The organism is Rothia sp. P5766 (assembly GCF_048513555.1).
GTDB lineage: Bacteria > Actinomycetota > Actinomycetes > Actinomycetales > Micrococcaceae > Rothia.
In genome coordinates, this window is record NZ_JBLXXS010000016.1 from 1 (window position 1) to 53,400 (window position 53,400).

The 53,400-nt window shown below is 55.2% G+C and carries 56 protein-coding genes and 2 tRNA genes; 14 read left to right on the forward strand and 44 right to left on the reverse strand.

Going from position 1 to position 53,400, the window contains the following annotated elements; genetic code table 11:
• The first annotated feature begins 325 nt into the window (after positions 1-325).
• Entirely contained in the window at positions 326-1,357 is a 1,032-nt protein-coding gene (locus ACN08V_RS08840; RefSeq protein ID WP_419105290.1) for an intradiol ring-cleavage dioxygenase, read from the forward strand.
• 99 nt (positions 1,358-1,456) lie between these two features.
• Here the strand turns inward: ACN08V_RS08840 and ACN08V_RS08845 are convergent, their stop codons facing one another.
• The gene (locus tag ACN08V_RS08845) at positions 1,457-2,398 is read right to left on the reverse strand and encodes a hypothetical protein (protein WP_419105291.1); all 942 of its coding nucleotides are present in this window, start codon (positions 2,396-2,398) and stop codon (positions 1,457-1,459) included.
• Positions 2,399-3,088 (reverse strand): DUF6318 family protein, encoded by a 690-nt coding sequence (locus ACN08V_RS08850; RefSeq protein ID WP_419105292.1) that lies wholly within the window; start codon positions 3,086-3,088, stop codon positions 2,399-2,401.
• Positions 3,089-3,479: 391 nt separating this feature from the next.
• Here ACN08V_RS08850 and ACN08V_RS08855 point away from each other — a divergent pair, with 391 nt between their 5' ends.
• Positions 3,480-3,611 carry a hypothetical protein gene (locus ACN08V_RS08855; RefSeq protein WP_419105326.1) on the forward strand — a complete coding sequence of 44 codons (132 nt, stop codon included), beginning with the start codon at positions 3,480-3,482 and terminating at the stop codon, positions 3,609-3,611.
• Here ACN08V_RS08855 and ACN08V_RS08860 read toward each other — a convergent pair.
• The 7 genes from ACN08V_RS08860 to ACN08V_RS08890 form a co-directional block, all read right to left on the reverse strand.
• Positions 3,585-3,773 carry a DUF6318 family protein gene (locus ACN08V_RS08860; RefSeq protein ID WP_419105324.1) on the reverse strand — a complete coding sequence of 63 codons (189 nt, stop codon included), beginning with the start codon at positions 3,771-3,773 and terminating at the stop codon, positions 3,585-3,587. The two genes, ACN08V_RS08855 and ACN08V_RS08860, sit on opposite strands and share 27 nt — an antisense overlap.
• Positions 3,774-3,845: 72 nt before the next feature.
• Entirely contained in the window at positions 3,846-4,847 is a 1,002-nt protein-coding gene (locus ACN08V_RS08865) for a hypothetical protein (protein WP_419105293.1), read from the reverse strand.
• A 137-nt stretch (positions 4,848-4,984) separates the two neighbouring features.
• Complete coding sequence (gene thrS / locus ACN08V_RS08870) at positions 4,985-6,997, reverse strand: threonine--tRNA ligase (protein WP_419105294.1); 2,013 nt, start codon at positions 6,995-6,997, stop codon at positions 4,985-4,987.
• Positions 6,998-7,086: 89 nt separating this feature from the next.
• Complete coding sequence (locus ACN08V_RS08875) at positions 7,087-8,307, reverse strand: DUF1648 domain-containing protein (RefSeq protein ID WP_419105295.1); 1,221 nt, start codon at positions 8,305-8,307, stop codon at positions 7,087-7,089.
• Positions 8,300-8,701, reverse strand: coding sequence for a GntR family transcriptional regulator (locus ACN08V_RS08880; protein WP_419105296.1), 402 nt, complete (start codon positions 8,699-8,701; stop codon positions 8,300-8,302). The genes ACN08V_RS08875 and ACN08V_RS08880 overlap by 8 nt, the downstream gene beginning before the upstream one ends.
• Before the next feature lie 91 nt (positions 8,702-8,792).
• Positions 8,793-9,467 (reverse strand): TenA family protein, encoded by a 675-nt coding sequence (locus ACN08V_RS08885; RefSeq protein ID WP_419105297.1) that lies wholly within the window; start codon positions 9,465-9,467, stop codon positions 8,793-8,795.
• A 51-nt stretch (positions 9,468-9,518) separates the two neighbouring features.
• The gene (locus tag ACN08V_RS08890) at positions 9,519-10,388 is read right to left on the reverse strand and encodes a DNA-methyltransferase (RefSeq protein ID WP_419105325.1); all 870 of its coding nucleotides are present in this window, start codon (positions 10,386-10,388) and stop codon (positions 9,519-9,521) included.
• A 167-nt stretch (positions 10,389-10,555) separates the two neighbouring features.
• On the opposite strand from ACN08V_RS08890, the gene ACN08V_RS08895 reads away from it, so the two are divergent.
• Positions 10,556-10,861 carry an ArsR/SmtB family transcription factor gene (locus ACN08V_RS08895; protein ID WP_419105298.1) on the forward strand — a complete coding sequence of 102 codons (306 nt, stop codon included), beginning with the start codon at positions 10,556-10,558 and terminating at the stop codon, positions 10,859-10,861.
• A 20-nt stretch (positions 10,862-10,881) separates the two neighbouring features.
• On the opposite strand, the gene ACN08V_RS08900 is transcribed toward ACN08V_RS08895, so the two are convergent.
• Positions 10,882-11,019: a hypothetical protein gene (locus ACN08V_RS08900; RefSeq protein WP_419099607.1), complete on the reverse strand. Its 138-nt coding sequence runs from the start codon at positions 11,017-11,019 to the stop codon at positions 10,882-10,884.
• Between the two features lie 346 nt (positions 11,020-11,365).
• Between ACN08V_RS08900 and ACN08V_RS08905 the strand changes: the two genes are divergently transcribed.
• Positions 11,366-11,872 carry a GNAT family N-acetyltransferase gene (locus tag ACN08V_RS08905; RefSeq protein WP_419099605.1) on the forward strand — a complete coding sequence of 169 codons (507 nt, stop codon included), beginning with the start codon at positions 11,366-11,368 and terminating at the stop codon, positions 11,870-11,872.
• A gap of 18 nt (positions 11,873-11,890) precedes the next feature.
• Here ACN08V_RS08905 and ACN08V_RS08910 read toward each other — a convergent pair whose 3' ends face one another.
• The 11 genes from ACN08V_RS08910 to ACN08V_RS08960 form a co-directional block, all read right to left on the reverse strand.
• Positions 11,891-12,796, reverse strand: a complete 906-nt coding sequence (locus ACN08V_RS08910; RefSeq protein WP_419105299.1) for an SOS response-associated peptidase — start codon at positions 12,794-12,796, stop codon at positions 11,891-11,893.
• Positions 12,775-13,443 carry a lipoate--protein ligase family protein gene (locus ACN08V_RS08915; RefSeq protein ID WP_419105300.1) on the reverse strand — a complete coding sequence of 223 codons (669 nt, stop codon included), beginning with the start codon at positions 13,441-13,443 and terminating at the stop codon, positions 12,775-12,777. The genes ACN08V_RS08910 and ACN08V_RS08915 overlap by 22 nt, the downstream gene beginning before the upstream one ends.
• 38 nt (positions 13,444-13,481) lie before the next feature.
• Complete coding sequence (locus tag ACN08V_RS08920; RefSeq protein ID WP_419105301.1) at positions 13,482-14,306, reverse strand: GNAT family N-acetyltransferase; 825 nt, start codon at positions 14,304-14,306, stop codon at positions 13,482-13,484.
• Between the two features lie 134 nt (positions 14,307-14,440).
• A complete protein-coding gene (gene nrdF / locus ACN08V_RS08925; protein WP_419099601.1) occupies positions 14,441-15,415 on the reverse strand; it encodes a class 1b ribonucleoside-diphosphate reductase subunit beta in 975 nt (324 codons plus the stop codon).
• A 180-nt stretch (positions 15,416-15,595) separates the two neighbouring features.
• Positions 15,596-17,776, reverse strand: a complete 2,181-nt coding sequence (nrdE, locus tag ACN08V_RS08930) for a class 1b ribonucleoside-diphosphate reductase subunit alpha (RefSeq protein WP_419099600.1) — start codon at positions 17,774-17,776, stop codon at positions 15,596-15,598.
• Positions 17,740-18,201 carry a class Ib ribonucleoside-diphosphate reductase assembly flavoprotein NrdI gene (gene nrdI, locus ACN08V_RS08935; RefSeq protein WP_419099599.1) on the reverse strand — a complete coding sequence of 154 codons (462 nt, stop codon included), beginning with the start codon at positions 18,199-18,201 and terminating at the stop codon, positions 17,740-17,742. The genes nrdE and nrdI overlap by 37 nt, the downstream gene beginning before the upstream one ends.
• Before the next feature lie 114 nt (positions 18,202-18,315).
• Complete coding sequence (gene nrdH / locus ACN08V_RS08940; RefSeq protein ID WP_419099598.1) at positions 18,316-18,549, reverse strand: glutaredoxin-like protein NrdH; 234 nt, start codon at positions 18,547-18,549, stop codon at positions 18,316-18,318.
• A gap of 497 nt (positions 18,550-19,046) precedes the next feature.
• The gene (locus ACN08V_RS08945; protein ID WP_419105302.1) at positions 19,047-20,132 is read right to left on the reverse strand and encodes an App1 family protein; all 1,086 of its coding nucleotides are present in this window, start codon (positions 20,130-20,132) and stop codon (positions 19,047-19,049) included.
• A 111-nt stretch (positions 20,133-20,243) separates the two neighbouring features.
• The gene (locus ACN08V_RS08950; protein WP_419105303.1) at positions 20,244-20,684 is read right to left on the reverse strand and encodes a hypothetical protein; all 441 of its coding nucleotides are present in this window, start codon (positions 20,682-20,684) and stop codon (positions 20,244-20,246) included.
• A 126-nt stretch (positions 20,685-20,810) separates the two neighbouring features.
• Positions 20,811-21,266: a 23S rRNA (pseudouridine(1915)-N(3))-methyltransferase RlmH gene (locus tag ACN08V_RS08955; protein ID WP_419105304.1), complete on the reverse strand. Its 456-nt coding sequence runs from the start codon at positions 21,264-21,266 to the stop codon at positions 20,811-20,813.
• Positions 21,267-21,279: 13 nt separating this feature from the next.
• Positions 21,280-22,467, reverse strand: a complete 1,188-nt coding sequence (locus ACN08V_RS08960; protein ID WP_419099594.1) for a class I SAM-dependent methyltransferase — start codon at positions 22,465-22,467, stop codon at positions 21,280-21,282.
• Between the two features lie 105 nt (positions 22,468-22,572).
• On the opposite strand from ACN08V_RS08960, the gene ACN08V_RS08965 reads away from it, so the two are divergent.
• Together ACN08V_RS08965 and ACN08V_RS08970 are read left to right on the forward strand one after the other, a co-directional pair.
• Positions 22,573-22,818 (forward strand): hypothetical protein, encoded by a 246-nt coding sequence (locus tag ACN08V_RS08965; RefSeq protein WP_419099593.1) that lies wholly within the window; start codon positions 22,573-22,575, stop codon positions 22,816-22,818.
• Positions 22,815-23,810, forward strand: a complete 996-nt coding sequence (locus tag ACN08V_RS08970; RefSeq protein WP_419105305.1) for an SRPBCC family protein — start codon at positions 22,815-22,817, stop codon at positions 23,808-23,810. Before ACN08V_RS08965 ends, ACN08V_RS08970 begins: the two co-directional genes overlap by 4 nt.
• A gap of 28 nt (positions 23,811-23,838) precedes the next feature.
• On the opposite strand, the gene ACN08V_RS08975 is transcribed toward ACN08V_RS08970, so the two are convergent.
• Positions 23,839-25,059, reverse strand: coding sequence for an MFS transporter (locus ACN08V_RS08975; RefSeq protein ID WP_419105306.1), 1,221 nt, complete (start codon positions 25,057-25,059; stop codon positions 23,839-23,841).
• A 114-nt stretch (positions 25,060-25,173) separates the two neighbouring features.
• Between ACN08V_RS08975 and ACN08V_RS08980 the strand changes: the two genes are divergently transcribed.
• A complete protein-coding gene (locus ACN08V_RS08980; protein WP_419105307.1) occupies positions 25,174-25,464 on the forward strand; it encodes a LysE family transporter in 291 nt (96 codons plus the stop codon).
• Between the two features lie 21 nt (positions 25,465-25,485).
• Here ACN08V_RS08980 and ACN08V_RS08985 read toward each other — a convergent pair whose 3' ends face one another.
• Positions 25,486-25,908 carry an ASCH domain-containing protein gene (locus ACN08V_RS08985; RefSeq protein ID WP_419105308.1) on the reverse strand — a complete coding sequence of 141 codons (423 nt, stop codon included), beginning with the start codon at positions 25,906-25,908 and terminating at the stop codon, positions 25,486-25,488.
• 163 nt (positions 25,909-26,071) lie between these two features.
• On the opposite strand from ACN08V_RS08985, the gene ACN08V_RS08990 reads away from it, so the two are divergent.
• Complete coding sequence (locus ACN08V_RS08990; RefSeq protein ID WP_419105309.1) at positions 26,072-26,917, forward strand: aminoglycoside phosphotransferase family protein; 846 nt, start codon at positions 26,072-26,074, stop codon at positions 26,915-26,917.
• Between the two features lie 5 nt (positions 26,918-26,922).
• Here ACN08V_RS08990 and ACN08V_RS08995 read toward each other — a convergent pair whose 3' ends face one another.
• On the reverse strand, positions 26,923-27,471 hold the full coding sequence (locus ACN08V_RS08995) for a GNAT family N-acetyltransferase (RefSeq protein WP_419099587.1): 549 nt from the start codon (positions 27,469-27,471) through the stop codon (positions 26,923-26,925).
• 175 nt (positions 27,472-27,646) lie between these two features.
• Here ACN08V_RS08995 and ACN08V_RS09000 point away from each other — a divergent pair, with 175 nt between their 5' ends.
• Together ACN08V_RS09000 and ACN08V_RS09005 are read left to right on the forward strand one after the other, a co-directional pair.
• Positions 27,647-28,411, forward strand: coding sequence for a ThiF family adenylyltransferase (locus ACN08V_RS09000; RefSeq protein ID WP_419105310.1), 765 nt, complete (start codon positions 27,647-27,649; stop codon positions 28,409-28,411).
• Positions 28,412-28,436: 25 nt separating this feature from the next.
• Entirely contained in the window at positions 28,437-29,249 is an 813-nt protein-coding gene (locus tag ACN08V_RS09005; RefSeq protein WP_419105311.1) for a TatD family hydrolase, read from the forward strand.
• 73 nt (positions 29,250-29,322) lie between these two features.
• Here ACN08V_RS09005 and ACN08V_RS09010 read toward each other — a convergent pair.
• From ACN08V_RS09010 to ACN08V_RS09065, 12 genes are all read right to left on the reverse strand, one after another.
• Positions 29,323-29,398: transfer RNA gene (locus tag ACN08V_RS09010), tRNA-Ala, on the reverse strand.
• A 1-nt stretch (position 29,399) separates the two neighbouring features.
• Positions 29,400-29,472, reverse strand: a tRNA-Ala gene (locus ACN08V_RS09015).
• 201 nt (positions 29,473-29,673) lie between these two features.
• Entirely contained in the window at positions 29,674-30,126 is a 453-nt protein-coding gene (rsfS, locus tag ACN08V_RS09020) for a ribosome silencing factor (RefSeq protein ID WP_419105312.1), read from the reverse strand.
• A 61-nt stretch (positions 30,127-30,187) separates the two neighbouring features.
• Entirely contained in the window at positions 30,188-31,342 is a 1,155-nt protein-coding gene (locus ACN08V_RS09025) for a hypothetical protein (RefSeq protein ID WP_419105313.1), read from the reverse strand.
• A gap of 88 nt (positions 31,343-31,430) precedes the next feature.
• Positions 31,431-32,126 (reverse strand): nicotinate-nucleotide adenylyltransferase, encoded by a 696-nt coding sequence (gene nadD, locus ACN08V_RS09030; protein ID WP_419099581.1) that lies wholly within the window; start codon positions 32,124-32,126, stop codon positions 31,431-31,433.
• 98 nt (positions 32,127-32,224) lie between these two features.
• The gene (locus ACN08V_RS09035) at positions 32,225-32,473 is read right to left on the reverse strand and encodes a hypothetical protein (protein WP_419099580.1); all 249 of its coding nucleotides are present in this window, start codon (positions 32,471-32,473) and stop codon (positions 32,225-32,227) included.
• A gap of 131 nt (positions 32,474-32,604) precedes the next feature.
• Positions 32,605-33,888, reverse strand: coding sequence for a glutamate-5-semialdehyde dehydrogenase (locus ACN08V_RS09040; RefSeq protein ID WP_419105314.1), 1,284 nt, complete (start codon positions 33,886-33,888; stop codon positions 32,605-32,607).
• 78 nt (positions 33,889-33,966) lie between these two features.
• The gene (gene proB / locus ACN08V_RS09045) at positions 33,967-35,160 is read right to left on the reverse strand and encodes a glutamate 5-kinase (RefSeq protein WP_419099578.1); all 1,194 of its coding nucleotides are present in this window, start codon (positions 35,158-35,160) and stop codon (positions 33,967-33,969) included.
• Positions 35,161-35,286: 126 nt separating this feature from the next.
• Positions 35,287-36,861 carry a GTPase ObgE gene (gene obgE / locus ACN08V_RS09050; RefSeq protein ID WP_419099577.1) on the reverse strand — a complete coding sequence of 525 codons (1,575 nt, stop codon included), beginning with the start codon at positions 36,859-36,861 and terminating at the stop codon, positions 35,287-35,289.
• Between the two features lie 161 nt (positions 36,862-37,022).
• Positions 37,023-37,280, reverse strand: a complete 258-nt coding sequence (rpmA, locus tag ACN08V_RS09055) for a 50S ribosomal protein L27 (RefSeq protein ID WP_135013898.1) — start codon at positions 37,278-37,280, stop codon at positions 37,023-37,025.
• A gap of 56 nt (positions 37,281-37,336) precedes the next feature.
• Positions 37,337-37,648: a 50S ribosomal protein L21 gene (rplU, locus tag ACN08V_RS09060; RefSeq protein WP_419099576.1), complete on the reverse strand. Its 312-nt coding sequence runs from the start codon at positions 37,646-37,648 to the stop codon at positions 37,337-37,339.
• 363 nt (positions 37,649-38,011) lie between these two features.
• Positions 38,012-41,290, reverse strand: a complete 3,279-nt coding sequence (locus ACN08V_RS09065; protein ID WP_419105315.1) for an Rne/Rng family ribonuclease — start codon at positions 41,288-41,290, stop codon at positions 38,012-38,014.
• 553 nt (positions 41,291-41,843) lie between these two features.
• On the opposite strand from ACN08V_RS09065, the gene ACN08V_RS09070 reads away from it, so the two are divergent.
• Entirely contained in the window at positions 41,844-42,470 is a 627-nt protein-coding gene (locus ACN08V_RS09070) for a vitamin K epoxide reductase family protein (RefSeq protein ID WP_419099574.1), read from the forward strand.
• A gap of 80 nt (positions 42,471-42,550) precedes the next feature.
• Here the strand turns inward: ACN08V_RS09070 and ndk are convergent, their stop codons facing one another.
• From ndk to ileS, 4 genes are all read right to left on the reverse strand, one after another.
• The gene (ndk, locus tag ACN08V_RS09075; RefSeq protein WP_419105316.1) at positions 42,551-42,967 is read right to left on the reverse strand and encodes a nucleoside-diphosphate kinase; all 417 of its coding nucleotides are present in this window, start codon (positions 42,965-42,967) and stop codon (positions 42,551-42,553) included.
• 164 nt (positions 42,968-43,131) lie between these two features.
• Positions 43,132-43,572: a DUF4233 domain-containing protein gene (locus ACN08V_RS09080; RefSeq protein ID WP_419099572.1), complete on the reverse strand. Its 441-nt coding sequence runs from the start codon at positions 43,570-43,572 to the stop codon at positions 43,132-43,134.
• Positions 43,573-43,586: 14 nt separating this feature from the next.
• Positions 43,587-45,011, reverse strand: coding sequence for a bifunctional folylpolyglutamate synthase/dihydrofolate synthase (locus ACN08V_RS09085; protein WP_419105317.1), 1,425 nt, complete (start codon positions 45,009-45,011; stop codon positions 43,587-43,589).
• Positions 45,012-48,326, reverse strand: a complete 3,315-nt coding sequence (gene ileS, locus ACN08V_RS09090; protein WP_419105318.1) for an isoleucine--tRNA ligase — start codon at positions 48,324-48,326, stop codon at positions 45,012-45,014.
• Positions 48,327-48,943: 617 nt separating this feature from the next.
• Between ileS and ACN08V_RS09095 the strand changes: the two genes are divergently transcribed.
• From ACN08V_RS09095 to pdxY, 3 genes are all read left to right on the forward strand, one after another.
• Positions 48,944-49,534, forward strand: coding sequence for a winged helix-turn-helix domain-containing protein (locus tag ACN08V_RS09095; protein WP_419105319.1), 591 nt, complete (start codon positions 48,944-48,946; stop codon positions 49,532-49,534).
• Between the two features lie 104 nt (positions 49,535-49,638).
• Entirely contained in the window at positions 49,639-50,163 is a 525-nt protein-coding gene (locus ACN08V_RS09100) for a DUF805 domain-containing protein (RefSeq protein ID WP_419105320.1), read from the forward strand.
• Positions 50,164-50,594: 431 nt separating this feature from the next.
• Entirely contained in the window at positions 50,595-51,446 is an 852-nt protein-coding gene (gene pdxY, locus ACN08V_RS09105) for a pyridoxal kinase PdxY (RefSeq protein ID WP_419099568.1), read from the forward strand.
• A gap of 197 nt (positions 51,447-51,643) precedes the next feature.
• On the opposite strand, the gene ACN08V_RS09110 is transcribed toward pdxY, so the two are convergent.
• The 4 genes from ACN08V_RS09110 to ACN08V_RS09125 all read right to left on the reverse strand — a co-directional run.
• Positions 51,644-52,276, reverse strand: a complete 633-nt coding sequence (locus ACN08V_RS09110) for a hypothetical protein (RefSeq protein WP_419105321.1) — start codon at positions 52,274-52,276, stop codon at positions 51,644-51,646.
• 14 nt (positions 52,277-52,290) lie between these two features.
• The gene (locus ACN08V_RS09115; RefSeq protein ID WP_419099566.1) at positions 52,291-52,485 is read right to left on the reverse strand and encodes a hypothetical protein; all 195 of its coding nucleotides are present in this window, start codon (positions 52,483-52,485) and stop codon (positions 52,291-52,293) included.
• Between the two features lie 16 nt (positions 52,486-52,501).
• Positions 52,502-52,963 (reverse strand): barstar family protein, encoded by a 462-nt coding sequence (locus ACN08V_RS09120; protein WP_419105322.1) that lies wholly within the window; start codon positions 52,961-52,963, stop codon positions 52,502-52,504.
• Positions 52,953-53,400, reverse strand: a 448-nt coding sequence (locus ACN08V_RS09125; protein WP_419105323.1) for a ribonuclease domain-containing protein, incomplete at its 5' end; no start/stop codon positions are given. The genes ACN08V_RS09125 and ACN08V_RS09120, both read right to left, overlap by 11 nt.

Here is a 53,400-nt window from a genome sequence, read left to right on the forward strand (position 1 = left end):
GGTAGTGGGCGACTTCCTGCTGTTTTCTCAGGCTGAGGGGTAGGCCGGGCATGCACAGGTTTTTATTTTCATGTTCTAGATCTTGCGCCGGCCCTGGCTCCGCTTGCTTACTCATATTCATATTCTAGTGGTCGCCGGTCAGGGCCAGTGCTCCACCTTTACAGGATTCTCCCTAGCTTTTACCCAGTAATTATCTTCTGATGCCCAGGCTGGCACCTGTTGTGGGCAAGTATCTGCTCAGATTTTCTATTTAGTGTTAGGGGTGAACATAACTTTGGTTCTGGTTTCTATACCTAATTCATTGACAACTTATGGAGGAGATCTCATGCCCTGTTTCTCTAAATTCTGGTCGGTCCCTTTCCCTCCTGCACGTGAAGCAGATGATGTGGAATCTCATCAAAAGCTCACTTTTGAAGGTCGCCCTTTGGACCGGCCGGGAGAGGATATTGAAGACCAGGGGCTTACCTTTGACCTGGGTACTTTACTGAATCGAAGGAAGGCTTTGGGCTTGGCAGGTCTTGGTGTTTCTGCTTTTGTTTTGGCTGCTTGTTCTTCGCAGAAGTCGGCTACGTCCGGTTCTGCGACATCGACTAGTTCTGCTCCTGCACCTTCGGGGAGCACAGGTGTGGATGATACTTATGCCACGGAGATGCCGGGGGAAACGGCTGGCCCTTACCCCGGTGACGGCTCCAACGGCCAGGACGTGCTGGAAGTAACCGGCGTTGAGCGTTCTAACATCACCACCAGCATTGGCTCAACCGAGAAGGTTGCCGGGGTTCCTTTGACCCTGAACCTACAGGTCATTGATATGGCCAACGGCAACAAGCCGATGGCTAATGCGGCTGTTTACGTGTGGCATTGCGATGCCCAGGGTAACTACTCCATGTACTCTGATGGCTACACTGACCAGACCTGGCTACGCGGTGTGCAGGTGACCGATACAGAGGGCAAGGTGACTTTTGAGACTATCGTTCCCGGCTGCTACGCTGGCCGCTGGCCTCATATCCATTTTGAGGTCTTCACCTCCATTGACGATATTGTGGACTCCACCAAGGCTATTCTGACCTCACAGATGGCTATACCCCAGGAGATTTGCGATAAGGTCTACGCGCTGGAAGCCTACTCAGGTTCTGCCGCCAACCTGGCCCAGATTACTTTGGAAACGGACAATGTTTTCTCCGATGGTTGGGATATGCAGCTACTACCTTTGACCGGTTCAACCGATGCCGGTTACACCTCCGATGCCTTGCCTGTGCCGATTGATACCACGACCGCACCTGCGGCTGGTTCTATGCCCGGTGGCGCGGGTGCTCCCCCGGCTGGCAACCCGCCTGCTATGACCGGCGCTAACGGCTAAGTGGGGGTATACGGGCTTGTAAGTAGCCTGTAGTAAGTTTTACAGCGCGGGGCCGCTCCCAGAAGAGGCGGCACCGCGCTTTGTTGTGCTGGCTGTTTTCTATTGCCCTCGGCAACCCCAGCTGCTAGGGTTCGTGGCGCAATCATCTGCAACGAGTCCAGCTTTGACCCGCCACACCCGAATCAGCTGGGGCTGGCTGCTTGCTTGGCCGGTTCCGTCGATAACCTGCCAGGGGCCGCCGGCTACGCTGAATTCGCCCCGGTAGTAGGTGGTGACGCTGTAGTTGAAGTCGCCTGGTTCAGTGTATTTGTGGCTGGTGGGGGTTTCTTGGTCCCAGATGTCTTCGCCTAGTTGGTAGCCGGGGTTGGTGGTGTTCAGGGTTTGCCCGTCGCCGTAGGTGAAGGTGTAGGAGATGGGGATAGCACGCACTTGGACAGGTAGGCCGCCCATTTCGATATCGAAGGTTTGTTCTTGGGGTGTGGCCCAGAAGTTGGTGTTGTAGTTTTTGAGGGTGTGCGGTGCGCGTTCTTGGTGGGCTTCTGAGGGCAGGATGCCGAGGTTTTGGAAGTCTTCGGTGGTGACGATGATTGGTTCTGGGGCGGTGACGGTCTGGCCGTCGGGTAGGGTGTATTCGATGGGGTCCGCGGCTTGTCCGTCTGGTATTTTGGGCAGGCAGAGGTAGGTTTGGCCGAATTTGCCTTGCTGGACGCCAGGAGCGTCGGGTGGGGCCAGCACCAGATTGCGGGAAGCGTCAGGACTGCTACAGGGGACGTGTACGGGAGAAGACTTCGAGGCACCCTCAGCTAAACTCGCGCTAATATTGATATTTTCCTCTGAAGGCTTATATGCTGGCTGAGCTGGCTGATAACTATTACCCTCAATAGTCACGGGACTGTTGCCAGGTGCAGAGTGAATCATTGAGTTGTCGCTGCGGATCTTTATTTTGTCTCTATCGATTGATGAATCAATCCCATAACTATTTGGAGAAACGGAAATTATTGTTGCTGCAATCAGAGCCATAAATATATTAGATTTCTTCATTTATTGCCCCTCAACAAAAGCGACTACATCCATTAACCATTTTCCGCCTTTGTAGGTCGCTTGAAAATAGACGCCCCTGCCCTGGGTATGAGAACCGTCAACTATCGTCCCGGGCTCGTTGAGGTATGGCAACATATCATCAACGTTGAGGTTCCCTCCCCAGGTATATACACCATCTCCTTGCGATACCAACAAGCCTTCGCCTAATACAGCTTCACGCCTACCACCGATCACCCAGCCTCCACGTTTATACAGCTCTTCTGCCCATATATACAGTTCCAAATCAGCCGTATAATCTTTTGAAACTAGGGGCTCAGCATACGAAAAGTCGCCGGTTTGTATTCCATAATTGACCGAATCATTCCAGTAGCCAATGAATTTAAAGAGTCCATCCTCTGACTCAACATTCATGCCCTCCGGCTTCACCGGTTTCGGTACGTTCTGGGCAGGCCCCTGCTCATCAGCTGGTCGATATTCACCTTCCGGTGCCTTAGACCCGCCTGAGTAATGCTCGGCTACGTCACCGGATTCTGCTGGGGTCCCCGTGACGCTGGTTGAAGATACGGCACTGCTGGAAGGTGTAGATGGCTCAGGAATAGATCCAGTTTTCTGCTCCCCACAGCCGGTAAAAGTTAGTGCTGCTAGAGCGACAAGGGCGATGGGTGTTGCGAGAGTTTTGCGGCTTACCATGCTGGTTCTCCTGGGTGACGTGGGGCAATGAACTGTTACACAGTTTCTACCACTGCCGGTGTTCCCATGCAAGCAGTGGGCTACGAGGCTGTGGAAAAACTCTCCTTTGTGTCAGCTTGTTACAGTTTTCAAGAAGCATGTAATAGTTGCAGAGAATCATCTCCCCACGGACATTCGGTTAGCTACGGCGGGAATAGCTCCCAATGTGGCAAAATGTGTCAAAGATAGTTGATCAGGAAAAGATAAGCTGGTGAGCTAAAAATATCTTTTATGTATTTCAACGGGGCACTGGAAAGAAAGAATATGTAGGGAAACAAATTTGAGGCCTACGATGGTAACGCCTCAAAAAAGCAACTATATCTATTGCTCATTTTTTGTCTTTATAAGTAGCTTGAAAGTAGACGCTCTTGCCCCGGGTTTGCGAACCATCAACTATTGTTCCAGGCTCATTAAGGTATGCCTGCATATCTTCTACGTTGAGGTTGCCTCCCCATCCCTAGCCCCCATTACCCTGTTCAGCTAACGAGCCTTCGTTAAGAACTGCTTCACGTCTACCACCGACTACCCAGCCGCCATGAGCATATACTTCTTCTGTCCACACGTATAACTCTAAATCAGCCGTATAGTCCTGAGACACTAAAGGTTCTGCGTATGAAAAGTCACCGGTCTGGATCCCATAATTCACGCAGTCATTCCAATACAGAATGAACTTCTCCAAGCCCTCCGCTGTTTCTTCATCTATCCTTATCAAAAGATTTCAAATATAATACTCAACCTGATTTTCTAACAAATCTTTCTGAGATTTAGATTTTACAACTTTTCTACCTTTAAGTTTGAAGATAAAGTTGTGTAGGTCAAAAACAATTTGATCCTCAATAACCGAAAATCCTACAGGAATTGCGCCTCTTATCTTCTGTTCACATAGGGGAAATTCAGGACTAAAACCATAGTCCCAAGAAGATTTTCCTGGATTCGAAGACAGCCACTTTCTATACTTTTTAGAATTTTCAAAAATCACTCTTTTTTTAATCTCAATTTCATTTTCCCTCACCACAGAATTACTTCCGGTAAAATATTCTGAATAGTGCTGGTAAACATTTCTTACAGTTAAATCAGTCTCGATATCAAGGATGCCCTGGCGATTAATCAAAGACCTGCCCAGAAATATGAAAATAAGACTAAGAATGAGGAGAGCTACCGCAAGTAAAAACGAGCCAACTACCGTTTCCACCATCAAGCCACCCCCGTTCATAAATTGCCATAATAAATAAATAACGATAAAAAATAAAAGAATTACAGATGAGACCACCAGAACAACCCCTAATATTGCCAATATAATTCCATACCATCTACCAAACTTATCAATCTTTGTTCCATGTATAGTGTTTAAGTCGGGAAACGAGGAATTATCTGTAACTTTTTCAGGAATTCTAAGTAGCTTTTTTCTGGCAGACTCATCCTGTATCCCCAACCCACCCAACTTTGACTCTAAAATTGACCTATGAATCGCTTTTTTATATTCACCCCGAAAGCCTATCACATCAATATTTTTCAAAATATCATCAGAATTATGGTTTATGATTATCTGTTGAATCTTTTCAAGACGCAAAAGTTCAGGTGGAAGTCCCTTATTTTGGTTCCTAATTGTTTTTGACACATTGCGTGAAGCAATAATTGCAGAGAATATTGCGGCAGCTGATCCTAATAGGGTGGTAAGAAGAACTCTTGACGTTTCTGGGGCGAAAAACCAATCAAACATTATTTATCCCGTTAGTAGATAGATAGAGTAAAAGTTAGGCAAGACCACAATGGAGGCCGTACCTATCATGATAAGGCCCCCACTGTTGTTTTGCTTATATTTAGTACTTAATCAGCGCCGGATTAGAAGTATCTCCCCTACTCTGCAGAAATTTCCCTAGGATCCTCATTCACTCGGCCCTCGATGTGCTCCACAATCCTGCGGACAGCTTCATCAACGGGTACACCATTTTCTTGGGAGCCGTCGCGGAAGCGGAAGGAGACTGCGCCGTTCTCGGCGTCCTCTCCCCCTGCAATCAGAATGAAGGGAGCCTTCTGCTTAGAGGCCGTGCGGATCTTCTTGGGGAACCGGTCGGTACCGTAATCCACCTCAACACGCACACCGGCGGCCTGTAGTTTAGCGGCAACCTGGCCCATGTAATCGTTGAAAGCCTCAGCAACCGGCACACCAATGACCTGAACAGGGGCCAACCAGGCCGGGAACGCACCGGCATACTGCTCAATGAGTACACCCAAGAAACGCTCAAAAGCACCAAACTTTGCACAGTGAATCATGACAGGCTCCTGGCGGGTACCGTCCGATGCCTGGTATTCCAGCCCAAAACGCTTGGGCTGGTTGAAGTCGTACTGTACGGTAGACATCTGCCAGGTACGGCCAATGGCGTCCTTAGCCTGAACAGAAATCTTAGGCCCGTAGAAGGCGGCACCACCGGGGTCAGCGACCAGTTCCAGGCCGGTTTCGGTAGCAACCTGTTCCAGTACAGCGGTGGCTTCTTCCCACTGCTCATCGGTGCCGATGAACTTGTCCTTCTTATCGCCCTCGGTGTCGCGGGTGGACAGTTCCAGGTAGAAGTCGGTCATGCCGAAATCTTCCAGCAGGGACAGCATGAACTTGAGCAGGTGGCGGACCTCGTCCGGTGCCTGCTCCTTGGTCACATAGGAGTGGGAGTCGTCCTGGGTAATCATGCGCACGCGGGTCAGGCCCTGGAGCACGCCGGACTTCTCATCGCGGTAGACGGTGCCAAATTCAAAGAGACGCAGAGGTAGCTCACGGTAGGAGCGGCCACGCGAACGGAAAATCTCGTTGTGCATGGGGCAGTTCATAGCCTTAAGGCGGTAGGCCTGGCCCTCGTCCTCCATTGCGGGGAACATGCCGTCTGCGTAGTAGGGCAGGTGGCCGGAGGTGTAGAAGAGGTCTTCCTTAGAGATGTGCGGGGTCTTTACATACTGGAAGCCCTCCTCAATGTGGCGGGTGCGGACGTAGTTTTCCATCTCGCGCAGGATGACACCGCCCTTGGGGTGGAAGACGGGCAGGCCGGGGCCGATAGTCTTGGGGAAGGAGAAGAGGTCCAGTTCTTCGCCCAGGCGACGGTGGTCACGGCGCTCAGCCTCAGCAATGCGGTCCTTGTAGGCCACCAGTTCTTCTTTGGTGGGCCAAGCGGTGCCGTAGATACGCTGGAGCATGGGGTTCTTTTCAGAACCGCGCCAGTAGGCGCCACCGGCACGCATGAGCGCATAACCGTTAGCAATCAGCTTGGTGTTGGGCAGGTGGGGGCCGCGGCAGAGGTCCTTCCAGACGGTCTCACCCTTCTTGTTGACGTTGTCGTAGATGGTGATTTGACCAGCGCCTACCTCAACGGAGGCACCCTCGGCGGCATCGGCACCGGAGCCGGGCCCCTGGGAGAGGGTCAGCAGTTCCAGCTTGTAGGGCTCGTTTGCCATCTCCGCTTCGGCCTCAGCCTGGGTGACCACGCGGCGGCGGAAGGTCTGGCCGCTCTTAATAATCTTCACCATGTTCTTCTCGATCTTCTTCAGATCTTCGGGGGTGAAGGGTTCTTCAACGTCAAAGTCAAAGTAGAAGCCGTCGGTGATGTAGGGGCCAATACCCAGCTTGGCGTCCTTGCGGTATTCCTGCACCGCCTGCGCCATGACGTGTGCGGCTGAGTGGCGGAGCACGTTCAGGCCGTCTTCCTCATGGATACTGACAGGTTCAAGGGTGCAACCGTCGGTCAGTTCAGTGGAGAGGTCTACCAGGGTGCCGTCGATACGGGCAACGACAATCTCGGGGTTCTCGGCGAACAGGTCGGCTGCGGTGGTGCCTGCTTCAACGGTGTGAGCGGCGCCGGCTAGGGTGATGGAAAGGGATGACAAGGAGTCTCCTAAAGGGTAGTGCCCACCCCTACAACGGGTGAGCTAAAGTGTACATCTGCACGGTACGAGGGTACAGAACAGTATCAAGTCTACCCTGCCAGCAGGAAGGGCAGCAGAATACTGGAGACCACAATGACCAGAAAAATGATGCCAAAGACCCAGCTTGCCGGGTGCGCCCAGTTGGGTGAGTAGCCAACACCGATGTGTTTGGGCACCATGAGGCTGGGGTTATCCCGGTTGTAATAGAAAACCCCGTACTTAATGTGGTCACTTTCGTCGGGCAGTTCTAGTTCGGCGGGGTCCACTGCCCCGGCTTGGGCAAGCGCAAGGACGGCCCTATCGAGCGACCGGGTAGCTTTGACACCGGCCAAGCTGACCAGCAGAGTGGCTCCCAAGACCAGCACTAAGAATATCCAGATTTGGGCGGCCTGGAACCAACCGGGCAGAGTAATCAGTGCGGAGAGGTCCAGTAGTCCAATACCGAGCGTCAGCGTAAAAGCAAGTAGACCCAAGGAATGCAAGGTTTTCTGAGCCGCAACCTTGGTGCGGAGTCCCCGATAGTCTGCGGCACTCACGCCCAAAGCATCGCTCAACAGGTCAAGGTTTTGGGGCGGCTTGGCAGAAAGACCAGCCAGCTTGGCCTCACCCGGTTTGGCCTGACCGTTCATCTGGTGGGCCACAAACCATCCGCACAGCCATACCGTGCCGAGGGTAAAGAGGGCGCTGGAAAGAGGCATAAAGACGGCCCACACCGTTTTAGCCGCCCAGCCGTCGGCTTCACCCACCGCATTGAAGTGAACGGGGTAAGGGTCGGGCAGCTGGGGGTAGCGCAGTGCAAGGGCGAGAGCCCACAGGGCTACCAGGAGCAGAGAGGCCACAAACCAGCCGGTTGGCATGCTCAGGGGTGAGCCTTGGCTGACCTTGATGTTAAAGGTCTTTCCGGTTTCTACCCCGGCGTACCAGTTGCCCCGCTCCTTAAGGTCTGCAACCACCGTGCGTGCTTTGGCAATAGCGTAGGCCGTTCCGGCCAGCTGTAGAAAAGGGAGCAGGGTGAGAGCCACCAGCCCGTTCAGCTGGCTAAGAACCGCTAAAAGGCTTGCCCCCAAAATAAGCGGTAGAGATGTGGCTACCGTCCAGAGAGTAAAGACCCGGTTTGCCTGCTTGAGCTCCGGTGTGTGGACGTAGCTCAGGGGGATGTTCACCCCGTAGGGCTTGTTGACCGCTACGAGATTCGGGGTTGTCAGCAGAACGGCCAGCATAAAGAGGCCCGTGATCAGGGTAAGTACGGGCAGCGCTAATGCGTTAGACATGGCTAGCCTCCTGCTGGGATTCGAGCCAGGTCAGTTGCTGGCGCGCGGTGAGAAGAATGGCTTCGGTGTCTCTGCCTTGGGCGCGCCCTAAGGCCAACAGCTGCAGGAGGGCTTCTTCCCAACTACTACTGTCCAGGTCTGTAGCCGTATGGTGCGGGTCGGCGGCGACGGTTGTTTTCCCTCGGTTGTGGCTAACAACCAGGCCTTCTGCCTTAAGCAGGTCGTAGGCTTTGAGCACCGTGGCGGGGTTAATGCTGAGTTCCTGGGCCACGGCTCGCACGGAAAGAAGCTGGTCGCCGTAGGCCAGCTGGCCGGTAGCAATTGCCTGGACCACCGCATCGTGTATCTGCTGGTAGACCGGTAGCGGCGAATTATCCCTAATGGTGATGTTCATGGTCTCCCCCCTATCTGTATTAGTTTTAATAATACAGATGGGGGGGGTGGGGCACAAGACCTCCGCGCAGAAATTGCGGGGCAAGCGAAACTTAGGAAAGTGCCTTGTACCCCAGTTCAAAGAAGTCATATTCAAGCTGAAGAGCCTTTCTCCACAGCGGCAGCAGGGTCTGAACCTGCTCACCATCAAGAAGTTGGCGCTCCAGCTCCCCTGCCAAGAAGTTCACCCACTCCTTGAAAGAATTGCCACGGTGCAGATCAATCCACCCCCGGTACAGGTCATTCTCTGGAAGCTCCCTCTGCAGAGAGCCCCAGTCCAGGTAGAGCCCTTCAGCGATAACCAACATGACCAGGAGCTCCGCGTAGCTACCCTCCCGGCCCACTGAGTACATCAGCTCTTGAAACTGCCTGGTTGTTGCATCCAGTTCAGGCTGCGAATAGTCCGCTTCGGGCACTCCGAAATCCCCAAAGGCCTTCAGGAAGTATGAGTCTTCATCGCTAGCCAGAAAGCCTAGTTGTTGTGAGAAGCGGATCTTTGCTTTCATGCTGTCAGCCCGGGCAACGCAAGAGCCCAACATGCAGATGAAAGCCTCGAAGAATTGGTAATCCTGAATCAGGTAGCGGCAAAAGACTTTTGGGTCCAAGGTGTCATTGAAGAGTTCATCAACGAACCTGTGCTGGATAGAGGCCTGCCACAGCTCCTGAGTCTCGGTGAGGAATTGTGAAAGGCGGGGGCCTACCTCAAAGGTGTGTTGGTTCTGAGCCATGAATCTGCACTTTCTCTGGGAGACATGGTTGCACCAACAATTATGCTGTTTTTAGACAGCCTCTGGGAGATTTTGTGAAGCTTTAGCTCGTGATTTCTTAAAGGTGACGTCCAGACCGTCCACAGCTTTCAGGCGCTTGCGCATGACCTTAATGGCCTCGGGGTTCTGGTCAATCATCAAGAATTTACGGCCCAGCTCCGCACAGGCGTGCCCGGTTGTACCGGAGCCACCAAAGAAGTCCAGCACCCAGTCACCCTCGGCACTCGATGCCTGTACTATACGGCGCAGAATACCCAGGGGTTTTTGGGTGGCATAGCCAGTTTTTTCTCTACCGCTGGGTGAGACAATAGTGTGCCACCAAACGTCAGTGGGCAGTTTGCCAATCGCGGCTTTCTCTGCGGTAACCAGCCCGGGCGCCATGTAGGGCTCCCTATCAACAGCCAATGAATTAAAGTAGTAATTTTGGGGGTCTTTGACGTAGACCAGAATGTTGTCGTGCTTGGCGGGCCATTTTTTCTTTGACTTAGCACCGTAGTCATAAGCCCAGATAATCTCGTTCAAAAAGCATTCACGGCCAAAGAGCGCATCGAGTACCACCTTGGCGTAGTGCACCTCGCGGTAGTCCAGGTGCAGGTAGAGCGTGCCGCTGGGTTTGAGTAGTCGCCAGGCCTGCATGAGCCGGGGCTCTAGAAACTCCCAGTAGTTCTCAAATGAGTCTGAATAGCCGTAGATATCGCCCTTAATAGTCTCGTAAGTCTGGCCTTTATAGCCGACCCGGGTTCCGCTCTCAGCACGCACGGTTTTGATGCTCTGCCGCTTCTGGGTTTTACCCGTATTAAAGGGCGGGTCGATGTAGATGAGTTGGAAACTCTCTTCGGGCAGGTTTTTGAGCACGGCAAGATTATCGCCGTGAACCACCATGCTGGAACTATCTACTGACCACAAAGAACGTTTTGACACAAGCTATAGGATACCCCACGAGCTTCCCTACCCTTAGGGTATCCCCGCCACCGGGACCCAGCCAGTCTTCCTGATGAGCGATTTAAAGCCCTTGACTTATAAAAATTTCTTTATATAAAATATTTCTTATGGATACCGCTGAAGAATACCCACTAGAGACCTACCAGCCCTCAGTGGCGCTCTTCTCGGCTCTAGCTCACCCCTTGCGGCTAGCTATGTGCCACCACATTATGGACCAACCCCATACGGTCAGTGAGATTCATAACTGCCTAGGGGTTTCCCAGCCCCTGGCCAGCCACCACCTCAAGCTCCTCAAAGAGGCCCAGGTTATTACTAGCTGGCAAGAGGGCCGCAAAACCTTCTACCAGCTAGCTGATCAACATATCAAACACATCATTCAAGATGTCCAACAACATACAAAGGAACAAAGATGAGCACCCTTAGCCACCGCGAATCAGAAGCCCACGCCCACACCCACGGCCCAGACTGCGGCCACCAGGCTATCATCCACCTGGACCATGTAGATTACCTGCACGATGGTCACGCCCACCGTGAGCACGAGGGCCACTACGATGAATGCAGCACCTGCCAATGCCAGGACTGCTCAGACATCTGCGCCACCTGCGAATGCAGTAACTGCGACTGCCCCACCTGCAACCACCAGAGTTGCCAGTGCGCAGAGTGCAGTGACAGTTGCGCCAACTGCCTCTGCGATAACTGCAGCTGCTCCACCTGCCAGCACGCAGCCTAAAAAGCAAGCAGTCTACGGACCATAGAGCACCTACAGAGAACGCCACAGGCGGCCCCCCGGGAGCCGCAGGATAAAATTATCCTGCGGCTCCCGGTTTACTGAGGATAAGTAGGCAATACCCCCTCAAGACGGTATTCTATAAATCACAAGTACAAAACTTGACATCCCCTGAGGAGGAGAGAAGAAGATGAGCGGAACAATTACCCTGGTATCGCAGACCTCTAAGTCACATAAGCCTCTAACGGTAAACACTCGATGGGCGCAGCCACAGGATGCTCAGGATTTGGCTCGTTTGTACTTTGCCTCCTATGACGAGAACCGCTTTGGTTCCCAGTCAGAAGCTGAGCAAGAAATATCGAGCATCCTGCGCGGTGAGCACGGGGACTTCTATGCTGAAGCCTCCCCCGTCATCCTAGATGACCACGGCAGGATCATCGCCGCTGCGCTCTGCCTCAAAAACCGCATCGTGACCGAGCCCAAAAATATACCGACCATCTACGAGCTGTTCACTGCGGCCTCACGCCGCCGTGAGGGCCTGGCTGAGCAGCTGATTCGCCGGAGCCTGGATCAGATGTTTGCAGACGGCTACCAGCAGGTATCGGTATGTATTAGCGATAATAACGCTGCCGCGCTAGCTCTCTACCTGACCCTGGACTTTAACCGCTGGTTCCCTGAGCCCGAGGATATTATCTAGGCCTCCCGCAGCCTGCCTTTACAGTCCGGTCAGTAGGTCCTCAACTGGCTCGATCAGGTAGCTGGCCTTATTGTGCACGTTACCTACGTCCTTACTGACCGGGTGCAGGGTCCAGGCAGAGAGCTGGGCGAAGGCTTCTTGGCGAATTGAGTCTAGCTCGGCTTCCGCGGCCTGTCGATACTGCGCTTTGAGGGCAGAGGTTGAGGGTGCTTGCCCGCCAGCGGGCCGACCTGCCTGCAACCAGCGGGTGAGACTGTCACTGGGGCTGATAGCTTTATCATCGGCGACAGAGAGAGGCACCGGTAGCCGGCTGTGTAGCTTCCCCAGTTCCTCTTCCATGGGGCTGGCACAGGCGGGGTTCCCTCCCACATCAGCCACAATTCCGGTGTCAAACTCACCATTGCCTGGTGAATCCATGGTGATAATGGAGCAGGACAGCAACCAGCTCTTGGCTCGACCCTCAAATACTTGACCGGGACCGGCAAAGTCTTCAGGAATCCGCCACCAGGAATACAGCCCCGCACAATAAATGGGTCTGCGGTCAGAACGGTGCACAAAGTAGGGTGTCTTGGCCTGTTTACCGCCAGCAGTGATCTCGGTCTTCCATTCGTAGTAGCCGCTCATAGGGATTGCACAGTGCCCGGCTACAGCGGCATCACGGAAGGTGGGCTTAGTAAAAATAGTCTCGCTCCGGGCGTTAAAGGCACGGGAAGACTGCGCCGGGTCTTGAGCCCAGGCAGGTAGCAAACCCCAACGGGCACTGTGCAGTTCGCGCACAAAGCTACCGTTCTCAAGCCTATCGACCAGAATAGGCACGGAGGCTGTGGGTGCAACGTTGTAATTAAGGACGGGTTCAGCTAGCTCAACACCGGCCACATACTGGGGATGTTCCATAGCAAGCTCTAGGGCGTAGCGGCCACACATGAGACCCCCCCCTTTTCGTAGGCCTCAAGGACGGCATCTTCGACATCATCAACGGTCACTAAAGGCTCAATGTCCTGGACTGCACCGACTGTTGCAGGGTCTAACGGTAGCTCTAAAGCCTGATAAACATCGCGAGTGACCGCGCGCAGGGGTGCTGAATCTTGCACTACTATCCCCGCTGAAAACCACCAGGCACCAGCGACAACCCGCTGAGCTGTTCCAACCAGTTTAACCTTCTTACCGTTGGCCAGCTGACCCCAGACCGAATACTCACCGGGGCAGTACTCCCCCGCTATCTCTCCCAGGCCAGCCTCTACCCCCAGTGTTTCGAGCGCCTGAGCGAGTAAGTCCCCAAACTGCCGGTAGCGCAGGTGGTTGCCACTGACAGCATCCGGGTCGTGCTGAAAATGGTCAATGACCAGGCACCCCCGGTGGTAAGCGGCAGCTCGTCCGCCCACCCGCCGAACAAGGGGTTCAAAACCGTGTGCTTGCGCTAGCTGCGCTGCCTCTTCAAAGCCAGGATTGAGCTGATCCCTACGTCCAAAGGCAAGAGCAGCCGCAGGGCGGTAAAGCCTGATATGTGATTCTTCCTCCCCCCTGCCCACAGCCCTGACGGTTTCTAAAGCACGCTCAATCGTGTTGGCCATCCTCGACCCCTCTCGGCCAGGCCGCCGAATCTCTACCATTAGCTCACCGAAATTTCATTAAGACTGGTCGAGACGAACTCCCACCAGGCCGGGCGCAGACCGGCCTTCAGGGCTACCTGCTGGCTCAGGATATGTGAGGGGCTTGTACCGTAGAAAGGAACGAATCCTTCCAGCAGAATAGCAACTGCAAGTTCACGCACCAGATAAGAAGCCAGCCCCCTACCCCGGTACTCGGGGAGCACATCAATCCCAATTTGCCGGCACCAGTTGGAGTCTTCGCTAGCCCCTGAAAGAGCAACCACTTCGCCCCCGGCAAGGGCCCCCAATACCTGGACATCCGGGCGGAGCTCCTTGAAACCCAGGGCATTTTCGAAGCGGCTATCGCCCCGGAATTTCTCGAATTCTTCCGGCTCAAGCCACCGGTACTCAAAGCCTGCGGGGGCAGACCGTTGTAGGTTCTGCTCCTGCCAAAAATCTTTGCCGGGGGTATAGAAGAGCGAGGTACCGCTTAGCTGTAGCGCATAGGGGGTCAGGTAATCGTTGAGTTTGCGCAGTTCGGAGTAGTCCCCCACCCAGTTGCCGTTGTCCCCTGCTAGTAGGTTATCGGCGGCCTCGCGGACTCGCGGGTGCTGGGCGCAAATCACCGTCAGCCCTCGAAAGTTTATCAGCCTCAGCTCCCAGTGGTCACGGTAGCGGCGACGGGCCGGGTGCATTTGGTCCAGCGGTAGTCGAGGCGCAGAAAGCTGGGTAGAACCGTGCTGACGAGCTATGGCAATGGCCTGTTCAGGTAGGCACAAATCTACCGACAGTTGGGCGGCCAAAATTTCTTCTACAGCTACATAGCTGGTGATGGCGGCAGGCATAGCTCTCTTTCTCTGGCTATCTGGCTCGTCTCCTGGGGCGCGGGCAGCTACTGGTGAACGCACCTGTCATGCCTCTCCCCCGCTTGTGTGCGGTGGAGAGGCAGCTTTCTTCAGGTTAAACGTTGGGGCTTAGCTTAGAAGTCCCAATCCTCGTCCTCTGTGTTAACGGCCTTGCCGATCACGTAGGATGAGCCGGAGCCAGAGAAGAAGTCGTGGTTCTCATCAGCGTTGGGTGACAGGGCTGCCAGGATTGCCGGTGACACGTTAGTGACGGTTGCCGGGAACATAGCCTCGTAGCCTAGGTTCATGAGTGCCTTGTTGGCATTGTAATGCAGAAACTTCTTAACGTCCTCGCTCAGGCCAACCCCGTCGTAGAGTGAGTGGGTGTAGGCCACTTCGTTCTCGTAGAGTTCGTAGAGCAGGTCGAAGGTGTATTCCTTAAGTTCTGCCTGGCGCTCGGGGGTTTCCTTTTCAAGGGCGCGCTGGAACTTGTAGCCAATGTAATAACCGTGCACGGCTTCGTCCCTGATAATCAGGCGGATCAGGTCTGCGGTGTTGGTGAGCTTGGCACGAGAGGACCAGTACATGGGCAGGTAGAAGCCGGAGTAGAAGAGGAAGGATTCCAGCAAGGTTGAAGCTACCTTCTTCTTAAGGGGATCGCTGCCCTGGTAGTAGTCCATGACGATGCGGGCCTTCTTCTGCAGGTGCTCGTTCTCGGTGGACCAGCGGAAGACCTCATCGATTTCCTTGGTGGAGCAGAGCGTGGAGAAGATGGATGAGTAGCTCTTGGCGTGTACGGACTCCATGAAAGCGATGTTGGTGTACACGGCTTCTTCGTGGGCAGTTACGGCATCTGGCAGCAAGGAGACAGCGCCAACGGTTCCCTGGATGGTGTCCAGCAGGGTCAGGCCGGTGAAGACGCGCATGGTGAGCTGCTTTTCTTCCTCGGTGAGGGTCTTCCAGGACTGGACGTCGTTGGAGAGCGGCACCTTTTCTGGTAGCCAGAAGTTGGCGGTCAGGCGGTCCCAGACCTCTAGGTCTTTTTCATCTTCGATACGGTTCCAGTTGATTGCTTCAACGTGATGGACCAGTTCGACCTTCTCACTCATGGTGATGGGTTCTCCTCGCGTGGGGGTGGTATGTGTGCCGGTGAGGGCACTTTTGTTTCTATTCTGTCACCCTACCGGGTAAAAAGCATGGTGACCTTGAGGCGGGTTTGGGGGTGCTCCCCCGCCGGGCTCGAAAAAGCTTGCTGGGCTTCATAGTCCAGCCCAGCAAGCTTCAAGCCTTTAGAGCATGCAGGACACGCAGCCTTCGACTTCGGTCCCTTCAAGAGCCATCTGGCGGATACGCGAGTAGTAGATGGTCTTAATGCCCTTTCGCCAGGCATAAATCTGGGCCTTGTTGACGTCGCGGGTAGTTGCGGTGTCCTTGAAGAAGAGGGTCAACGACAGGCCCTGATCTACGTGCTGGGTGGCAACAGCGTAGGTGTCGATGATCTTCTCGTACCCGATTTCGTAGGAGTCCTGGTAGTAGTCCAGGTTCTCGTTGTTCATGTAGGGCGCGGGGTAGTAGACACGGCCCAGTTTGCCTTCCTTGCGGATCTCAATCTTGGAGGCAATCGGGTGAATCGATGAGGTTGACCCGTTAATGTAGGAGATTGAGCCGGTGGGCGGAACGGCCTGCAGGTTCTGGTTGTACATACCGTACTCGGCGACGTTGGCAGCCAGCTGCTTCCAGTCATCAGCGGTGGGTACAGAGTGTCCTGTAAAGAGTTCACGGGCTCGTTCGGTCTCAAAGTCCCAGGTTCCGTTGATGTACTTCTCAAAGTACTCGCCGCTGGCGTACTTGGACTTGTCGAACCCCGCAAAGGTTTCCTTGCGTTCACGGGCGATTTCCATAGAGGCGCGGATTGCGTGGTAGGTGACGGTGTAGAAGTACATGTTGGTGAAATCAAGTGCTTCTTCGGAACCGTAGTAGATATGCTCGCGGGCCAAGTAGCCGTGCAGGTTCATCTGTCCCAGGCCAACGGCGTGGCTCATGGAGTTACCGCGTTCGATGGAAGGTACGGAGCGAATATCAGACTGGTCTGAGACTGCTGTGAGCGCGCGAATTGCGGTTCCCACGGTCTGGCCCAGATCACCACCGTCCATTGCCAGGGCAATGTTGAGTGAACCCAGGTTGCAAGAGATGTCCTTGCCAACGGTTGCGTAACCCAGGTCGGGGTTGTAAACCGAGGGCTCGGAAACCTGCAGGATCTCGGAGCAGAGGTTGGACATAATGATTTTGCCGTCGATGGGGTTGGCCTTGTTGACGGTGTCCTCAAACATGACGTAGGGGTAGCCGGACTCGAACTGGATTTCTGCCAGGGTCTGGAAGAATTCGCGGGCCTTGATTTTAGTCTTCTTGATGCGAGCATCATCGACCATTTCGTAGTACTTCTCAGAGACGTTGATATCTGAGAAAGGTAGGCCGTAGATACGCTCAACATCGTAGGGCGAGAAGAGGTACATGTCCTCGTTCTTCTTAGCCAGTTCGAAGGTGATATCGGGGATGACTACGCCCAGGGACAGGGTCTTAATACGGATCTTTTCGTCAGCGTTTTCGCGTTTGGTGTCCAGGAAGGAGTAGATATCTGGGTGGTGGGCGTGCAGGTAGACTGCACCTGCACCCTGACGGGCACCTAGCTGGTTGGCGTAGGAGAAGGAGTCTTCCAGGAGCTTCATCACGGGGATAACACCCGAGGACTGGTTCTCAATCTTCTTGATGGGTGCGCCGGCTTCACGCAGGTTGGTGAGCGCAAAAGCCACACCGCCGCCGCGCTTGGAGAGCTGCAGGGCCGAGTTGATGGAGCGTCCGATGGACTCCATGTTGTCTTCGATGCGCAGCAAGAAGCAAGAAACCAGTTCGCCACGCTGCTTCTTACCGGCGTTCAGGAAGGTGGGGGTCGCCGGCTGGAAACGACCTGCGATGACCTCTTCAACAATCTTGGTGGCAAGAGCCTGATCGCCCTCTGCTAGCAGCAGGGCTACCATGACCACGCGGTCTTCGAAGCGTTCCAGGTAGCGCTGACCGTCAAAAGTTTTGAGCGCGTAGGAGGTGTAGAACTTGAAGGCCCCCAGGAAGGTGGGGAAGCGGAACTTCTTGGAGTAGGCCAGTTTAGAAAGCTCTTTGACGAACTCGAAGGGGTACTTTTCGAAGATCTCTGGCTCGTAGTACTGGTGCTTGATGAGGTAGTCAATCTTTTCTTCTAGGTCGTGGAAGAAAACAGTGTTGTTGTTGACGTGCTGCAAGAAGTACTGGCGGGCTGCTTGCCGGTCAGCCTCGAACTGAATCTGGCCCTTCTCATCGTATAGATTTAGCAGGGCGTTGAGCTCGTGGTACCCCATGCCCTGGTATTTTTCGGGGGTGCTTGGGTCCTCGTGGCCTGGTTCTAGGCTGAGACCGGGTACAGGGAGTTTTGAGTCCAAAATTCTTCTAGTCCTTTTCGTACGGTGTCTACGTCTTCTTGGGTGCCCATCAATTCAAATTTGAAGAGCACCGGTACCTGACATTTAGCGGCGACTTTGTCTGCTGCTACGCAGTAAAGGTCACCAAAGTTTGTGTTCCCGGCTCCAATGACTCCTTGTAGGAAACGGCGGTTTTCTGGGATGTTGAGGAACTTCAGCACCTGAGGTGGGATAGATCCGGCCCCTCCTGGACGCCCGTAGCTTGGTAGACAGAGGACGTAGGGGTGGTCTACTAGGGGTGGCTCGTCCTTGGTTTTCAGGGGGAGCCTGACACTGTTTATCCCGGTTTTCTGGATGAACTTGTGTGTGTTTTCAGAAACTGATGAGAAGTAAACGATAGTGGGTTGGCTCGTGATCTGTTCTGGTGTGTACTGGGGTTTTTCCATGAGCGCAGTCGCCTGGCCTGAGGTTGTAGTTACTGGGTTCTTGCCTGCTCTTATACGGAGGCAGTTCAAGGGGCCCTTGCTGGCTGTACAGTCCTCTAGAGCCCCAGAAGATTTTTAAGCGGCGAGTTCGGCTAGAGAGTTAATGCGGTCGGGCTGGAAACCTGACCAGTGGTTTTCGCCGGCGATCACAACGGGTGCCTGCAGGTAACCCATGCCCTTGATAAGTTCTAGCGCTGCGGGGTCCTCGGTGATATCAACGGTGTTGTATTCGACTCCGAGCTTATCGAGTGCGCGGTAGGTCATGTTGCACTGAACGCATGCTGGCTTGGTGTACACCGTTACGGTCATGGTGGGGTCTCTCCTTGGTATCCCGCTTGCGCAGGAAGTGACTGAAGCGAACAGCCCTTGCGAGCTGTGTGGGGGTGTTCTGGGGAGGAATCTCCCTTATCCCCCGAACCGGGATTTAATACTACATCTAGTGTTCAAAGCACGCACCTAGCCCAACATAGTGTGGTCTGTTACGAAAAAATTTTTGGTCGACGTCTATCCACAGGGCCTTCCGCGGGTTTCCGCGCTTTAAGGGGGTTATCCACATATTTATCGGTTACCGTAGCTCAGTTGCCCCATCATGTGAGTTACGATGCAGGCTCTGTTCCCGGGCTCGCACCGGGTGGCTAAAGCTACCGCGTATTTACAAGGGAATGGCGCTTAACCCTAAATTGAGCCTTGAGCCTTTAAGGCTTGTTCACCAAGATTTAAGAGATTTTTTTACCAAGGTGTGTCATCGAAAAAGCACCCTTGCCAGGCTTGACAAGGGTGCTTTTTAAGGTTTTGGGGGACAAGGGCTACACTAGGCCGCGTTCTTTCAACTGCTCGTAGAGGGCAGTACCGTCATTGCCTTCCAGCCAGAGGTCACCTTTGATGATATCGCGGGCTCGATTATCGCCCCAGACACGGCCTGAGGAAAGGACCGATTCGCCAAAGGTGAGGTTACGAATCAGGATTGCTTCTACGTTCTGGGGGTAGCGCACAGCAAACCCATTGTAGATTTCGGGGTCCCGCTGACCATCATCACCGATGAGAATCCACCGTATATTGGGGAACTCACCGGCAAGGCGTTTGAGGGCGTTTACTTTATGGAGCGATCCGGAGCGGAACCAGCGATCAGGGGTGGGTCCCCAGTCGGTGAGCAGGAAGGTGCCTTTGGGGTAGCCGTTACGGTGCAGAAAGCGGCGGAGGGTGGGGGTAACGTTCCAGGCACCGGTGGAAAGATACATGAAAGGTGCCTTGGGGTGAGCTCGGTGTAGGCGATCCATCATCACCGCCATGCCGGGGGTCGCACTCCTGGCGTGCTCGTTGAGCACAAAACTGTTCCAAGCTGCCACGAAAGGCCGGGGAAGGGCCGTGTTCATGACAGTATCGTCCACGTCGCAGATAACGCCCAGGGTTTGATCTTCGGGTACGATGTAGACGCTGGTGGTTACCGGCTGGCTCCCCTCTGTGGACATCGTGACGTCGTGCAGACCGGGTGCAAGGTCCAGCTTGAGCTTCTCATCAATTACTCCCCCTCGGTCTGTATAAACTGTGTGGGTTAGACCGTCAATGGTGACGTTAATCGGGGCGTGAGAAATCGCTACCGAGGTAAAGGACCGCCAGCCCCGCACAGGGTCCACGGAGGGGTCGCCCTTTTCAACAGAGTCAAAGAACTCCTCAAACAGGTTTGTTTTGTAGAGTGCCCGTCCGAGTATCCGGACCCAACCTTGCCCACCGTACCCAACGCTGGGAACGAGGACGGGTTCAAGCCCGGTTTGGCGGGCACGTTTGGCTCGGAATGAGTGAATGTTATCGCCAACACGGTAAACGATGTTGGCGGCTTCGTCAGCTGCTTCTGCAACGATGGTTCTTAGTTCGTGCGCCCCGGGAGTGCTCATAGGGCTAGTTTTTCATATTCTTGCTCTCAACGCATATTTGGCTCGGCCTTAAAGCGTAAGGTGGGCACCGTCTGCGGCGCCCACCTGTGTGTGATGAGAGAGTGTTATTGGTTATGCAACATTGAGAACGCAGGTTGCGCTACCGGTGCCCTCAGCCGCGTTGTTGTGGTTAACATGCTCGCCTTCTTTAAGAGAGTAGCCGGTACCCTTAATAGCGCAGGAGACCTCGGCCTCAGCATCCTGAGCTGAAACTGAAATACGGAGCTGGGAACCTGAGAGGTCTGCCAGGTCGTCGAAGGTCAGCTTGTAGAAGTTTTCGCCTTCAAATTCTGTGCTGTTGCCCTCAAAACTAATCTGGTCCTGGTAAACAGTGACGGTTGCGGGTACTTCGGCGCCGTTATGTTCGGCAGTTACCTCAAAGGTGATGTCGTCACGGCCACCCCAGCCGTCAGTTTTTTCGAAGCCCAGGCCGGGAACAGTGGTTTGCGCACAGCCAGCGAGCAGGGCGGTCGCCGCAAGCGCGGATACTACGGTAACTTTTTTCTTTGCCATACATAAAAATATAGCCGGTTGGCAGGCTCTTGAGGTAATGCTACGCGCCGGGAGCTGACAGTTTGTGCTCAAAACTGTCTCAAGCTCCCTAGAAAGCTAAGTAACATTAACCTCTGAGACCCGACCCTATTGGTGGTGATAGGGGCGCCCAGCCGCAATTTCACCGGCCCGGTAAATCTGCTCGGTAATAATCAGTCGGACCAGCTGATGGGGAAAGACCAGCTCCGAAAGGCTCCATACAGTATTGGCGCGGGAACGCACTGTCTCATCTACCCCGTAGGCCCCACCGATCACCAGGACGATCCGTTTAAAACCCAGCTGTGCCTGAAGAACCCGAGATAACCCCGGGGAGCTGAGCATCTTGCCCCGCTCATCGAGCAGAATCAGGTAATCATCACGGTCAATTTTTTCCAGGATGCGCCGGGATTCTTCGGCACGAGCGGCTTCTTCTGCCAAAGATGAGTGCGGTAAATACTGCCAGGTCAGGTCCCAGGGCTTGCGCAGGCGGGTTTCGTAGCGATCAATTCCGTCCGCAACCCATTTCTCGTGCTTCTTACCGATGGCAATAATTTTGATAGTCATAGTTTCTTTCTGCCTATTTCTTGCTGGCACTCAAGACGGTAAAGGTGGGTGTACGTTCCAGCTGGCGGGTATTGATGAAGAGTTCTTCTACCTGCTGGCGATAGCGAGCGTGCGAATTATGCACTAGATATAAGCGCCCACCGGGTGCCAGCACACGGTAAGCGGCTCTCAGGAGAGGACCAATCAAAGTAAGGTCCACCGCTGTTCCTAGATGGAAGGGCGGGTTGAGCAGGACAGCATCTACGCTGGCATCAGGTAACCTACTCGCAGCATCATCCCAGCTCACCTGTACGGCAGGGTTCTTAGTGAGGTTAACTCTAGCCGAGCGAATAGCGTCAAGGTCCAGGTCAGTGGCATAGAGCGCTGATACCCGGCACCCCACAGGTAAGCTACCCAAGATGTCCAAACTCACAGAGCCATTACCGCACCCTAAATCGAGCAGAGTTAATGGTCGTTTGTTCACAAGCTCATTATCGGAGCTTGCAAGGTCGCTAAGGAAGGCACGGGCTAAGAGCTGACCACCAGCATCGGGCTTACCGCCGGAGAACACCCCACCAAAAGCGGCGAGCGCACCAGCCAGCTTAGGTGGACTCCCCTGGGGTTTTGGTTCGGTTGCTAAGAGGCACCGGTGTTTGCCTTTGCCGCGCAGTCCACGAACGCTGGCGAAGCTCTGCCCCAGTGTCTCGTTAAAGGTGTGAACCATGTGTTTAGTATTACCGCCTACTAGCAGAGTTGCCCCGGCTCCCTTGGCCTGTTGGTAGGTGGAAAAATCGTAGCTGGTGTCCGCTAGTGCAGAGTGGCTCTTAGGTAGGTGCCCCAAAGCTAAGTTGCCCTGAAAGCTGTGGGCTACCAAAAAGTTGGTGAGGCCAAAGGTGCCTGGGTCTATCTCTCCTTTGTTATCGAGGCCGGCTATGAGGAGGCGGGCGGACGCTTCCTCCCCTAGGGTGTGAGCCGTGTGGAAGAGCTCTAGCGCTAGGTCATAGGAGCGTTGACGGCTGAGCACCCGCCCTCCGCGAGCAAGCACTAGGGCTAGTGACTCCAAAGTTAAAGCACCGGTGGGGTCATCGAGAATCAAGATATCCTGCCCCGGCCCCTTAGTAATCTGGCGCATGTCTTTGGAGTCAGCAAGAATGAGTCGGTCAAGGGCAGTGCCACGGGAGTCAGCCAGGGCTAGTATTTGCTTGCTCAGGAGGGTATTCACCGACCTATTATCTCACGGAGTCAGCATGGGACTGCACGGAAAACTATCTAGACAATTGTCAACATATATTGACACTATCCACCATTAGCAACTAAGGTTGACATCATGGATCCAGAAGCAGCCACCCATCAGGCAGCCAACACCAGTGACCCTAGACGGGGTCTGCGTGCAGTAGCAACACTGAAAGCTCTTGCCGACTCTCTTGAACATCAGCAAGTCGAAGCCGCGCTCAAGAGCGGCATGAGCTGGCAGGCCATTGCAGATTGCCTAGGGGTTAGCCGGCAGGCTGTGCACAAAAAATACGCCAAACGGATAGACCCATCTATCCCTCTCCCACGGAGGAAATCATGACCCTACAGAAGAAGCAGGCGCCTTCATTAACTGATTACATCGCAACCCTTACCCTAGCCCGGGATATTGCAACAGAGCGCGGCAAAAATATCATCGACCTGCCTGATCTGCTCATGGCTCTCGCACTCGATGCTGGCCAAGTAGGGGTCACCCTCCGCAGTCACAGAGCACACCCAAGAGTCCTAGCTAGCGCGACCAGAGCAGTTGATAACAAGCTACTCAAAGAACTCGGTATCAGCGCACCAGCCCCAGTGTCACTCCCGGAGCTTGCTGGCTACCAGCTGACTGACCGCGCAAGGAGAATTCTCAATCAGGTAAAGACATCCCGTGAGCTAGCCCTTGCTCTGGCCCAAGAGTCCAGTGGGTATATCCAAGAGATCCTGAGCGAAGCCAAGATAGAGCATTCAGCGCTTGTAACGGCCCTAGAACAGCTGCCCTCCTCTACATCCAGGCAGGTTGTTGACACTTCACATCAGAACCGTATCGGTGCAAGTCACACGGTATTCCTTCCGACCAACCCGCAAAAGGCCTGGGAATTCGTCAGTAACCCCAGCAACCTCCCCAACTGGCTACCTGCTATCGAGTCTCTCGAGGTAGAGCCAGGATCCACCGGACCCTGGCTTGGTCGCTCAGCTGCTCCCACCGGAAAATTTTCTAAGGTTCCAAGCAAACCAAGCCGGCAGGTTCAAGAAGTCACTCTCATAGGAAAAGACGCAGAAAGTAAGCGCATTGAGTATGAGCTCAAGTTCCCCCATGAACCGCAGCTGAACACTCAACAGGTTTCAGTCCAGCTCACCGAGGACTCAAATGGGTGCATCTGCCGGCTATCTCTCGTATGGGTTCGGCCCAACAGCAAGAAGATAGGTACCCTCCAAGGCCTGGTGCGCAAGCCACTTGGCCTTATTGCTAAACCTGCCGTGAGGTACTTTGTGATGGGGCAGGCAACCGCTATCACGAGGAACCTACGTCAAGCATTAGATAAGGAACTTTAAGGTCAGCTAGGTAGACCGTCCCCAGGAATTAGCGTCTGCTAGCCCACAGCCCTATCGCCCCGGGGGCAAGGAGCAGACCAGCTAGCCCGGCAAGGACAGGGAAGGATGCAGCCGCCAGTACAAGGCCTGATGCCAGTGCTGCCATAGCTGCCCCCAGGTTCATGAGCGCATCTAGGCCGCCTGAGGCTTCAACTCTCTGTTTCTGCGGGAGCGAGGCCGCAAAGAGCGCCGATCCGGCGACAAACACCGCCGACCAGCCCAAGCCCAGCAGGGTCAGGGAAAGTACCATCACAGGCTGGTTCTCGGGTGCAACTATGGCTAGTTCGAGTGAAAGTACAAGTGTCATCAGCCCCGCCATAATAACCGGTCGTTGCCCAAACCTATCAGCGGCAATTCCCATGAGCGGGGACAGGCCGAACATGCCCAGAACGTGCAAGCTGATCGTCAGGCCAATGACTTCAATGCTGGCGCCCTGGTGGTTCATGTGAACCGGCGTCATGGTCATCACGCTCACCATCACAGTATGGGCACCCAGCAGAGCAAGAACAGCGCACCGTGCCTGAGCGTTACCAACAATATGCCGGTAAACCGCTGCACACCGGGCACCAAAAGAAGGCCGGTGGGGGCTGACTCCCGGCGGGTCAGTCACATTCGATGTAAGGGAGGGGGCAGGCAGGAACAGGTAGGCCATCGCTGTAGCTAAGCAGAGAGCAAGGGCAGCTAGCCCGAAGGCTGTGCCGTAGAGGTTGGTACCCCACCGCTCAGAGAGCAGGCGGGCTGGCGTACCGATGTTAGGCCCGAGCACAGAACCGATGGTTCCCACCCACACGATAAAGCTCAGGGCTGAGGTACGCTGAGACTCTGAGGCCTGGTCGGTCGCTGCAAACCGTGCCTGGTAGCTAGCTGCGCTCCCCGCACCAATCATGAGCATACCCAGGATAACCGGGGTAAGGTAGGCGCCCCCTGCAGAGAATGCCAGAAGAGCAGCCCCCAGACTTGCGACCAGCCAGCCCACCGAGAGAGCACACCGGCGTGATGTTCGTGCTGCCAGGTTGGCCAGCGGAATACCGAACAGGGCCGCACCAAAAGTGGAAGCCGTCCTCGCCACTCCTGCGAGCGCCTGGCTGTGGGTCATCTCGCTGGCAAGCAGAATACCGATGGTAGGGGCGACTCCTAGCCCGATGGTTCCAAAGACCTGAGTGAGGGCTAGGGCTAGGAGGGTGCGGCGTTGCGAAGCGGGGGCAGTCATAGCAACCATTGTATGAGGGGTTTACAGGGATGGGGGTGTCCATTTGTTGTTTGTTCTTTCGGCTTGGGTCTTGCCTCCGATTTAGGATAGTGCTATGACTTTCGCCCTCTGACTTTGGTTGGTCGGGGCTTTTGGGTGAATATGTCTAACCCTAAGGCTATTGTTTTTATGCTTGCCTTTATGCCGCAGTTCATTAGACCCGATCAGCCGCAACTTCCCCAGTATCTGATTCTGGCCGTGACCATGGTGGCTATCGATCTTGCGGTGATGTGGGGCGGTTTTGCTGTGGTGGCTCAGCCGCTGACCCGGCTGAGCCATTCACCGCGCGGGCAGAAGATTCTTAACCTTATTTTTGGTTCCCTCTTCGTGCTGGTGGCCCTCCTGATGATTTTTGCTATCCACTAAGGGCCAAGCTCTTCTGGCCCATTACCTGCTAGACGGTAGCGGGAGCATCCGAAACCATTGGCAGACCACCAGGGTATTTTCATCAAGCTCAATCTCCGGTTGCCCCAAGTGGGTTCGGTAGACTTCTGATCCCCAGAAAGTACGGTGAGCCGCCCACCAATCGTCAACCGAGGTAAACCCTTCACCTTCTGCCAGAGCAAAGTCAAGTTTCATGTCGCTCACCGGCAGTACCTCCACGGCTACGGTTTCGGTTAGACAGACCGGATGCTGGTGTGAATCAAGAACGATTTCGCGCTGGCCCACCTGGGGCAGGTCTTCCCCAAAGCGCCGGTATTCCTCGTATAGGGATGAGGTCGCGGTCTTCTGCCCGCTAAGAATTGCGGCGACAAGCCGGTCCCGCAGCGGCCCGGGAGTTCCATATTCCCCGACAGGTAGTGCGCCCATATCAGCCCTTGCCCCATCTCAACTTTCTCTCCTGATAACCATATCTAGGTAACGCTAGCTTCGCGCCAGTTGTCAAGCGTCTTGTCTCGAGCCCAACTCGTCCAGGTAGCGACTTCTTCTGCACCAATGCGCTAAACTCTAGCCAGATAGCGGAGGGATAACAATGGACGCGGTAACTATAGACCAAGAACTAATCCACGAGGTCATCGGCGCAGTTGCCCCAGAGCAAACTCTGGATCAGGTCGTACATCTGGGGACAAGTTCGGTCGTGGCCTTGACTGAAGATCTGGCGATACGTATTGCCCGCAACACCGAAGTGGCAAAATCAATTCTGCGGACCCAGAAGCTAGTTGATGCCCTACCCGAGTATTCTTTCGGCCTCCCCCGCTCCGCCGGAGAGCCCTTACAAGAAGAGAGGGTTACAGCTGTACCAACCCTACGATTATGGGGAGAGCCTCACGCCGCCGGGAGAGGTAATACAGCAGTTTTATACGGGGTTCTTCAAGAAATTAGAGCTACCTCCACCAGCCATATCCGACCTTATCTTGCAGAGCCCCGAGCCTTCTGCGGCGGTAAACGGTGGCGGAATGAGATGTTAGAGCAGGTGATACCGCTTCTGAGCTACGCAGCCCAAGAGCGAGCGCTGGCTATTATTAACGACCTCAGTGCCCTCCAAGCAACTTTAGACACATCTCAACTTGTGTTTTCACATGTTGACCTAGCCGGAACCAATATGTTGTTTGAAGGTGGCAAGGTCAGCGGAATCTTAGACTGGGACCTCGCAACTGTGGATGACCCAGCAGTAGATATCGCCTGCCTGGCTGCATGGCATGGGGACCAGTTCATCCGGTTGCTCGCGCGTACCCGCGAGGAGGCCGAGCGTGCCATGCTTTTTAGGCTCTCGCACCCTTTGCAGGTGATAGCCTTTTCTATTCTACATAAGCACCCCAAAGAGCAAGTTGATGCACTCATTGCCAGAGCTGAGGAGCGTCTACTTAAAAACTATTGAGCCGGTTAGTCCTGGCCCCACGGCACCGGAGTGCTTGTTCCGCTTTCCCAGTCACTGCGTAAGATAGCGTAGGCTACCGAATCGCGGGGTTCAGCGCCGGTGACCGGCCAACCCTGTCTGTAGTATGCTTCCTTAACCCAGCCGGCTTTGACAAAGGTACGGCGCATGGGCAGGTTATCGTCCCTAGTCTGCCCCTCGAAGCGGCGTGTAGCTGGCATGTGCTCAAATACCCAAGCCGTCGCTACCTTAAGAACTTGAACTCCCAGGCCCCTGCCGCGATACCGGCTAGCTAGACGTAGATCAAAGACCGGGGTGTCATCTTCCAAATCCTCAAAGCGAATAAGGCCAATTCGACCAAGGTCAGCATGATCAACCCAGTAAGAATCACGTTCATCACTCCGGTAGGCTCCGGATTCAATGGCTTTTTCAATCTGCTCACGCGACATCTGTGGAGTCACATGAAAAGGCCAGTGGTTACCCGTTATAAAGTCAATAAGGTCTTCTCTCTCAGCGATTGGATCAATGCGAGTTAACGTTATGTGGTCGAGGTTCATAAGATACTCCGAATAAAGAATTATTTGTAATCTGAAAGATAAGGAGCCTAAAAGTCAACCTAACAGATGAACCTGTAGATGACCAGATGCACCCAACGGGCTGGTAGATCTCACGCTGAGCAATAAGGTTCAAGTATGCGATAATAACCTGGTGCGAGATGAGAGGGGCCCCACCGTGGGAATTGAGAGTGAACGCTTTGCCCGGCTAAGACTGGTCCTTAGAGATGAGGGTCTACAAAAACTGCAGGATGCGACCGTCATGGTTCTTGGATTGGGCGGGGTAGGCTCTGCCTGCGCCGAAGCCCTAGCACGGGGCGGGGTAGGTAACCTGATTGTGCTCGATCGAGATGTGGTTGAAGAGAGCAACATCAACCGTCAGGCTCTGGCGTTTACCTCTACCCTGGGCAAGGTCAAAGCTCAGGTCATGGAGGGCATGATTAAGGAGATTCAACCCGACTGCAAAGTGATTGCCGAGCAGATTTTCCTGACACCGCAGAACATTGCTGAGACCCTTGGGCAGTTCCCGCGCCCTGATTACGTCATTGACTGCATCGACACTATCTCCCAGAAACTGGCCGTCTACCGCTGGGCGGCAGAGAACAACCTTAACCTGCTGGCCTCTATGGGTGCAGCCAACCGGCTTGACCCGACCATGCTGGAGTTCGCCAATATCCGTAAGACCTATAACTGCTCCATGTCCAGGGTCATTCGCTCGGAGTGCAAGAAACGTGGTATCTACGGTCTAGAGGTTCTTTTCTCCACAGAGCTACCCTTTGCCGTAGAAAAGACCGGTGGAAACACCAAGGGGGAAACCCTGGGGTCCATGAGCTATATGCCGCCTATTATGGGTCAGATGCTGGCAGGTAGGGTCATCCGCCAGCTAGCTGGCATGGAAGAGATTCAGGCACCGCCCTACCTTGCTCCTCAGCCCGGTGAGTAACTCTGTCGAAGAGGAGGGAACCAGCATGCCTAGTCTGCTTCTGGATTCTCATTTTCACCTTGATTTTCTGGCCCCTAAGCTGCGCGAACCTTTTATGGATTCCCTGATCGCTCAGGGTGCACAGGTTGTTGCCCAAACCCTGCTACCGTCAGCCTATAAAGAGCTAGCAGCTTATTCCCCCAGCTCTAGTCTAAGAGGTCAGGCTCCCCTGCTTTCTTTGGGCTTTCACCCCTGGTGGATTACCTCACCGGAGCAGGCAGAGCGGGAGCTCGCTATTTTTGAGGAAGAGGTCATGAGCACCAGGTTTATCGGTGAAATTGGCTTGGACTTCCTCCCCCGGCGCTTAGAAACAGCCAGTGCTGACCTCCAACTGCAGGTGTTGGCGCGTATCTTGCTGTCAGTCAAGCAAGCCGCTACAGGATGTCCGGCAGATCAAACCTATGTGCTTTCTCTGCATGCCGTTCGGGCGGTCAGCCCGGTGCTTGACCTTCTTGATCAATTAACCTCACCTGATTGCTCTGTCGTCCCGGTCATGCACCGTTTTGGGGGCAGCAGCGACGAGCTAACCCGGCTAATCAAGCTGGGCGGTTATATCTCGGTGCACCCGCAGATGTTGGCAACCAAGCGCGGGCGGACCTATGTGCGCCAGGTGCCTGCTGAGCGGTTGCTACTGGAAACCGACCTGCCCGAAAGCCCGACAGCTGAACTGGATGCAGGTCTCTTCGCCCGCCAGGTTGCTGGGTATCTGCAGCAGATGGTGGATGACATATCAGCCCTGCGGGACGAGGACTTCCTGCCCACGCTACTGGCTACCCAGGCTCGGCTCTACTCCCTCTAGCCCTTCGGCTGAAACGGATATCGGGCACGAAAAAGCGGTCTCCGTGATATGTCATCACGAAGACCGCCTTTCTTGGTGGAGGTAAGGGGATTCGAACCCCTGACCTTCTGCATGCCATGCAGACGCGCTACCAACTGCGCCATACCCCCGTGGAGCTAAGGGGATTCGAACCCCTGACCTTCTGCATGCCATGCAGACGCGCTACCAACTGCGCCATAGCCCCTTATAAAGTTATGTGCCGCTCTTGGCGACCTCTCCATCTTATGGCACACCCAAGCGCTAAGGCAAATTCACCGACCGGCAACATTTATGAACTGTGCCACACCCTGCGCCTATTGGGAGTTACAGAAAAAGGTGCCCCGCCCACTCGGGGCAGGGCACCTCAAAAAGTAAGCTACCTTCCTGGCTAGCTAGAGCAAAAAATTTAGTCCTCGCGCTGGTTCATCAGATCAGCCTCAGGGGTAATGATATTGAAATCAGCTTCAGCCCCTTGGGTATCAACCCTACCAGCTTCACTTTCCAGGCCAAGGTCGATACGGGGCGCTTCGCCCCACAGGCGGTCCAAAGCATAGAAGGCGCGGTCTTCTTCATGCTGAACATGAACCACAATATCCCCAAAGTCCAGCAAGACCCAGCGGCCCTCGGCGCGGCCTTCCCGGCGCAAGGGCTTGAGGCCCAGTTCTTCGCGGAGCTCGTCCTCCACCTCATCAACAATCGCGTTGACCAGTCGTTCGTTGTGGGCCGAGACCACCAAGAAACCGTCAATCAAACCCATGATATCCGAAGCATCGACCGCCAGCAGGTTAGTACCCTGCATCTGATCAGCCGCGCGTGCGGCTACCTTCAATGCTTCAATAGACTCTGCAGCAGCAGTCATTTCGCCCTTTCCGAGCACTTCACTCCCCCAAACTTTTTGAGGGGTTTTATTCATCTAAAATCTAATTGTAAAAAACGACCCAGACAAGAACCAAGGCAACCAGAAACAGGAAGATGCCCCCCATAGCGACAAGGGTGCCGCCCTTGCCGGGCTTCTCCGAAGATGCCGATTCAACAGCATCAGTCGCCTCAGCATCTGCTGATAGGTCAAGAGCACCGGTACCACCCTGTTGCTGACCTGTGATGACAGAAGCATCAGGTCCGTCAACCAAATCTGCCTGGCACGGTTCATCTGAGGTATCGCTCTCCGATTCAGCAAGAAGCTTGCCCTCAGGAACCTGAGTGTTTTCTTCAGAACTATCAGATTCTACAGCATGAGCCGTCTCGCTGGCTAGGGCACGCTCACTCGGTGCAGGCTGGGCAGGTGTGTCGAGTGCAGGCTGGGCAGGTGTGTCGAGTGCAGGCTGGGCAGGTGTGTCGAGTTCAGTCAAGTCCAGGCCTTGGGCATCGATAGCACGAACGGGGCTAGGTAGCTCTAGAGCAGGAGTCGCAAGGGGAGCCGAGACCGCTTGGGCTACAGCATCATCGGCCTGGTCGGCAGTTTCATTCGTTTTAACTTCTGCTTCTTCAGGGCTGATGGCTTCTTCCTGGGCCTCTTCACCGGCAGCAGGCTCATCGTTAGCCTCAGAATTTTCATGGGCTGTTTCGTGGGCGTCGCTCCCTGATGCAAGATCTTCAATACTGATGAAATCGCTGTCGCTACCAATCTCAATCGGTGCTGCCGCAAAGTCAGTCTGGTCAGATCCTAGAGCTTGCCCATCATCGGGTTCGCCAAGAATCTGTTGGCCAATATGCCCCAGGGGGTCCTCAACAAGAGTGACCTGGTTATGGTCATAATCAATGTCAAGCTCTCCCTCATCAGTGCTAATACTCCCCATCTGCGAAAGCCCCACCAGGGTAGCACTCGGGTCAGCTTTGACGGTCAGCCCCTCAACCTTCCCCATAAACATAGGAGGAGGGGGTAGCTCATCATCCCCGCGCGCCACGGCCCGCAGGTAATTGGCAGCTTCATCATAGTAGCGAGAAAGACGACGAGGACCCATCGGCCGCGTAGGAGGTGGCACCTCAATACCATCATCTGTGATGAAAGTATCGGAGAGATAACTGGGCGCGACATTTTTACTGGTGCCCTCTGCCTTCTTGGGTGTGCTGCTCACAGTTTCATTCCTCACGAAAGTGCCTAAATCTTGACTCAATAGTACCAAGTCAGCCTTAAAGTCCCCATCAGCCAACCTGGGCCGTTACCTATTTGTGGGCCGGCAAACCATCGCTGTATCGCCCGCCCCCCTCTTCATCGGCGGTGTGCTGGTAGAGGTCATACTTGTTGATGTACTGGACCACCCCGTCGGGCACCAGGTACCACACCGGCAGACGGTACCGCACCCGATCCCGAATATCGGTTGACGAAATCGCCATAGCCGGAATCTCAATAACACGGACTCTACCCTCCGCTTGGGGCGGTACGGTGAGCTCATGACCGGGCCTGGTCACCGCAACGAAGGTAGCCAAATCCCACATTTTGTCTGCGTCTTTCCAGGTAGCGATCTGGCTCATAGCATCGGCCCCGGTGATGAAGAAAAGCTCAACATTCGGTCGATCTTTATGCAGGTCAGTCAAAGTATCGATAGTGTAGGTCGGTCCCCCACGGTCAATATCGACCCGGCTGACGCTAAAGCGCGGGTTAGAAGCTGTGGCAATCACCGTCATCAGGTAACGGTGCTCCGGGTCAGATACCCGTTTCTTAGCCTTCTGCCAGGGGTTGCCCGTAGGCACAAAAACAACTTCATCCAGGCCTAGCACGGCAGCTACCTCGCTGGCGGCCACCAAGTGCCCGTGGTGGATCGGGTCAAAAGTGCCGCCCATGACACCTAACCTCGTTGCTGAGGGGTCAGGCTCAGGGATACTCAAGGCTTTACGGATATCTTGGGCAGGGCGAATCACGGGACTCCTGGGAAGCGGGTTCGGGGTACAGATTCGGCGCGGGCCCCGCGCCCCGAAAGGTCACTGCAGGCAACCGCGCCGAATCTACTAAAGGCTAATTAGTGCTTGTGCTTGCTGGTGTAATCACGTAGAGCTTTGGCCTCATCCTCTGAGAGATGGTCAGCTGCATGATCGGGGCGAACGATGCCGCGGCCAGAGAAAGAAATAGTAATGAAAAAGAGCAGGCCGAAGAAGACAAAGCCAAAAATGGCAAACATGTAGGTAGGCATACCCAGAACATGGAGCTGGTGGCTACCTTCTTCGGAGGCAAGGACTGCGGTGCCTGCTGCAAGAGCAGATGAGATCATGTGTGTACCTTTCAAACCTTAGGGGCGTATGCTCCCCTCAGCGCGGGCATAGTATGGAGCTAACACCATGCTACCGGTTAGAGCCGGCTTCTGCTGGTCTTTCCCCGATAGCCGACAAGTTTTTTACTCACTTAGTCGCGGGTGTGCCAGTCACCTCGCACAATCCACTTGCTTGTGGTCAGTTGTTCAAGACCCATGGGACCGCGAGCGTGCAGTTTCTGGGTGCTAATGCCGACTTCTGCGCCCAGACCGAACTGACCACCATCGGTAAAGCGGGTCGAAGCGTTCACATAAACCGCAGCCGAATCGATATCACGGATAAACTTTTCTGCGTTGCTCACGCTATTTGTCAGGATCGCCTCGGAGTGGCCCGTTGAGTATTTGCGGATGTGTTCAATAGCGGCTGGCAGGTCCGGGACGGTCTTAACCGCTAGGTCGAGAGAACCGTACTCGGTAGCCCAGTCCTCTTCTCTTGCATCAAGTGCCTGAGCACCGGCAGGCAGGTGAGCTCGTGACGCTTCATCAAGGTGCAGGGTTACCCCTGCCTTGACCAGTGCGGCCAGGACAGCAGAGGATGCTTCGGAGCCCTCAGCCAGCAGAAGGGTCTCGACCGTGTTGCAGGTACCGGGGCGCTGGGTCTTAGCGTTCACCAAAATCTCAGCTGACTGAGCAGGGTCGGCTGAAATATCGACAAAGATATGGCAGTTGCCTTCACCGGTCTCAATGACGGGAACACGGGCCTTGTTTACCACCGACTGAATCAGCTGGTGGCCACCGCGCGGAATCAGGACGTCAATCAGGCCACGTGCCTGCATGAGCGCATTGGCGCCGTCGCGACCAAACTCATCAACAGACTGCACTGAGTCAATCGGTAGCCCGGTAGCGTGCACAGCATCACGGATAATTCGAACAATGACCTGATTGGTTTTGGCAGCAGCTGAGCCGCCACGAAGCATGACCGCATTACCGGATTTAATAGCCAGGCCAGCAATATCGACCGTGACATTCGGCCTTGCCTCATAAATGGCACCAATAACGCCCAGGGGCACCCGAACCTGCTGCATACGCAGACCGTTGGGTAAGGTTGAACCCCGCACCAGCTCGCCCACGGGATCTGGAAGGGCAACCAGCTCACGCAGAGCAGCTGACAGCTCACTCACACGCTTGGGGTTCAGGGCAAGCCTATCCAGCATGGCCTCGCTCATGCCCTTATCCCGCTCCCGGGCAAGGTCCAGAGCGTTCTGCTCCGTAATAATCTCGGCGTGAAGTTCCAAAGAATCCGCTACCGCAAGCAGGGCTTTATTCTTCCACCGGGTATCAGCCTTCGCCAGCCTACGCGAGGCAATGCGTGCATCCTCAGCCATATCGGCTACCTGACACATCACGTCTTCTGGAACAAGCAGTTGCTCTGCCATCACCCTAACTCCTTCACTCGTTCAAAACCTACACCCCATGCTAGCGACAGATCAGGGCATCAGCCAGGAAAACTTTATCTAACGCACGGCACTAGCAACCAGGGCAATATTATCGGCGTGGGCGACTGTACCGTCGTATGTTTCACCCATAGCCTGCTGAATCTGCCCGGTATGCAGCCCCACCATCTGCGCTGTCTGATCAGAAGAGTAGGAGCTCAAAGCGTGGGCAAGAACCGTGCCTGACTCATCGGCAATCGCTACGGGGCTACCGCCCTCAAAGTTCCCGGAAACACGCACCAGCCCAGCAGCCAGAAGCGAGCGTCGGCGGAGCAGAGCTGCGGCGGCTCCCTTGTCCACGACCAGGGTTCCCTCAATGTCGGCCAGATGTTCCAACCACAGGGTCTGGACGGGCCGGCGCTCGCCGGTAGCGTAGAACCAGGTGCCCACGTCCTCACCAGCAAAGGCTTGGCGGGCCAGAGCCGCGCTGGTGACCAGGGCAGGAATGCCTGAGGCGGCGGCCACCTGGGCCGCCTTGACCTTAGTAACCATACCGCCTGAGCCAACACCGGCAGAACCCACCGAGCCAATACTCAGCCCAGCCAAATCCTGCTCATTTTTTACGTGGCTGACACGTTCACCGCCCTGGTCAGGGTGACGTGTGTAGAGCGCATCAACATCGGATAGCAAGAGTAGAGCATCAGCTTTGACCGTATGGGCAACCAGCGCCGCAATCCGGTCATTGTCGCCAAACTTAATCTCAGTGGTCGCCACCGCATCGTTCTCGTTAATAATGGGCATGACTCCCAAATCCAAAAGGCGCTCCAACTGGCGGTGGGCATTCTGGTAGCGGTCACGGGCCATGAGGTCCTCAGCGGTCAAGAGCACCTGTGAAACAGTCACGCCGTAGCGAGAGAAAATATCGGTATAGCGGCTCATCAACAGCGACTGCCCCACCGATGCCGCAGCCTGCTGGGTCGCCAAATCCTTAGGACGGCGTGACAGCCCCAGCGGTGCCAACCCGGCGGCAATAGCACCTGAAGACACAAAAACCAGCTCAATGTTGGGGTGCTGCCGCTTTTTCTTGGCGAGGACATCGGAGATGGTAGCAATAGCCAGCTCGTCCAGCGAATTCTCAATAGAGGTAAGGGATGAGGAACCAACTTTCACCACAATGCGCTGAGCCAGCGGCATATCCGAGCGATGGAGAATCGGGCTACGCCGGTGTTTGCCCCGAGACTCAGCACTCGCTTGAAAGGCGTCCTTCAAATCCATTGCTTAGCTCCCTTAAAGAATCGTCTTTAGCTCTTTGAATATACAGCAGAGTCGCCCACCAACTCACGCTGGCAGGCGACTCATTGCACATTATGAAACCCTAATCGCAGATTTATACCCGGCGCCCTACTGGTCCGAGGAATCCTGAGAGCGCTTTGAATTCTTCTGGGCAACAGATTCGGTCCAAATACCGGCTTTACGCTCAGCTTCAAGCTCTGCTCGAGCCTCAGCCTTGGCATCCATACGCTCGTGGAACTCAGCCTTACGCTGGGCACGAGTCGGGCGAATCAGCTCTTCAAGGCGGGCATCGGTACCGCGCGGTGAGGAGAGTAGCTCTGCGCCACCAACCATAGTGGGTTCCCAGTCAAAGACCACTGCATCGGCTTCTTCACCGATGACCACGGCATCACCCGCAACGGCACCGGCCTTGAAAAGTTCGTCCTCCACGCCCAGACGGTTCAGACGGTCGGCCAGATAGCCCACGGCCTCATCGTTGTTAAAGTCAGTCTGCTTGATCCAGCGTTCAGGCTTTTCGCCCATCACGCGGAACAGGGGCTCCAGGTTACGTTCTTCCTTGCGGATAATGAACTCCTGGCGCTTACGCGAGCGGAAGCCCTTGGGCTTGACGATGGTGACATCTTCAGCAGGTGTCTCTTTGCTCTTCTTGCGTGCCTCGCGGTCTTCCTCCACCAGCTTGGCCATGGCAAAAGTGAGCTGGCGCAGGCCCTCATGAGAGGCGGTAGAAATCTCAAAGACTTTGTAGCCGCGCTCTTCAAACATGGGGCGCACGAACTCGGCAAGCTCACGCGCTTCGGGGACATCGACCTTGTTCAGAGCGATAATCTGGGGGCGATCGTTGAGGGGGACGGTCACACCGGCGGTGGGGTCAACCTCGTAGTTTTCCAGCTCAGCACGAATCACATCGAAGTCAGAGATGGGGTCGCGGTTGGGTTCCAAGGTGGCGCAGTCAATGACATGTACCAGTGCGCTTGAGCGCTCTACGTGACGCAGGAACCTATGGCCCAGGCCCTTTCCTTCTGAGGCTCCCTCGATGAGGCCGGGTACATCGGCTACGGTGTAACGGGTATCGCCTGCCTGCACAACACCCAGGTTAGGAATCAGGGTGGTGAATGGGTAATCGGCAATCTTGGGGCGGGCAGCAGAAATAGCGGCAATCAGCGAAGACTTACCGGCTGAGGGGTAGCCCACCAGAGCGATATCGGCAATTGACTTGAGTTCAAGGACGATATCTCGCTGTGAACCGGGAATGCCCAGCAGAGCGAAGCCAGGTGCCTTACGCTTGGTCGAGGCTAGAGCCGCGTTACCCAACCCCCCCATGCCACCTTCAGCCGCAACGAACTCATCGCCCATGCGAATCAGGTCTGCAAGCACGTTACCGTCTTTATCTTTAACCACGGTGCCCTGGGGAACAGGCAGAATAAGGTCTTGCCCATTGAAGCCGTGCGACATGTCGCCACGGCCAATATCGCCGTTAGGGGCGTGCTGGTGAGGGCTGTGGTGGTACTCCAGGAGGGTGGTTGTTTGACCGTCCACACGCAGGATAACGTCACCGCCTTTGCCCCCGTTACCGCCGTTAGGACCGCCCAAAGGCTTAAACTTTTCACGGCGAACCGAGACACAGCCGTGCCCACCGTGCCCGCCTGTTGCGTGCAGGACCACGCGATCTACAAATTCTGCCACGAAATAAAGCTCCTTAAAGCTAAAAATAAAAAATAGTGTGGGTATAAGTCTACAGGCTCAAAAAAGAGCAGGTCTGGTTATTGCGAACCTTACCCAAAAACATGAGAAAGGGCGACCACGTCTAGCGTGGTCGCCCTCTACACTGAAAAAGCTATAAAACCTTACTCAGCGGCTGCAAGGATGTTGACTACCTTGCGGCCCTTGCGGGTACCGAACTCGACCTTGCCTGCTGCCAGAGCGAACAGGGTGTCATCGCCACCGCGGCCAACATTGTTGCCGGGGTGGAAGTGGGTGCCACGCTGACGAACGAGAATCTCGCCGGCATTGACGGTCTCGCCGCCGTAGCGCTTAACACCGAGGTACTGGGGGTTTGAGTCACGGCCGTTGCGGGTGGAGCTTGCGCCCTTCTTATGTGCCATTGATGCCTACCTTAGGTAAAAAGAATGGGTTGTTTTAAAACCAGTCTAGTGCGAACTTACGCCTTGATCGCAGTGATCTTAACGGTGGTCAGTTCGGCGCGGAAGCCCTGACGCTTCTTGTAACCGGTCTTGTTCTTGTACTTCTGAATAACGATCTTGGGACCGCGGAGGTCTTCGATCTTTTCAGCAGTTACCTTGGCAGAAGCCAGGGTCTTTGCATCAGCGGTGACCTTGTCCCCATCAACTAGCAGCAGTACAGGAAGCTCAATAGTGCTTCCAGGCTCACCAGCGACGCGGTCAAGGGTAACGAGATCTCCTACTGAGACCTTTTCCTGGCGGCCGCCAGCGCGAACAATTGCGTATGCCACTTGGGAACTCACTTCTCTTGACGTCATTTTAATAATTGCAAGATAACCATCTCTGAAAGCTTCACCGGCTCAACAGCAAGGTGCCTTACCCGGTTACCACAGTTTGCACCGGGTATTTTCAGTGATGAATTATCCTCTGTTGGCTTGGCCTTGAAATACCCTAGAGGATGTTCATGCCCTAGCTGAACTCACGCTAACGCTTGCTTGTGAGAACAGCACCAGCTCACAAGTTTACGCCTTAACCTTGCGTTGGGCAAGCAGAGAGCAGGGGTGTGGGCAAGCACTCACCCTCAATCTCGCGGTAGCTCAAAACGCAAATAGGCCCCCGTCCCGGCGAAGGGGCGGGGGCCAACCGGCTAGGGCTTAGCGGCCCTGACGCTTGATATCGGCGGCAGAGACACCAACACCCAACATAACGGGGCCGTTCTCAGCCGCGGTTACCGGCTTCTGAACCTGCTCAAGGCTGGCAACAACCGAAGTACCCTGGGCAGCTGCAACTTGCTCAGTCTTGACAGCCGAAGATCCGGCGCCTGAGCTGACAGCACGGCGGGGGCGGCGCTTCTTACGCGGAGACTCAGCTACCGGCTCAGCGATAGCTTCGACCTGCGCTACCTCAGCAACAGGCTCAGCAGCTTTCTTACCTGGGGTTGCCACACCGGTGACACCGGGTTCAGCAGGAACCTCAAGGGGAGCGACATACTTGACGTCCGAGCTGGTAGCCCTGCGTGGACGCCGGCCACGGCCCCGACCACCTTCAGGTGAGCTATCCCGCTCATTCCAGTTACGGCGGTTGGAGCTACGCCCCGTACGGTCGCCACCGCGCTGGGGAGAGTCCTTAGACTCTTCGCCGTCGCGAGGTTGGTACTCACGGCCAGCACGCTGGGAGGCGCGGGCCCTAGCCTCAGCGGCACGGATAGCATCGAGCCTGGTTGAGCTCTGCGTAAAGCGAGAGTCAGCCTCGGGGTCAACTTCCAAACTGGCATCAGAGTTCGCAGACAGAGCATCGGCAGAAATCTCCTGACGCTGTTTACTGCCACGGCGCTTACCCTGGTTGCGGGCACGGCCTACGGGGCGGTTGTCCTCTTGATCCGGGGCCTCAGAGTCGAACACAGCGGCCAGAGTTTCAAGCGTGAAGGAGCCCTGCTCCCCCATGCCCTCTTCAAGAGACTCAAGCTCACCACCGGTGGGAAGCTCAATGACATCATCACCGATAGTAAGGACCTGCTCTGCACCCTGCTGGCTAACATCAAATTCTGCACCAGCTTCGGCACGGCGGTTACGCTTGCGGCGCTTACGCTTACGAGCTGACTTAGATTCGGCTTCTCCCTCTTCATCCTCGTGCTGGCCACTGGTAGCGGCTACCAGATTGGCAAGAGCCGCCTTACGGGCCTCAGCCTTCTGCTCATCGCTCTCATCAATTTCGGCGATGTCAGCACGGCGAACCTGATTCTTCTGGTTGCGGTAACGCTTGCGGTCATCGCGCTCAGAACGGTGAATGAAGTCCGACGCGCCGCCGCTACGGCCCTTCAGCGGCTGGTCATGCACCAGCAGACCACGGCCTGCACAGGCCTCGCAGGGCTCCGAAAAAACCTCAAGCAGGCCGGTTCCCATACGCTTACGAGTCATCTGAACCAGACCCAGGGAAGTCACTTCAGCGACCTGGTGCTTGGTGCGGTCACGGCCCAGGCACTCCACCAGACGGCGCAGTACCAGCTCGCGGTTAGACTCAAGGACCATATCAATGAAGTCAACCACGATGATGCCACCAATATCGCGCAGACGGAGCTGACGGACGATTTCTTCGGCCGCTTCCAGGTTGTTCTTAGTAACGGTTTCTTCCAGGTTGCCACCGCTACCGGTGAACTTGCCCGTGTTCACATCGACTACGGTCATAGCTTCGGTGCGGTCAATCACCAGCGAACCACCGGAGGGCAGGTAGACCTTACGGTCAAGTGCTTTCTGGAGCTGTTCCTCAATACGGTAGTGGTCAAAGAGGTCGTCGTCCTCTTCCCACTGCTTAAGGCGATCGAGCAGGTCGGGGGCAACATAGGTAACATAGGCCTCAATCGAGTCCCAGGCTTCCTGCCCCTGGACCATCATGGACGTAAAGTCCTCATTGAAGACATCGCGGACCGTCTTGATAGTCAGATCGGGTTCCTGGTAGAGAAGCTCAGGGGCAAGTACCTTGCGGGACTCGCTCTTTCCCTTGATTTCCTCCCACTGAACACGCAGACGGTTGATATCGTTGCTCAGCTCTTCTTCGCTAGCGCCCTCAGCGGCAGTACGCACAATAACGCCCGCATCTTCGGGGAGCTTGTCCTTAAGAATCCTCTTCAGGCGCTGACGTTCAACATCGGGTAGCTTACGAGAAATACCGGTCATAGAGCCACCGGGTACATACACCAGGTAGCGACCAGGTAGCGAAACCTGGCTGGTCAAACGGGCACCCTTATGCCCCACGGGGTCCTTGGTTACCTGCACCAGCACCGAATCCCCAGCTTTGAGAGCGTTCTCAATTTTGCGGGGGGCACCATCCAGGCCACTGACATCCCAGTTGACCTCCCCCGCGTACAGCACAGCGTTACGGCCACGGCCAATGTCAACGAAAGCAGCTTCCATAGAGGGCAGAACGTTCTGGACCTTGCCCAGATAGACGTTGCCAATCAGGGAATCCTGCTGGGTCTTAGAGACAAAATGCTCGGCCAGAATACCGTCTTCAAGAACACCGATCTGGATACGATCGTCCTTCTGACGCACCAGCATCTGGCGGTCCACCGACTCGCGGCGGGCCAGGAACTCAGCCTCGGTGATGATCTGGCGACGACGGCCGGTTGCGCGGGTTTCGCGGCGGCGCTGGCGCTTAGCCTCAAGGCGGGTAGAACCGCGAACACCGGTGACCCGGTTGCTACTGTGAGAATCAGGCAGGCGGGGTGCGCGCACCTTAACAACGGTGTCCTCGGGATCACCCTCAGTGCCACCCTCAAACTCAAGGTCAGCGTCGCCGCGGCGGCGACGACGACGGCGGCGGGAAGTAACCTCAGGGTCAAGATCAGCCAGACGGCGCTCGCGTCGCTCAGCCTCTTCTGCCGCACGGCGGGCCTCTTCCTCAGCGCGGAGCTGTTCCTTGATGGAATCAAGGTCGGGTGAGTAGAAGAGCAGGCTATTAGCGCTGGCAGCAGCTGCAATACGGGCCAGTTCTTCTTCTTTCTGTTCACGCAGGGTCTTCTGGCGGGCAGTTTCTGCGGCCTGTTCCTCGGCGGTCATGGTCGGGTCTAGCCCGCCAGCTTGGTCCTCTTCCTCGGCGACAACAGCTTCTTCTACCTCTTCCTCCGTCTGCCCTGAGGGTCCTTCGGTGGCTTCCGAGCCACTGTCGGTAGATGACTGCTCAGCGGGTTCGGCAGACTCGTCGACTTCGCTGGTTACTGTAAGACTTTCGGGCTCCGAATCGGATTCACCCTGCGGCGCGACTTCTTGGGGTTGAGCCTTCGTGACAGGGCGACGGGTGCGAGTCCGCTTTTTGACGGGCTTATTCTCAGCGGCCGGAGCCTCCTGAGTCTCAGGCTGATCTTTAACCGCAGTCTGAGGTTCCTCCACAGACTGGGGTTCGAGGTTTTCTGGGGCCTCGTTCTGTTCGCTGCTCATCAGCGTCCACTCTCCTTTAAGTACATGTGCCGCCACCGCATGAGCGGACTTATAGTTCGTCGATGATCCCACCGCTTACTAACGCGGTGTCCACCGAAATCCTGTCTACCCGGTTCGCTAGAGCACCTAGGCTTATCCTCGGTCGGTCAAGGCTTCTATGCTCCGTACCGAGTGAAAACCGGGCCAGCGGCGACCTCCGAGGCGGCCCATCCGGGGCCACTCTTTGCAGGGAATAACCGCTCCGACAGCGCAAAGCTAGCGGCGTAGCGGTCTCCTATCAGGGTGCCTACTGGGTGGTGAAACCGTATGCGGACGGCACACTACCACACTCATTCTCTCACAGACAGGGACATTTAGCCCCATTAAAGTAGGTGAGCCTTTCACGGCAGACCGAGCACAAAACCAGCCCGCTCCAAGGACCATCAAGACCACAGCCATACAGCAGCTGTGAACTTTCGTAAAGAAACCCCGACGGTGGCACTTACCCCCTTGCTCCGGGAAACCTGCGCGTACTATGGAGAGGTAAGCGCTAGATAAAACCTAAGGATTCGCTGTGTCTACACCCGTTAGCAGGCTTGATACCCTACCGGAAGAAGAACATGCCAGAGCAGACCGCCGTCTGGGCTGGTTCACTCTACTCCCTGGCCTCATCGCTTTAGCTTCTTCCTCGATGCTAGTTTATGAGCGCCTGCAAATTTATATGGACGGGGCCCACAAATCTGTCTGCGACCTGAACGCCCTCCTCAACTGCGGAACGGTTATGCGTACCTGGCAGGCTGAAGTATTCGGCTTCCCCAACCCCTTCATCGGTCTGGTGGGTTACGGAATTGTTCTCGCTATCTCCACCGCTCTCATAGCTGGAGCCCGCTTCAAGCGCTGGTACTGGATCGGTATGCAGGTAGGGCACACGCTCGCTATGGCTTTCGTTCTTTGGCTCTGGTACAACACTACTTTTGACATCAATGCCCTGTGCCTGTTCTGCATGATTGTGTGGGTTATGCAGACCATGATTTTTGTTAGGGTGACAGCCCGTAACCTCCAGGCCGGTCTCATCCCGGCTCCCGAATCAATCCGTCTGGCCGCCCCCACCTGGACCTGGTTCTCCATCACACTGATTCTAATTCTAGTGTTCGGTATCGTCTTTATCCGCTTCTTTGACGTGATCGTGGGAATGTTCTAAACCCAGCCTCACCATCAGAAAAGCTGTGGCCTCCACTCAACCGGTGGAGGCCACAGCTTTTAGGCACCTGCCTCAAACCCTTAGGAGGCGAACCAGAGGGCGATTTCTCGGGCTGCCGATTCAGCTGAATCGGACCCGTGAACCAGGTTCTTCTGGACGCTCTGACCCCAGTCACGGGCAAAGTCACCGCGGATAGTGCCAGGAGCCGCAGTGGTGGGGTTAGAGGAACCCATCAGGCTGCGGGCACCCTCAATAACACCCTCGCCCTCAAGTACCAGAGCAACAACAGACCCGGAACCCATGTAAGAAACCAGCGGCTCGTAGAAGGGTTTGCCCTCGTGCTCTGCATAGTGCTGGGCCAAAAGCTCCTGGGAGGGGACCAGCATCTTTAGCTCAGCCAGGCGGTAGCCCTTACGCTCAAAACGGGCCAAAATTTCACCGGTCAGGTTGCGTTCTACGCCATCGGGCTTAACCAAAATTAGGGTGCGCTCAGACATGAAGATCTCCTTTAGTAGTCAGGGAAAAGTTTATTCTCACCCTACCAGAGTAGGAGGATCAATCTTAGAGTTATCAGACATAAGCGCAGTGCCCCCGAACCGCACAGGGCGGGCGAGGGCACCGGGCCGCCTGAAAAGGTTGTAGCTAGAAGAGGTTTCAGTCTTTATCTATTTCGCTGAGCCTTCTCCCATTCTTCCTGTTCGCGGGCACGAATCTCGTTTTCCGCGTCAAGGCGGCTACCGCGAGTCACTCCAAACCAATAGGCCACCGCAAAAGCGGCACCCACCAAGAACATGGAAGGCAGAGCAAAGCCAACCGCAATCAGCAGGACCTGTAGGAGGTACCCCAGATGGTAGCCCCAGGGTTTACGGAGCAGAGCCGGAGTAAGTACCAGGGCACCTGCCAGGAAAAGACCCAGCACCCAGATCAGGACTTTGATCCAGGTAGGGTCATTGAAATGGTGGCCAAAAATAGCCAGGGTCGCAAAGAAAGCAACCAGAGCTTCCAAAGAAAGCACCATGGAGGTAAACAAAACCTTGATAGACCGCCGTTTGGGGGCTTGCCCGGGCTTCCACTCCCGCTGAGCGCGTGTCATACGAGCCATCGGTATTCCTTTCCTTACAGACCTAGCAGGGTGCTGGCTTGGCCCACTACGGTGATAGAACCGGTGACCAGCACAGCAGAGTTCAGGTTGGGAACATCAGCCGCAACAGTGACAGCAGCAGCAAGAGCATCGGCCACATTTTCGTGGGTCTCGACCTTATCCTCATCAAAGCCTGCTTCAAGGGCCAGCTCCACAAGAGCCTCCGGGGCAATTGCACGCGGCGAATCAGAGGCAGTCAGGTGCAGAACAGTGCGGAAGTCCTGACGATCGACGTACTCGCTGAGCAAGATCTCGAACATGCCAGCAGCATCCTTCTCACCCAGAATACCTACCACCAGATGCAGTTCCTGGAAGCTGAAGGACTCCTTGAAAGCGGTAGCCGATGCAAGCAAACCGTGAGGATTATGGGCCGCATCAAGCACCACGGGAGGCTCAGTACGGGCAAGTTCCAGGCGACCGGGTGAACGAACCTCACCAAAAGCCAGTTTAACCAGCTCAAGGTTCAGTTCTTTCTGCCCACCACCTAAGAATGCTTCCACCGCTGCCAGGGCCACCGAGGCGTTCTGAGCCTGATGGGCACCAAAGAGTGGCAGGGCAATGTCATCGTAACGGGTAGCTAGGCCCTCAATAGTGATGAGCTGGCCCCCGACACCTGCGGTTCGTTGGGTCGTCCCAAATTCAACACCCTCGAAACGGTAGTCGGCGTTCTGGGCCTGGGCTGCTTCAAGTAAGACCTGTGCCACCTGCGGGTCCTGAACGGCAGAAACCAGGAAACCATCAGGTTTGATGATGCCGGCCTTTTCAGCGGCAATTTCGGCCAGGGTCTCCCCCAGTATGTCGGTGTGGTCAAGGCCGATGGGGGTCACCACTGAAACCGTAGCATCGGCGACATTGGTGGCATCCCAGGTGCCCCCGATACCCACTTCAAGAACCATGACGTCAACCGGCTCATCGGCAAAGATAGCGAAAGCCAGAATGGTCAAGGCCTCAAAGTAGGTGATACGGGGCTGACCTGCGGCTTCAAGCTCAGCATCCACAATATCCAGGTAGGGCTTGATTTCTCCCCAGATACGCACAAAAGTGCTATCTGCCACCGGCGCACCGTCAATACTGATGCGCTCGGTGACCCGTCCCAGGTGAGGGCTGGTGTACCGGCCGGTACGGATATCGTGGGCCATGAGCAGACGCTCAATCATGCGGGCGGTAGAGGTCTTCCCGTTCGTTCCGGTCACATGAATCACCGGGGCAGAGCGATGAGGCTCCCCCAGGATATCCACAGCCCGACGCACTGCATCAAGACGGGGTTCCATCTTATTCTCGGGCGCACGGCCAAGAAGCTCCGCGTAGACCGTTGCCAGGCCGGGGGCGTCATCCGCAAGGACGCCCTGAGCCTGAACCTCGGTGAAGACAGGGTCTATATTCAGGGACTGGTCCGTCATTTAGGCCTTCTCTACGGTTGCTGAGAACTCAGTTCCCTCAGCGTATGAGATGCTCACTGCCAGAGTCTCACCTGCAACCAGCTGCTCGTGGGCGCGAATCGCTTCAAGGTCAGCAGCAGGTGCCAAGACGGTGAGCTTGATACGGTCAGCGACGTTCAGGCCGGCTTCTTTACGCTCGGACTGGATTGCGCGGATTGCATCGCGGGCAGTGCCCTCTGCAAGGAGCTCATCTGTCAGGGCGGTATCAAGAACTAGGAATCCTCCACCGGGCAGAACAGAAACCGCGCCTTCGGCGGCCCCATCGGCCTCAGCGACCACGGTTTCAAGCTCATATTCACCGGCCTCAAGAGCCATACCACCCTCAACAGCCTGGAAGCCAACGACCAAAGTACCGTCCTCGGCGACCTTCCAGTCACCGCTCTTGGAAGCCTTGATAGCGACCTGAACCTGCTTGCCCAGGCGGGGCCCAGCGGCACGCGCATTGACCTTAAGTTGCTGAGAGATACCGAAGTCAGCAGGGGCCACCTCTGCGGCATCCAGCAGTTCAACGGTTTTGATATTTAGCTCATCAGCGATGATGCTCTCGAAGGTTCCGGCGAGTTCCTTACCGCCAGCAACAGCAACAGTCAGGTGAGCCAGGGGCTGGCGTACGCGCAACTTCTTAGCCTTACGCAAAGCCGAACCGGCAGAAGCAACTGCCCGGGTAGTCTCCATGAGAGCAAGCAGGTCCTCTTCGTTCTTGAAGTCCCCAGGGGTGGGCAAATCGGTCAGGTGAACCGAGCGCTCGCCGGTCAGGCCACGGTAGATTTCCTCGCTGGTCAGCGGAAGCAAGGGGGCGGCAACCTTGACCATAGTGACCAGGGCGGTGTAAAGCACATCAAAGGCTGCGGTATCTTCGTTGAAGAAACGCTCGCGGGAACGGCGCACATACCAGTTAGTCAGAGCATCGGTGTAGGAACGCAGAGCATCGCAGGCGGCAGAAACATCGTAGGCGTCCATTGCCTCGGTGACCTGGGCGACCAGCTGGCGGGTCTTGCCCAGGATAAAGCGGTCCATGACGTGCTCGGCCTCGGAGACCAGTTTTGCCTCGTAGCCAGTGCCCTGGTGAGCTGCGTTGGTGTAGAGAGCAAAGAAGTGGTAGACGTTCCACAGGGGTAGCATGACCTGGCGGACCCCCTCACGGATACCCTGTTCGGTCACAATCAGGTTGCCACCGCGCAGAATGGGGGAAGACATCAAGAACCAGCGCATAGCGTCAGAGCCATCGCGGTCCAGCACCTCGGACACATCAGGGTAGTTGCGCAGGGACTTAGACATCTTCTGCCCATCTGAGCCCAGCACTATACCGTGAGCAATGACGTTCTCAAAGGCAGTACGATCAAAGAGCGCGGTTGCCAGAATGTGCATGGTGTAGAACCAGCCGCGGGTCTGGCCGATGTACTCCACAATGAAGTCAGCCGGGTAGTGAGCCTCGAACCACTCCTTGTTCTCAAAGGGGTAGTGGAATTGGGCGAAAGGCATGGAGCCGGAGTCGAACCAAACATCCAGTACGTCCTCTACACGGCGCATGGTGGACTTACCGGTGGGATCATCGGGGTTTGGGCGGGTTAGCTCGTCAATGTAGGGACGATGCAGGTCAACCTGGCCGTCCTTGTTAAGGGGCAGGCGACCGAAGTCTGCCTCTAGCTCAGCCAGTGAACCGTAAACGTCGGTGCGGGGGTAGTTGGGGTCATCGGAAACCCACACAGGGATTGGTGAGCCCCAGAAGCGGTTACGTGAAATTGACCAGTCGCGGGCGTTCTCTACCCACTTACCGAACTGACCGTGCTTGACGTTCTCGGGGATCCAGTTGATATTCTCATTCAGTTGGCTCATGCGGTCTTTGAAGTCGGTGACGCGCACATACCAGGAGGTGATGGCGCGGTAGACCAGCGGGGTGCGGCAGCGCCAGCAGTGCGGGTAGGAGTGCACGTAGGACTTCTCACGAATCAGGGTGCCGTCGGCCTTGAGTACGTTGATGATGGTGCGGTTGGCATCAAAAATCTGCACACCGGCAATATCTGCCAGGGGCGCACCCTCAGCCAGGCTGGGGTCGGCGAACAGGTCAAGGAACTTAGCGCCCTCGTCCATAGAGAGGATCACGGGAATACCGTAAGCCTCGCAGGCCTTCTGGTCCTCTTCACCGTAGGCAGGTGCCTGGTGTACCAGACCGGTACCATCGGTGGTGGTCACGTAATCAGCCAGCAGAATCTGCCAGGAGGTTGCGGTGCCAAACTTCTCGGCATCGGTGAAGTAGTCCCACAGGGGTGCGTAGCGCAGGCCTTCAAGCTGGCTACCGGTGTAGGTTGCCAGGACAGCGGCACGGGCTGCCTCCACCGGGTTTTCTTCAGCGGCGTAGCCCAGATCCTTGGCGTACTCCCCTAGTAGGTCCTCAGCCAGCAGGAAGCGGCGGCCAGCCAGCTCACCGGCACCGGCTACAAGGACGTAGCGCACCTGGGGGCCAACGGCAAGCGCCTGGTTGGTGGGCAGAGTCCAGGGGGTGGTGGTCCAGGCAAGAGCCTCAACCCCCACCAGTTCAGCGGCAACAGCCTGATCGGCGGCTAGGGAGGTGTCGCCGGTAATGCGGAAAGCAACGGTGACCGAGGGGTCCTGGCGGTCCTTGTAGACGTCATCGTCCATGCGCAGCTCGTGGTTTGAAAGCGGGGTTTCGTCTTTCCAGCAGTAGGGCAGAACGCGGAAACCCTCGTAGGTTAGTCCCTTGTCGTGCAACTGTTTGAAGGCCCAGATGACCGACTCCATGTACTCAACGTTCAGGGTCTTGTAGTCGTTCTCAAAGTCGACCCAGCGGGCCTGACGGGTGACGTATTCTTCCCACTCTGTGGTGTACTTGAGCACTGAGGCGCGGGCGGCATCGTTGAAGTTATCAATGCCCATCTCGATAATCTGTTGCTTATCGGTCATACCCAGCTGCTTCATGGCTTCAAGCTCAGCGGGCAGGCCGTGAGTGTCCCAGCCAAAGCGGCGTTCGACTTTGTGTCCGCGCTGGGTCTGGTAGCGGGCTACCAGGTCTTTAACGTAGCCGGTGAGCAGGTGGCCGTAGTGGGGCAGGCCGTTAGCGAAGGGAGGGCCATCATTGAATACAAACTCGTTGGCCCCGTTAGCGCCTGCCTCCCTGTTGTCAATGGAGGCTTGGAAAGTACCGTCCTGCTTCCAGTAGCTCAGCACGGCTTCTTCGAGTGCTGGGAAGGAGGGGGAAGCGGCTACGAAGCTGGCACCGCTTGCGCTTGCCTTAGGGTAGACAGGCTTTTGAGTCATGGTTGCGACCTTTAGTTCTCGACATGGGTTGAGTTTGGGTTCTGCAAGGACGCTAGGCCCGAACTAGGTGCCGGGTTTGGCGCGGTACCACCTTGCTTACTGAAAGAACCGGCCCGACTCCCAGCCATTGCCTTACGGGGCTTGCATGGGCCTGCGCCAGCGGCTAGCTCGTCGTGAGATGAGCCAGCCGCTGGCGCAGGTGCCGAACCGGTTATCAGTCGCTTCATGACAGCTGTTTCGGGCTTACCCGTCCGGGTCTACTGGGGTTATATCTATTCCGCGCACTCCCCTCGTCGCAACGAATTTACGGGGGTGTGCAGGTATAACCTGTTCTTCCGGATTGCTCGCCGGTGATGGCCGGGTCTTTGCAACTGATACTTAGTTTATGCGCTGATTCTGCCTCTGTCTAACCTGTTTTTGACCCATTTTTTACCTGTTTATTCATTGAGGCCTCAAATTACAGAGATGTGAGTACAAGATATAGGGGTAGCGCCCCACGGTGCCCCCAAGATAGCGGCCAGTGCAGGTAAAACAAGGTGAGCAGACCAACCTAAATTACAATTTTGGGTTTTGGGAATTCTGCTCTTCGAAGCACTCTCCCAACTAGAATTACCACCGTGACAAACGATAAATCTACAGCTACTGTTCCCCCTTGGCCGTTCTTTGTTCGTCCAGCCTTGGAGGTACTTGAAGAGCACGATGTGGTCAGCACGAAAGACATCGTAAGACTTATCGAAGACCGATACCTAGCCTCCCCTGATGCACGCTCAGCAAAGTTGCCCAGCGGTATGAAAGTTTCTGCTCACCGTATTGGCTGGACGCTCAGCCACATCACTAAAGCAGGATGGGCAGTCCACCCCTCGAAAGGCTTCTATACCATCACTGAAGCCGGTAAAAATTGGCTGGAAGGTAATAGAAACACCAACCTCACCTATGCAGAAGCGAACAAAATATTTAGGCAATTCTGGCCTCAGAGAAAAACGAGTGGGGAAATAAGCTCTGTTGATTCTCACAATCTAGAAATTGATTTGGAGCCACCGGCTGAATCAATCGAAAAGGGTATCGCTCTTCTCACTTCACAAGCGAAAGACGAGTTACTGGTGCGCCTTGTTGTTGAGCTGGACGAAGAGTTCTTCGATGATGCCGTATGTAGTGATCCAACCGATTCTGCGCCCCCATTGCGCCCTTTGAGAGCTTCCACCGATTAGTTCCTGAGATATTTGGTGCATGGGATATCACGGTAAGTAGCGTCAATGCCTGCCATAATAGTATTTGCACATTTTGTTTACTCTATCTATCTTGAGGTCTTACAGTGACTCAGTCAGCTACCCCCACGCACCCGGCACCCCGCCCACACGTCAGCTTTGGACAGGCCCTTAAAAATTGGCGCAAGTACATGTTCCGCTTTAGCGGACGCGCTTCACGCTCAGAATTCTGGTGGGTCATGCTCGTATGGTTTATTATCAGCTTGGTGCTTTCCATAATAGCTTTGGTGGCAATTGTTCCAACATTCAACCATCTTCAGCAACTACAAGAAGCGGCGTCCACAAGTCTGGATGCATACAATGAATACAGGCAGGCGTCTAATGAGCTCGGCCCGGCGTTGGCTGGTAAGACGTTGATTTTCGCACTTATTATCGGTGTATTTGGAATTGTACAGTTTGTCACCATGCTGGGCCTCTGGTGGCGCCGCCTGCAAGACGCCAATTTTCACGGTGCTTTTTACTTACTGAGCTTCGCAGGCCCCGGTGCACTTGTTCCCCTAATTATGGCTATTCTGCCCTCTAACCCTGCAGGTGTCCGCTTCGACAAACCAGAAGATGCAACCCGCCCGTAGAACTTACGTGGTTTAGCAATCATGCCGCTGGCTCCTTACCCGGGTCAGCGGCATTTTTGTTGATCAAGCAGCCTACTGGAGCAATCCTTGCTCAGTCTGGGCCGCCCAGCTTGCGAAGCTCTGGTCGCGGTACTGGAGGTGGACCAGGTAGTTCCGAACCTGCGGGTCCACCTTACATATACGGTAGCTGGTGGCCGGGACTCATGCTCCTTGTTGCCCCCTCCCGCCTAGGTTAGCTACCGCTGGCAAGCCCATTCACGCCAGCCCGACCATCCACTTCTCTGGACCCAGCCCTACCTACCCTTGATGTAGATCAGTCCTTTTAAGATTTGGTCACAAGCATGTACCGCCCCCTTTTTTTCTATTGCCGCGTGGTGCAGTGAAAGGTCATAGGGTCACAGGGAATCATGGGTCTGTGACACAATACCTTTATGCGTATTTTGTCTATTCAGTCAGCCGTAGCCTACGGGCATGTCGGCAATTCAGCAGCAGTTTTCCCCCTCCAGCGCCTAGGCCACGAGGTTATGCCAGTCAACACCGTCCTCTTCTCTAACCACACCGGCTACGGTGAGTGGCGCGGCCCCTTGATGTCCGGCGACGATGTGCGTGAGGTTGTTACCGGTATTGAAGAACGCGGCGGCCTCGATGACACCGCTCTGGTCATTTCTGGTTACCAGGGTGGCTCATCCATTGGCGATGCCATCTTGGACGCAGTGGCTAAAGCCCGTGCCAAGAACCCCAAGGTACTCTACTCCTGCGACCCTGTTCTGGGTAACGCCACCAGCGGTTGCTTTGTTTCACCTGAGGTGCAGGAGCTGATCCGTGACCGGGTCATCCAGCACGCCGATATTATTACCCCCAACCAGTTTGAGCTGGGCTTTGTCACCCGCACCAACCCGCAGACCCTCGATGAGGTGCTCGAGTCGGTCAAGAAGGCCCAGAAAATTGGCCCGAAGACGGTGCTGGTCACGAGCGTTTCGACCCCTGAAACTCCCGGCAACAGCATCCAGATGCTAGCTGTCTCCGGCGATGAGGCCTGGCTAATTACCACGGACCGGCTGCCGCTGAAGGCTAACGGTTCAGGAGACGTGACCCAAGCACTTTTTGCTTCACATTTTACGTCGGGTAAGTCTTTGAAGGAGGCCCTGGAACTGACAACAGCCAGCGTCTATGAGCTTCTGAAGAACACCCTAGAATCTGGCCAGCGCGAGCTACAGCTCATTGAATCGCAGCAGTCCTATGTGGCTCCCCAGGTTTCCTTTGAGGCCGTGCGGATCCGCTAATTTCTACTTGCGTCAAGGCCCCGCTCCCCCGGTGGGCGCGGGGCTTTAGCGTACTTCAGGGGCAGACTTGATGTGGGGTTCTCAAGGCTTTGGTAGTTGGCTCTTCAGGGTTGAGGGAGTTGAGGGGCTTGGGTTGGCTAGGCAGTTCGTGTTTCTACGGACATCAAAAGCGGCCGGGTTCATCAGAACCGCTCATCCTAAACACCACAACGCTCCCGAAAAGCCACCACAAAATCAATAAAATACGGCCGCTGAAACCTCACTTCCTTAGCAGCATGCCGAGCCTCAAACTCATCCAGCCACCCCAAAGCCTCATCCCGCAAACCAACCACCTCAAGAGCCAACACATAACTAGCCCACCACCGAGCACCGCCCATATTAGGATGACACCCCCGCTCCCTCAAAACCTCCAACGCATACTCCACCGAACACATCTTCCGTAATTGAGGCACGCCCTGCTCCACCAAACAGGTCACAGGAGCCGTCAAATCAATCGGCTCATGAGGGCCTTCCTGAATATCCCATTCAACACCCAACCTCTGGCTCCGCAAAGGATCAATCTCATGTAAGAGCTCAGCAAAAACCGGCTCCCCCTTTTGCTCCACCAAAAAAGGTGCCACCTCACGAGCCAACTCCGTAAAAGGATGCCACACAACACCAATAGTCACATCAACAGAGGAACCGGCCCCATAATTAGAACTCGTAGTCAACCCAACAAAACCTGACCATTCCTCATCAAAAAAGTACTGGGCATCCCTGCCCACCTTCTTAAAACCCAACTGGGCTAACTCAGCATGCCACAGCTTTTGCACATCACGATCTCTTGCCATACAAACCACCCTACCTAAACACCACAACGCTCCCGAAACCCCACCACAAAATCAACAAAATCAGAATCCTGGTACTTCAACTCCTTAGCAGCATGACGCACCTCAAACTCACCCAACCACCCCAAAGCATCCTCCCTCAAACCAACCACCTCAAGAGCCCACACATAACTAGCCCACCCCAAAACACCGCCCATATTAGGATTATTCAAAACCGCTGGTTTCTTACTAAGGCACCTCAACGAAAACTTTTATCATTCTCTCGCGGGGAATACCTGAGATATTATCGACAGGACTAAAAAGATACCGATGCGAATTCTCTAGCAGTTTAATAAAATCATCAGGACCTACAATAGTAGATTGGGATAATAAGTCAGAAAAATTCTTGATAATGATGACCCCGCCTTTGATTTCCCCCAGAGTCCATTCAGGTGAATCATCCCAATCCATATCAGCCAAACACTCCCCCATCGCTGACCAATTCTCACCATAGTACGCGGGAAAATGCATCTGGGAACCGATTTCTTGACATAAATCTTGCTCTGTTTTTACCCTTTTCCCATCTATTACTGCAGTGAGGTAACCTTCTTGCAAAGAATATTCAATTATTTCTTTTGCCTGCAAATTATTTACATTGCAGACTTGGAATTTTGGTGTCTGTCGGAAGTATCCCTGAATATTATCCACCATTGCTTGTTCCTTGTCGCATCATAATAAATGATTTGTAATGATTTGTTGTGTAGTATGCAGAACCGTCTGAGCCAGTGACTAAGCGATCAGCTGTTCTGGGGATGCCCTTAACCTTGGGGTCAACGTCCCATTCACGATAGCTAATTGGTTCGTTTTTTCCGGATGGTAACACAGCGCCCTTCCCATTATTTTCCCATATTTTTCCGCCCTTGAAACCACTTGGTGCCACGCCTTTTTGGTCTATAGTATCTAGCACCTGGTGGGCTTTCGCTTCCACCGGGCCGATAGGCTGAACAAACTGCGGCTCAGGAACAGGAGATAATTCGCCTATCCTAGGATTCGCACTAGAAGCACCACCTCCCGCTATTCCACTCGCATCCTTAGAAGCACTCTTAAGAGCGCCCCTCTCAAGCGTCTCAATGCCTCCACCCACGAGT

Excerpts from the sequence above, each read along its gene's own strand:
- ACN08V_RS08950 (WP_419105303.1), bottom strand. The coding sequence starts at position 20,684 with ATGGCAAAGAAAAAAGTTACCGTAGTATCCGCGCTTGCGGCGACCGCC.
- ACN08V_RS08915 (WP_419105300.1), bottom strand. The coding sequence starts at position 13,443 with ATGGCCAACACGATTGAGCGTGCTTTAGAAACCGTCAGGGCTGTGGGC.
- ACN08V_RS09085 (WP_419105317.1), bottom strand. The coding sequence starts at position 45,011 with ATGACGGACCAGTCCCTGAATATAGACCCTGTCTTCACCGAGGTTCAG.
- ACN08V_RS08875 (WP_419105295.1), bottom strand. The coding sequence starts at position 8,307 with ATGTCTAACGCATTAGCGCTGCCCGTACTTACCCTGATCACGGGCCTC.
- ACN08V_RS08985 (WP_419105308.1), bottom strand. The coding sequence starts at position 25,908 with ATGGGCGCACTACCTGTCGGGGAATATGGAACTCCCGGGCCGCTGCGG.
- nrdH (WP_419099598.1), bottom strand. The coding sequence starts at position 18,549 with ATGACCGTAACGGTGTACACCAAGCCAGCATGCGTTCAGTGCAACATG.
- ACN08V_RS08865 (WP_419105293.1), bottom strand. The coding sequence starts at position 4,847 with ATGTTTGATTGGTTTTTCGCCCCAGAAACGTCAAGAGTTCTTCTTACC.
- nrdI (WP_419099599.1), bottom strand. The coding sequence starts at position 18,201 with ATGGAAAAACCCCAGTACACACCAGAACAGATCACGAGCCAACCCACT.
- ACN08V_RS08945 (WP_419105302.1), bottom strand. The coding sequence starts at position 20,132 with ATGAGCACTCCCGGGGCGCACGAACTAAGAACCATCGTTGCAGAAGCA.
- ACN08V_RS08885 (WP_419105297.1), bottom strand. The coding sequence starts at position 9,467 with ATGGCTCAGAACCAACACACCTTTGAGGTAGGCCCCCGCCTTTCACAA.
- ACN08V_RS08975 (WP_419105306.1), bottom strand. The coding sequence starts at position 25,059 with ATGACTGCCCCCGCTTCGCAACGCCGCACCCTCCTAGCCCTAGCCCTC.
- ACN08V_RS08990 (WP_419105309.1), top strand. The coding sequence starts at position 26,072 with ATGGACGCGGTAACTATAGACCAAGAACTAATCCACGAGGTCATCGGC.
- rpmA (WP_135013898.1), bottom strand. The coding sequence starts at position 37,280 with ATGGCACATAAGAAGGGCGCAAGCTCCACCCGCAACGGCCGTGACTCA.
- ACN08V_RS08965 (WP_419099593.1), top strand. The coding sequence starts at position 22,573 with ATGGATCCAGAAGCAGCCACCCATCAGGCAGCCAACACCAGTGACCCT.
- rsfS (WP_419105312.1), bottom strand. The coding sequence starts at position 30,126 with ATGACTGCTGCTGCAGAGTCTATTGAAGCATTGAAGGTAGCCGCACGC.
- ACN08V_RS08995 (WP_419099587.1), bottom strand. The coding sequence starts at position 27,471 with ATGAACCTCGACCACATAACGTTAACTCGCATTGATCCAATCGCTGAG.
- ACN08V_RS09040 (WP_419105314.1), bottom strand. The coding sequence starts at position 33,888 with ATGGCAGAGCAACTGCTTGTTCCAGAAGACGTGATGTGTCAGGTAGCC.
- ACN08V_RS08970 (WP_419105305.1), top strand. The coding sequence starts at position 22,815 with ATGACCCTACAGAAGAAGCAGGCGCCTTCATTAACTGATTACATCGCA.
- pdxY (WP_419099568.1), top strand. The coding sequence starts at position 50,595 with ATGCGTATTTTGTCTATTCAGTCAGCCGTAGCCTACGGGCATGTCGGC.
- ACN08V_RS09005 (WP_419105311.1), top strand. The coding sequence starts at position 28,437 with ATGCCTAGTCTGCTTCTGGATTCTCATTTTCACCTTGATTTTCTGGCC.
- ACN08V_RS09120 (WP_419105322.1), bottom strand. The coding sequence starts at position 52,963 with ATGGTGGATAATATTCAGGGATACTTCCGACAGACACCAAAATTCCAA.
- ACN08V_RS09110 (WP_419105321.1), bottom strand. The coding sequence starts at position 52,276 with ATGGCAAGAGATCGTGATGTGCAAAAGCTGTGGCATGCTGAGTTAGCC.
- nrdF (WP_419099601.1), bottom strand. The coding sequence starts at position 15,415 with ATGAGTGAGAAGGTCGAACTGGTCCATCACGTTGAAGCAATCAACTGG.
- ACN08V_RS09065 (WP_419105315.1), bottom strand. The coding sequence starts at position 41,290 with ATGAGCAGCGAACAGAACGAGGCCCCAGAAAACCTCGAACCCCAGTCT.
- ACN08V_RS08920 (WP_419105301.1), bottom strand. The coding sequence starts at position 14,306 with ATGCCTGCCGCCATCACCAGCTATGTAGCTGTAGAAGAAATTTTGGCC.
- ACN08V_RS09035 (WP_419099580.1), bottom strand. The coding sequence starts at position 32,473 with ATGATCTCATCTGCTCTTGCAGCAGGCACCGCAGTCCTTGCCTCCGAA.
- ACN08V_RS08910 (WP_419105299.1), bottom strand. The coding sequence starts at position 12,796 with ATGTGTGGCCGCTACGCCCTAGAGCTTGCTATGGAACATCCCCAGTAT.
- ACN08V_RS08850 (WP_419105292.1), bottom strand. The coding sequence starts at position 3,088 with ATGGTAAGCCGCAAAACTCTCGCAACACCCATCGCCCTTGTCGCTCTA.
- ACN08V_RS08905 (WP_419099605.1), top strand. The coding sequence starts at position 11,366 with ATGAGCGGAACAATTACCCTGGTATCGCAGACCTCTAAGTCACATAAG.
- ACN08V_RS08955 (WP_419105304.1), bottom strand. The coding sequence starts at position 21,266 with ATGACTATCAAAATTATTGCCATCGGTAAGAAGCACGAGAAATGGGTT.
- ACN08V_RS09080 (WP_419099572.1), bottom strand. The coding sequence starts at position 43,572 with ATGGCTCGTATGACACGCGCTCAGCGGGAGTGGAAGCCCGGGCAAGCC.
- ACN08V_RS08880 (WP_419105296.1), bottom strand. The coding sequence starts at position 8,701 with ATGAACATCACCATTAGGGATAATTCGCCGCTACCGGTCTACCAGCAG.
- ACN08V_RS08840 (WP_419105290.1), top strand. The coding sequence starts at position 326 with ATGCCCTGTTTCTCTAAATTCTGGTCGGTCCCTTTCCCTCCTGCACGT.
- proB (WP_419099578.1), bottom strand. The coding sequence starts at position 35,160 with ATGGATTTGAAGGACGCCTTTCAAGCGAGTGCTGAGTCTCGGGGCAAA.
- ACN08V_RS08890 (WP_419105325.1), bottom strand. The coding sequence starts at position 10,388 with ATGGTGGTTCACGGCGATAATCTTGCCGTGCTCAAAAACCTGCCCGAA.
- ACN08V_RS08895 (WP_419105298.1), top strand. The coding sequence starts at position 10,556 with ATGGATACCGCTGAAGAATACCCACTAGAGACCTACCAGCCCTCAGTG.
- ndk (WP_419105316.1), bottom strand. The coding sequence starts at position 42,967 with ATGTCTGAGCGCACCCTAATTTTGGTTAAGCCCGATGGCGTAGAACGC.
- ileS (WP_419105318.1), bottom strand. The coding sequence starts at position 48,326 with ATGACTCAAAAGCCTGTCTACCCTAAGGCAAGCGCAAGCGGTGCCAGC.
- ACN08V_RS08845 (WP_419105291.1), bottom strand. The coding sequence starts at position 2,398 with ATGAAGAAATCTAATATATTTATGGCTCTGATTGCAGCAACAATAATT.